Origin of the sequence: Brevundimonas nasdae (genome assembly GCF_019395145.1) — a bacterium.
Lineage (GTDB): Bacteria > Pseudomonadota > Alphaproteobacteria > Caulobacterales > Caulobacteraceae > Brevundimonas > Brevundimonas nasdae.
On sequence record NZ_CP080034.1, the window covers coordinates 1,572,435 to 1,630,105 of the forward strand.

The window sequence follows — 57,671 nt, forward strand, 5'->3', positions numbered from 1 at the left end:
TGATCCATCACATCCTTGAAGAAGATGTTCGGCGACTTGCCGCCCAGCTCCAGCGTCACGGGGATGATGTTCTGGGTGGCGTACTCCATGATCTTCTGACCGACGGCGGTCGAGCCGGTGAAGGCGATCTTGGCGATGCGCGGATTGGTGGCCAGCGGCTCGCCGACCTCGACGCCGGTGCCGGACACGATGTTCAGCACGCCTGGCGGCAGCAGGTCCTGGATCAGTTCCACCACCAGCAGGATCGAGGCGGGCGTCTGCTCAGCGGGTTTCAGCACGATGCAGTTGCCCGCCGCCAGAGCCGGTGCGACCTTCCATGCCGCCATCAGGATCGGGAAGTTCCACGGAATGATCTGACCGACCACGCCCAGCGGTTCGTGGAAGTGATAGGCGACGGTGTCGTTATCCAGCTCCGAAATCCCGCCTTCCTGTGCGCGGATGCAGCCGGCAAAATAGCGAAAATGGTCGATGGCAAGAGGGATGTCGGCGGCCAGGGTCTCGCGAACCGGCTTGCCGTTGTCCCATGTCTCGGCCTCGGCGACGGCCTGCAGGTTGGCTTCAATCCGGTCGGCGATCTTGTTCAGGATCAACGCGCGTTGGGCCGGACTGGTCTTGCCCCAGGCGTCCCTGGCGGCATGGGCGGCGTCCAGCGCCAGTTCGACGTCCGCCTTGTCCGAGCGTGCGACTTCGCACAGCACGCGGCCGTTCACCGGAGACAGGTTCTCGAAATAGCGGCCGTTGACGGGGGCGACCCACTCGCCGCCGATGAAGTTGTCATAGCGCGCCTTGAACTTGGGGGTCGCAGCGCGGACGAATTCTGGCTTGGTCATCAAAGCCTCCTGCTTGTGTTCCTCGGGCGTCGATTATCGACGTCGTTGGGATCAGAAGGTCTGCCTGCTTGGCGCGCGACGCCAGATGGCCGGATGATGGTGCAGCGCAAACCTGTCGCAGGAGTGCGACAGGTCGCGGTCAGTGAGGCTCGCCGCTCAGACCCAGCCGATGCAGCTTGCGGTGCAGGGTCGCGCGGCTGACGCCCAGGGCCCGCGCCGCCGCCGAAACATTTCCGCCGTTCAGCGCCAGCGCGCGACGCACCGCGCCGCGCTCGGCCTCCAGAAGGTCAGCCTCCACGCCGCCGCCGCCCAGAACCTCGGACGCCGCCAGCTGATTGGCGATCCGCTCGTCGGTGATCGACAGGGTCAAACGCGCCGCCCGCGTGGCGCCCACCACCAGATCATCGCGATCCACCGCCAGCAGGGCGGCCGCGTTCCGCTCCATCGGATCGCCGGCCAGCACGATCCGGGCGTCCGCGAACGCCTGCCGGAAGGCCTGCGCCTCGATGGCCCGAGCAGCGTCGGCGACGGCGGCGGCGATCAACCCCAGCATCGCCTCGGTCGCGTCCGCCCGGCACGACGACACATCCAGCAGACCCGCCAGCCGTCCCATCGGATCGTGGATCGGATGGCTGGTGCAACTCAGCGCCGTGTTGCGGGTGTGGAAATGCTGGTCGCGATGAATGGTCAGGGGACGGTGTTCGGCCAGCGCCGTGCCGATGCCGTTGGTGCCCTCGACCGCCTCGGACCAGACTGCGCCGGGCCACAGGCCCCAGCGCTGGAACATTTCATCGTCCGCCGCCGCCCCGCGTCGCTCGATGGGCACGCCGTCGGCATTGGTCAACAGAACGCAGCAACCCGTATCGCCGACCGCAAGGAACAGCCGGTCGAGCACGCCCTGCGCCGCCAGCGTCATCGGCTCCATCGCCTGACGGGCTTCACGAAGTTGCTGCTCGGTCAGGCTTTCGGCGCGTCCGCGATCTTCGGGGTCCAGTCCGTAAAGTGACATGGACCGACGCCAGGACGCCGCCAGCGCAGACCGGGCCGGTCCCGTGCCGTCGTCCAGCGCCTGTTTGATCAGGCGCCTGTGATCGCTTCCTGGCCGCTCGCCCATGGTGTCTCCCAGGCGTTGTATGCGGTCATCATCAGACGCGCCGATGCGCCGAACGTCAATGCGACCTTCGGCGACACCCGTGGCCCAAACGCAAAACGCCCGCCTGTAAGGGCGGGCGTTCCAGGGGGGAGCAAAGCCCCTCCCCTTTGTATTCACTCGACTTAGAACGAGGCCGTCAGCGTCAGGGTGACGGTGCGCGGCGCGCCATAGAAGGCGACGACGGAATCGCCCGTCAGCGCACCCGGGAAGTTGTAGCCGCCCGCGCGATAACGCTCGTCGCTCAGGTTGCGGCCCGCCAGGCTGACGCGGTAGCGGCTGTCCGGCGCAGTCCACAGCAGGGTGGCGTCGTAGAGCCAGTAGGCGCCCTGATCGAGGATCGGGATCGGCGTCTCGAACATCTGGGTCGCGCCACGGTAAGAAGCGGTCGGCGTGAAGACCAGCGAGCCCCGGGCGCCCAGGTCTATGCTGTAGGGCAGCGCGACCGCGCCGGTCCAATCCGGCGTGTTCTGGAAGTGCCGCTGATCGGCCAGGTTCTCGCGTTTGCCCGTCAGCGGGTTGAACGTGACGAAGTCGTTGAACTTGGCGTCCAGGTAACCCAGCGTCAGACGCGGCACGAAGTTGTTGGTGATCCGCGCGCTGGCTTCCAGCTCCCAACCCCAGATTTCGCTGGAGCCCGCATTGTCGACGAAGCTGACGACCGAGGTCGGAGGAATAAAGAATTGCGACGTGATCTGCTGGTTCTTGTAGTCCGACTTGAAGAAGGCGGTCGCAAAGTTGACCCGGCGGTCCAGCAACGAACCCTTCAGGCCGATTTCATAGGTGTCGACCAGTTCCGGCTGATAGCCATTGACCGTTTCCGGATACAGCGAGGCGTCGCCGCGCATATCGAAGCCGCCCGACTTGAAGCCGCGACCGTATGAGGCATAGCCGGTCAGTTCAGGCGTGAACTTGTAGCTGGCGCTGACCCGCGGCGTGAACTCCGAATAGGTGTCCGAGTTGCTGTAGTTCGTCGACGGCGCACCAACCGGAATGGCGTTCGGGTTGTGGAAGTACGGGCTGCGCAGACCGAGGTAGACTTGGCGCAGTTGCGTGACGCTCTTCTTGTCCTGAGTCCAGCGGCCGCCCAGCGACACCGACAACTGATCCGTCACATCATAGTTGAAATCCGCGAAGACCGCGAAGCTCTTGGTGTCGACCTTGCCACCCGTATAGGTCGTGATGCCCGCATTGCCGACGACCGTGTCAAATGCGCCCTTGGCCATGGCGTCCATGTAGAAGACGCCCGCGACGCCCTGCCAGCGCGAACCCTGGAACAGGACCTGGAATTCCTGGGTGAACTGGCTGTCGCCGTAGTAGCCGGGGATGTCGAGGATCGGCTGCGGCAGACCGTCGAAATCGATGCCGTCGCCCTTGGTGTCGCCGTCACGATAGGCGGTGATCGACTTCAGGGTGATGGCGTCAGAGACGGTCCATTCACCGGTCAGCGACAGACCGCGCGTCCGGACATAGCCTTCATCGCCAATTCCAGCGCGGGTGTCGTAAACATTGTCCAGCGTCGGCGCCAACATGCGCGAGCCGTGGCGGGCGTTGGAGTTGTCTTCGGTCAGGTCACCGGCCAAACGGAAGAACAGACTGTCGTTCGGCGTCCACTCGACGCTGGCGCGTGCAGCCGTGACATCCTTATCGTAGTGTTCGGCGCCGGTGTTCAGGTTGGTGCCGTAGCCGTCACGCGTGTAGCGGGCGATGGCGCCGCCGATGCGCAGGGTGTCGTTCAGGGGCGTCGAGCCCGAGGCGATCAGGTCGATCTGGTTATAGCTGCCGTAGGCGGCCTTCAGCGTGGCTTCCTGTTCCTGCGACAGGCGCTTGGTCACATATTTGATCGCGCCGCCGATGGTGTTGCGGCCGTACAGGGTGCCCTGCGGTCCACGCAGGACTTCCAGACGCGCGATGTCGAAGACGTCCAGAACCGCACCCTGAGGACGGGCGACATAGACGTCGTCGATATAGAGGCCCACGCCGGGCTCAAAGCCCCACAGGGGGTCCTGCTGGCCGACGCCGCGAATAAACGAGGTCAGGGTTGAGTTTGATCCGCGTGCGACCTGAACGGTGGCGTTCGGGGTCTGCTGCTGCAGGGTGGTGATGTCGGCGGCGCCGGTCTGTTCCAGACGCTCGCTGGTCACGGCGGTGACGGCGACGGGCACGTCTTTCAGGGTTTCTTCGCGACGGCGCGCGGTGACGACGATGTCGTCCACATTGGCGGCCTGTTCAGCAGAGTTCTGCTGAGCGAAGGCGGGCGCTGCGAACAGCGGGGCTGCGATGAAGACGCTAGTCATCAGCGCCAGACGCAGATGTCTGGTGTATCCCATTCTCGTTCCTCTCCACGCGCGGTCGTTCAGTCGCCGCTGGTATGTGTTGGGCCCTACGGTGGTCTGTGAATGGCCCTGCTGTCAACATCATTCATTCCTTCATGAATGACGAACCGTGAAACGGCTCGACAGAAGCAGGACGGTTGTTCATTCTGAAATGAACGAATGCGACGCAGATCGCCCAAGGGACGGACAATGAATCAGATCAACGACGCCACGACTCATCCTGTCGTGACCACCCCATCCGGCGACCTGCGTGGCCGTCGCGAAGGTTCGGCGAATGTGTTTCGCGGCATCCCCTACGCCGCCGCGCCGGTTGGTGATCTGCGCTGGCGTGCGACCCAGCCGCACCCGAAATGGGAAGGCGTGCGTGAGGCGGCCGAGTTCGGACTGGCGCCGCCCCAGGCTGGACCCACGGACGTGTCCGACATCGTCTCCATCGGCGGCGCGCCGGAACCGACCAGCGAAGACAGTCTGACGCTGAACATCTGGTCTCCCGCCGATTCCGCCGCGCCCGTGCCTGTCATGGTCTGGCTGCACGGCGGCTCTAACCGGATGGGCGCAGGCTCCCTGCCCTTCTATGACGGCTCGGCCTTCGCTCGGGACGGCGTGCTGCTGGTCAGCGTCAACTACCGCCTGGGCCATCTGGGCTTCTTCGCCCACCCGGCGCTGGCGTCCGAGGCGCCTGCGCACGAACCCCTGGGTCAGCAGGGTCTGCTGGACCAGATCGCAGCCCTGGAATGGGTGCGCGACAATATCGCCGCGTTCGGTGGCGATCCGACGAACATCACCCTATTCGGTGAATCAGCGGGCGGCCTGGACATCCTGGCTCTGATGACCGCCAAGCGCGCACGCGGTCTGTTCCACAAGACCATCGTCCAATCGGGCGGCGGCTGGCTGCCTGCGACGCCGTTGAAAACAGCACTGGAACGCGGCGTTGCGGCCGCGACGGCGCTAGGTTTGACCAATCCGGACGCCGCCGCTCTGCGCGCCGTTGAGCCCAAGCAACTGATGGCCGTCGAAGGGGCCTTCAATCCTGTCATCGACGGTCGCCTGCTGGACCGCGATCCGGTCAGCGCCTTTGCACGCGGCGACTTCGCCGATGTACCGATGATGATCGGCGCCAACTCCGGCGAGGATTCCCTGCTGAACTACGGCGGCGGGTTGAAACGGTTCGGCCAGATCATCAAGCCGACCGACAAACTGTCTGCCGTCTATCCCGAGGCCGGGGGCGACAAGGACGAACTGGTGCGTCTGGGCTTCCGCGACTTTGGTTTCGCCGCCCCCGCCCGCTGGATCGCCGCCCGTCCGCGCAAGTCCAAGGCCTGGCTCTACGCCTTTGACTATGTGGAGGAAGCCCGCCGCGCCACGGTGAAGCGCGCCGCCCACGCCGCCGAAATCTTCCATGTGTTCGAGACGCTGGACCAGCGCCCCGACGACTCGCCGCCCGCCACCGACGCCGACCGCGCCGTCAGCGCGGCCATGCACGCCCGCTGGGTCGCCTTCGCCAAAACCGGCGCGCCCGGCGCCGACTGGCCTGCCTATAATCCCGTCAAGGACGCCTGGATGGTGTTCAACGCCACGCCGGGGGGCGAGGTGAAGCGCGGTTGGTGGAAGACGTCGCTGGACCACCATCTGCGCAAAGCCAAGGTGCTGATACTGCTGTTGCGCGCACGTGATCGCCTGCGTCTGGTTTTCTCGGCTAAGATGCCGCGATGACAACCGCCAAGCCCCGCGCAAAACCGACCTCCAAGCCCAAGGCTCAACGTCGCGAGGAAACCACCGCCCGTATCCTGGACGCCGCAGAGGCCCTGTTTGCGCGCGACGGTCTTCACGGCGTGACCCTGAAGGCCGTAGCCAAGGAGGCTGGCGTCGATACGGCCCTGCTCCACTATTATTTCGACGACAAGAACCGGCTGTTCTCGACCGTTTTCGGACGGCGCGCAGAGGTGGTGAACCGAGCGCGTCTGGACAGTCTGGATCGGTATGAGGCCGAGTTCGGCGACGACATGACCATTCGCGGAGCCATCGACGCCTTCCTGCGTCCGCTGTTCGTGCTGTTCGACGGGGATCCAAGCTGGCTGAACTATGCCGCCCTTGTGGCCCAGGTGAACAACACCCCGGTCTGGGGCGGCGACACCATGCACCAGCATTTTGACCCGGTGATCCACCGTTTCATCGGCGTGCTTCAGCGCATTTCGCCAGAGACGCCGGATCGTCAGATCTACTGGTTCTATCACCTGCTGTCCGGCTCGTTGACCTTGTCGTTGGCGCAGACGGGCCGGATCGACACCCTGTCGGGCGGCCTGTGCAAGTCATCCGAAATGGTCGCCATCTGCGATGCGATGGAAACCATCTTCACCGGCGGGTTCGAGGCCATGCGCCGCACCTGAATGCAAACGAGGGGCGTCCCGCAGAACGCCCCTCGCTTTTGGGATCACTCAGTCCATGTGGGCGGTTACGGCGCCGCCGGGACGAAATCGACATCGAAGGCGCAGGCCTGATCATAACGCCCCTTGGCGGCTTCGCAGAGGGTGGCGACAGACGCCGGGCTGGGCTTATTGTCGTTGTCGACCCAATCCATCATGGCTTCGAAAATCGCCACATATTCCGGCGCATGCAGCGCGCTGTGGCTGGTCTCGTTCGTGAAGGTCTGGACCAGCAGATCGGACCGGCCGGCGGCGGCGACATGATCGCGATAGACCGCTTCATGCCAGACAAAGGCGGTGGGGTCGTATTTGCCGTGAATGGTCAGGGTCGGGGCCACGATCATGCCCGACAGGTCGGCGTCATAACCCAGCCGCGCCAGCGCCATCGGATCAGCCGAGAACCTCTGAACGCCCGCATTCAGCGCCGCATCATCATGCGATCCGGCATAGACGGTGCCCGCGTTCGAGAAGGGATTGAGGCCGCCCAGCCGACGCTGAACCATGTCACGGAACAGGAAGGTGCCCCATGCCAGGTGCCCGACCAGTTGATCCTCCTCAACGCCCGTGACCGCCAGAATATCGGCCAGATTGCGTTTCTGGATCACTGAACGCTGGGCCTGCGGCAGGCCGACGCCGGTGCAGGTTTTAACCCGCTCCGCCAATTGGGCGCGCGTCAGGCGTGAACCTTCCGGCAGACCCTGCCACAGCGGATACTGCGGCTCGTTAGGCTGAGGATGGTTGTTGCAATAATGCTGATAGACCGCGCGCAGATCGGCGCGGAAGCCGTAGGCGTGCGTCCCGCCCGCCAGCACGCCGCTGGTCAGGACGACGCCGTCCCAGACCACCTTGCCCTCGGCGTCGCGAGCGTAGAGTTCGGCGGCCTTGGCGGCGACGTTTCCGCCCCACGACTGCCCGTGCAGCAGGGTGCGGCGCGGACGACCGAACTGATCCCAGAACAGCTGGCGCAGATCATTGGTGTCTTCGGCCGCCATACGCACGCCGTAACCGCCCCTGCGATAGGTGGAGCCCGCCCAGGCGAAGCCCTCCTTCACCGTCATGGAGAAGCGGTTCAGGTCCTCAAGCGGATCGTCGATCCTGGGCGCGCTCGTGCGTGGCCCGCCGTGCGCGTGGACGATCAGCGTGCCGTTCCAGTTCTGCGGCACGGCGATCCAGTAGAAGCCGCCCTTGGCCGCCTGCCCCGACCAGCAACGCGTGCCTTGCGGCAGCGTGTCAGGACAGGCGGCCTCGGCAGGCGACGGCGCGGTCGACGCTGTCGGGATCGCGTCGCCCTGGCCCGCGATACGCTGCGGGGCTGTACTCTGGGCGAAGGCTGCACCGGGGGCGAATACAAACGCCGCCCCCAGAACCGCCAAACGAAGCCAATCGTGTCGAACCGTCATCGCCGTCTCCTATCCTTGGGTCAGAACGTCTTGGAGACGTTGACGTACCAGTAGCGGCCCCATGGGCTGTGGACCGTGCCGCGATAGCCGTTGTCGGCCAGCGGCGGACCTTCGTTGGTCAGGTCGCGCGCGCCCAGACGGACGCGGGTTTCATCCGGGAAGGCATAGTCGACATAGCCGTTGATCGTCTGACGGCCATCAACCTCCCACGGTGAACCCGAGGTCCCCAGCAGGCCGGGCTGGTCGAAGCCGCTGACATACTGGCTGGACGCGCCCGCACGCCACGGCCCCTTGCGCCAGGTCAGGCTGGCGTTGACCCGCCATTCGGGACGTCCGTTCTGACCGATCAGTTGCGTCGGGTCTGGCAGGGTGGTGCCGGCGTTGATCGCGCCGCTTTCGCGCGCGGCATACAGTTCATTGACGATGTCGCCCGGATCACGCGTGAATTGCTCCAGCTTGGAGGCGTTCACATTGACGGTGAAGGAGCCGTAGCGCGTGCGGCGCAGGGACCAGTTCATCGCCAGGTCCAGCCCCGAAACCGTCTGCGGCTGCAGGTTGATGAAGCGGTCGTTGATCGAAACCACATCCCCCGCAGGCGCCAGACCCGTACCGTCGAACAGCAGGATGTCTTCCGGCGTCGGCGCGCGACGGTTCACCAGCGTATTGGTCTGACCCTGCATGCGGTACAGGTAATCCAGCGCCAGCGCCGTCTGGGCGCCCAGCAGGCCGACGATCTTCTCCTGCTCGATCCGCCAGCGGTCGATGGTGAAGGTGAACGTGCCGAAGCGCGACGGAATGAAGTGCGGCTGCAGCACCAGCCCGTACGAGGTGTTGGTGCTCTCTTCCGGCTCCAGGTCCGGGTTACCCGCAACCAGCAGCGACACCCCTGAGGTGTTCTGCGAGCACTGGGCGAAGTTGGTGATGCGGCCCGCGCGCAGGTCGGCTTCACAGCGCACGTAGTCCACGCCGCTGGCCAGACGGCCGTATTCGGTGGCGTTGGTCTGTTCCAGGTTCGGCGCACGGAAGCCTTGCGAGTACGACCCGCGAACCCGCACGCCATCGATCACGTCCCAGGCGGCGGCGATCTTGGGCTTGGCCACCGAACCGAAGTCCGAATAGTGCTCGTAACGCCCGGCCAGCTGCAGATCGACGCGCTGGACCAGCGGGATGTTCATCTCGGGCGAGATCACCGGCACGGCGAACTCGATATAGGTCGAGAAGACGTTGCGGCTGCCCTTGGTGTCCGGGTTGGGGCTGACGGCCGAGACGTTCGACGGGTTCTTTTCGCCCGTCACCATGTCGGTGAAGGTGTAGGTGCCGTCCACGTTCTCGTCGCGGTCGTCGCTCTGGGTTTCGCGACGCGCCTCAAGCCCGAAGGCCATGCCCACCTGACCGGCAGGCACGTTGAACAGGTCGCCGCGCGACAGCTTGAAGTCCACCATACTCAGAGTCGTCTTGGACACGCGGCGCATGTCGAAGACGATGGCGTCGATTGCAGCCTGTGAACTGGGCGAGCAGTCGCCATAGCTGGGCGTGCCGACGCAGCCGCCGCTGAACGGATTGTAGGCGTCCGGCGTGGACAGGGCCAACTGCTTCTGCAGGGCCGTCATGTTGATGTTGGGCGAGCTGTCGGTGGCCTTAGCTTCCGAATAGAGCAGCGCCGACTCCCAGTTGAACCCGCGCCATTCGCCCCGCAGACCGCCCAGCAGGCGAGCCTGATAGTTGTCGACCTTGACCACCTGGAAACCCGTGTCGACGAAGCGGTAATTGGTCATCAGGACAGGCAGACCGCCCGTCGGCACGCCGGTCAGGCCCGGCAGACGGTTGGGGTTCAGCGTGCCGTCGGCGAAGGTCACGGGACCGAACGGGTTGTAATAGTTGCTGGACGGGATCCAGATCTGGTTCAGGTTGACTACCGGCGGCTGCACAGCGCGGCTGCTGGCGCTGTAATAACCGATCTCGCCAAAGGCCTCGACGTCCGGGGTGATGTCGTAACGCCCCGTCAGGAAGACGTTCATCCGTTCAACCGACGGACGCACCGTTGTGTCGTGCCGGGTGTCGTAACGCATGTCGCGGTTGGTCGTGTTGAAGTTATGGTTGCCGCTGGCGATGCAGATGTCGTTGCCGACGCTGACGCCGCAGCCGAAGCTGGTCGGCTGGTAGCGGAAGGCGCCCGCCGCATTGGTCACGGCCACGCCGTTGGAGCGGATCACTGCGCGCGACCCGACAGACAGACGGGCCCAAGGGGTGTGCGATGACCGACCGTTCAGGGACTGAACGCCAGCGAAATCCGGATAGCCCGAGAACAGGTCACGCAGATCGTCAGAACGGGTGAAGTCCTGATCCGACGCCCACAGCGCGGATCGCGAAGCGTAGTTGGCGAAGATCGAGACATTGCCGCGGTCGAAGTTCTTGCCCGCGAACAGGTTGGTTTCGAAGTCGCGCATCTGCGTGCCTTCTGCGCCGCCATAACGGGCGCTGATCGACAGGCCGTCGATGTTATCGCGCAGCACAGTGTTGACCACGCCGGCCACAGCATCCGCGCCATAGATGGCGGCCGCGCCGTCCAGCAGGACTTCCAGACGCTCCAGGCCAGCAACCGGGATGGCGTTGGAGTTGTAGCTCAGCACCGGCACGGTGCCGGTGTCGGACGTGCCCTGGCTGGTCGGGTGCTGCACCACCCGGCGACCGTTCAGCAGCACCAGGGTGTTGCCCACGCCCAGCGAGCGCAGATTGACCGAGTTCACGTCGCCGCGCGCCGAGTTGGAGGTCTGGGCGCCGCTGGAGCTGTCGAACTGGACATCGCCCATCTGCGGGATAGTGCGCAGCAGTTCGTCGCCGGTGGAGGCGCCAGTGGCCTCGATCTGCTCACGGTCGGCGACCACCACCGGCAGGGCCGCCGTTGTGCGGGCGCCGCGGATGTTGGTGCCGACGACGACAATGTCATCGACCTGGGCGGCTTGCTCCGCGGCGATCGGTTCGGCCTGCGCCCAGGCGCCGCCAGCGGCCATCAGCGTCACAGCCGAAGCCGTGGTCGCCAACAGAGCGAATTTCGAGTGTCTGTTCATTCCTGTTCCTCCTCTTGGGCCGTCGTTGATCGACGGTCCCCCCTCTCAAGATGCGTCCGGCAGATCAGTCGTCTGCGAGGACAGTCGGGTCGCCCGGCCCAGCGGCCGGATCGGGTTGTGCGGCGATGGGCGTGGGCGCGCCGTTCAGCGCAGCCTTCAGCGCGTCACGGTCCAGTTCGCCTTCCCAGCGCGCGACCACGATGGTGGCCACGGCGTTGCCGATGAAGTTGGTCAGGGCCCGGCACTCGCTCATGAAGCGGTCGATGCCCAGGATCAGCGCCATGCCGGCGACCGGCACGCTGGGGACCACCGACAGGGTCGCCGCCAGGGTGATGAAGCCCGCGCCCGTGATGCCGGCCGCACCCTTGGACGACAGCATGGCCACCAGCAGCAGCAGGATCTGGTCCTGCAGGCTCAGGTCGATGTTCAGCGCCTGGGCGATGAACAGGGCCGCCATCGTCATATAGATGTTGGTGCCGTCCAGATTGAACGAATAGCCGGTGGGGACCACCAGACCGACGACAGACTTGGACGCGCCCGCCCGCTCCATCTTGGAGATCAGGCTGGGCAGCGCCGCTTCCGAGGACGAGGTGCCCAGCACCAGCAGCAGTTCTTCCTTCAGGTAGCGGATCAGCTTCAGGATGTTGAAGCCGTTGGCGATGGCGACCAGCCCCAGCACGCCGACCACGAAGATGATGGCGGTCAGATAGAAGGTGGCGATCAGCGCAAACAGATTGGCGACCGAGGCGATCCCATAGGCGCCGATGGTGAAGGCGAAGGCGCCGAACGCCCCGATGGGCGCGGCCTTCATCAGAATGCCGACCAGCTTGAAGAAGGCGGCGCTGGCGGATTCCAGGAAGGTCAGAACCGGCTTGCCCAGATCGCCGACCATGGCCAAGGCCAGGCCGAACAGCACCGAAACAAACAGGACCTGCAGGATGTTTCCGGTCGAGAAGGCGCTGACGACCGTGTCGGGGATCACCCCCATCAGGAAGCCGATCAGGGTGCTCTCATGCGCCGCCTGGGCGTATTGAGCGACCGCGCCCTTATCCAGGGTCGCCGGATCGATGTTCAGGCCGTGGCCCGGCTTGACCAGATTGGCGACGATCAAACCGATGATCAGCGCAAGGGTCGAGAAGACCAGGAAATAGGCGAAGGCCTTGGCCGCGACCCGGCCGACCCGGCCGATGTCGCGCATCCCGGCGATGCCGGTGACGATGGTCAGGAAGATCACCGGCGCGATGATCATCTTCACCAGCTTGATGAAGCCGTCACCCAGCGGTTTCAGGCTCTCGCCGAAGGTCGGCCAGAAGTGTCCGATGGTCCCGCCCAGGGCGATGGCCACCAGCACCTGGAAATACAGATGACGATAAAACGGACGGCGCACAGGGGTCGCCGACGCAGCGGACGCGGTGGGGATCAAGTGAATGCTCCAGACAGCGAGCCCGGCTCGCGATTTCCTCCGCGCAATCTGTGTCGCGCTTGAAGATCAGTTTCAGGGGCGCAGACCCTATCGCCAAGCCGTCACGGAAACAGCACCAAGAGATTGTTTCTTAAAAGATTTTTCTATGTAACAGCAGCCGTTCGATTTCAAATGTGCGTCAAACCGCGCAAATATGTGGCTGTTTTGTGCGGATTATCGCACATTAGCGCCATGCCGTTTCGTCGTTTCGATTTCCGAATCCTCGCCTTCTGGCGCACCCGCTCGCGGCGGATATGGTTCGCGCTGATCCTGACCTGGCTGATCGTCACCGTGGCTGCGGCCTATCTAGCGGGCGCGACGGCGCGCCGGGACGCCAGCGCCGAATTGGGCCGTCAGTCCGAAGCGGCCGCCGCCCTGCACGCCGCCGTCCTGCGCAGCGAACTGGAGAAGCACCGCTCGCTGCCGTTGGCGCTGGCCACCGATCCCGAAATCGCCCAACTGCTGGACGCCGCGCCCGGCGCTTCTTCTGAGGCTATCAACCGCAAGCTGGAGGAACTGGCCCGACAAACGCGGGCGGCGGTCATCTATGTCATCGACGCCAAGGGCCAGACCCGCGCCGCCAGCAACTGGCGCCTGCCGACCAGTTTCGTCGGCGCCGACTACAGCTTCCGTCCCTATTTCATCGGCGCCATGCGCAACGGCAGGGCCGAGTTCTTTGCGCTGGGCACCGTCAGCGGTCGTCCAGGCCTGTATCTGTCACGCCGCGTCGATGACGCCCGCGGACGTCCGGTCGGGGTTGTCGTGGTCAAGGTCGAGTTCGATGCGTTGGAGGCCGAATGGGCGGCGTCAGGCGAACCCGCCTATGTCGTCGATCCGGGCGGCGTCATCCTGATCACCAGCGTGCCGGAATGGCGGTTCCGCACCCTGAAACCGCTGGATCTGGCCAGCCGCCAGCTGACGCTGGCCGATCAGACCCTGGGCCACGAAGCCCTGACGCCCCTGCCCTTCGCCACGCCCGACACCAACCGCCCCAGCTTGATCAAGGCGCCGCTGGGCGGTGTGGAGCGCGACTGGATGCACAGTCGCGCCGGCACGGCGACGCCCGGCTGGACCCTGCATCTGCTGACGCCGACCCGCGGCGCCGTCGAAAGGGCGACCGCCAACGCGCGCGCCCTGACCGCTTTGATCCTGACCTTGATCTTTGGTGTTGGCGGGGTGCTGCTGCGCCGTCGCCAACAGGCGGTCGCCCGTGAACGCGCGACCGAGGCCGCCCGCATCGAGCTGGAGCGGCGCATCGCTGAACGGACCCAGGACCTCAGCGACGCCAACATGGCCCTGAACCGCCAGATCGAGGAACGCCAGCTGGCTGAAGCGGCGCGCGAGGCCCTGCGCGACGAACTGGTGCAGGCGGGCAAGCTGGCCGCGCTGGGCCAGATCGCGGCGGGCGTAGCGCATGAAATCAACCAGCCCGTCGCAGCCATCCGCACCCAGGCCGAAACCGCCGCCGCCTATCTGGAGCGGGATCAGGCGTCCAAGGCCGCGCGCCCCCTGCAGAAGATCGGCGACCTGACCGCCCGGATCGGCGCCATCACCCAGGAGCTCCGCGCCTTCTCGCGCAAGGCCGAGCCCAGACTGGAGGCTGTGCCGTTGCCCCAGGCCATCGACGGCGCCCTGCTGCTGCTGGGCGGACGGATGCGTCAGCTCGGCGTCCGACTGGTGCGTGAAAAGCCGCCCGCCAATCTGATGATCATGGGCGACCGGTTCCGGCTGGAGCAGGTCATCGTCAATCTGATGCAGAATGCGATGGAGGCGCTGGAGGACACCCCCGCGCCCGTCGTCACCCTGTCGATCCTGCATCGGGGCGCCGAGATCGACCTGATCGTCGCCGACAACGGCCCCGGCGTTCCCGCCGACATCCGCGACCAGTTGTTCACGCCCTTTGTCACCAGCAAACCGAACGGGCTCGGCCTGGGCCTGGTCATCTGCCGTGACATCATCGCCAGTTTCGGCGGCGAACTGTCCCTGCGTCCGTCGCCCGCGGGCGCCGAGTTCGTCATCACCCTGAAGGCCGCCTGATGGAATTCACCCGCCTGACCGCCGTCGCCCTGGTCGAGGACGACGAGGATTTCCGCAACGCCCTGAACGAACGTCTGTCGCTGGAAGGGTTCCAGGTTCAGGCCTTCCGCACCGCCGACCTCGCGCTGAAAGCCGTCACCGCCGACTTCCCCGGCGTAGTGGTGACCGATCTGCGGATGCCCGGCATGGACGGGCGCCAGCTGCTGACCCGGCTGCAAGCGCTGGACCCCGCCCTGCCCGTCATCCTGATCACCGGCCACGGCGACATCGCCGAGGCAGTCGCCGCCATGCGGGACGGCGCCTATGATTTCGTGGCCAAGCCCTTCGCCTTCGACCGCCTGCATGACAGCCTCAAACGCGCCATGGAGAAGCGGGCGCTGGTGCTGGACAACCGCCGTCTCGCCGCCCTGTCGTCGGAAGCGGGGGTGGAGCTGCCGCTGCTGGGCGAAAGCCGCGCCATCCGTTCGCTTCGCGCCACTATCGCCCAGATCGCCGACGCCCGCATGGACGTGCTGATCGAGGGCGACACCGGCGTGGGCAAAGAGGCCGTCGCCCGCGCCCTGCACAACGGCGGCCGGCGTCGGCCGCATCCCTTCGTCGCCGTCAACTGCGGCGCCCTGCCCGACGGCATGGTGGAGAGCGAGTTGTTCGGCCACGAACTGGGCGCCTTCGCGGGCGCCCTGCGCCGCCGCGTCGGTTATGTCGAACGCGCCCACAACGGGTCGCTGTTCCTCGACGAGGTCGAGAGCATGCCCCTGACGGTCCAGGTGAAGATGCTGCGTGTGCTGGAGGAGCGCGAAGTCCATCCGATCGGCGCCAACGAACCCCGCGTTCTGGACCTGCGCGTTCTGGCCTCGGCCAAAAGCGATCCTGCGCGCGCGGTCGAGGAAGGCCGCCTGCGCGAAGACCTGTTCTATCGCCTCAACGTCGTGCGTCTGCGGGTGCCGCCGCTGAAGGAGCGGCGTGAGGACATTCCCCTGCTGTTCGCGCATCTGTTGGCCCGCGCCCCGACCGCGCCGGGCGCCCATACGCCGCCGGTGACCGACGCCGTGCGTTCGCGCCTGCTGGAAGCCGATTGGCCCGGCAACATCCGTGAACTGGCCCATTTCGCCCAACGCTTCGCCCTAGGCCTTGAGCAGGTCGACGCGGCGCAGTCAGAGCTGGACCTCAGTCTGATCGAACGTGTCGCCCGGTTCGAAGCCCAGGTCCTGACCGACACCCTCAGCGACGCGTCTGGCGACATGGTCGAGGTCCAGCGCCGCCTGAAGATCCCGCGCAAGACCCTGTACGACAAACTGGCCCGCCACGGCTTGAAGGCCTCCGCCTTCCGCACTGGGAAATCAGGCGCCGACAAGACCGGCCCCGACAAATCAGGCCTGGATTAGAAACCCCGGCCTGTCGTTGTCCCGCCACGAAGCGATGCTATGTTCCCGATGCAGAGTGATCGGGAGCATGATCGCCCCCGACGCTCTGTGAGCCGAAATCGGGACCGACGACATGGCGCAAAACGCCGGGCAGCCAAGCCATTATCCGACCCGCGCCGCGCGTATCGCGGATCTGGTCGTGCATCTGGTCGGATTGGGTTTCGCCCTGTTCGGCGGCGGCGTCCTACTGGGCCTGTCGGTCGCGCGCGGGGATGTCGGCGTCATTGCCGCGGTCAGCGTCTATGCCGTCGGGCTCTTGGCCATGCTGGGCTTCTCGACCGCCTACAACTTCGCCAAGCCGTCGTGGCAGCCAATGATGCGTCGGCTGGATCACGCGGGCATCTTCCTGATGATCGCGGCCTCTTACACGCCCTTTACGACCCACACCCTGACCGGCGCCTGGGCTATCGCCATGACGGCGACCATCTGGACGCTGGCGTCGCTGGGCGCGCTGGGCAAGCTGTTCCTGCCGGGCCTGGGGCGCGGCTTCTGGGTCGCCATCTATGTAGCGCTAAGCTGGCTGGTCCTGCTGGCCTTCAAACCAATGCTGACCCACGGTTCATGGGTGGCCCTGCTGCTGCTCGGCATCGGCGGCTTGGTCTATATGTCGGGGGTGCTCTTCTATGTGCAGAAGCGGCTGAAGTATTTCCGCGCCATCTGGCATGGCCACGTCGTCGCCGCCGCCAGCGTCCACTGGGCCGCCGTTCTGGTCGGCGTGGTCCTGCTGAACGGCTCGCACTAAGCGGTTTCAGACCACAAAGGCGAACTCCAACCTCGTCTGGCCCGTCGCGGTCCCGCTGGCGTCAAAGCGGCGTTCCGTGATCAGCCCCCGCCCCTGCGCATCGATCATCACCAACGTGCTGCACCGCGTGCCGTATTGCGGATTGCGGATGAAGATCGGTGAGACGCGCGGCTCCCACGGCGCATCGGATGGTTCGGCCGGGACCACGCCCTCTTGCTCCAACCGATCCTCATGCAGGCCATTCATCAGCACGTCGGGGTCATCGCTGTTCGCCAGCCAGTCGGACAGGATGGTCTTCAGCCGCACCGTCTTGGGCCACGGCTCATCCAACTGCCCGTTCGACAGGCCATAGACGCCAGGCGACAGATCCTGCCGCTGCGGCTCTGGCTGATTGGTCCAGAATGTCGCCGCGCCGCCAATGACGCGGATCAGGTTGAAGGGGCTGAAACGCGCCAGTTCGGCGTCTGTCGGATCGGTGAAATCACCCTCTCCGCGCAGCATGTCGCTGAGCAGCAGGCCGCGTGACGGGGCATCGGTCCTGGGCCCTCCAAAACCGCGCAGATTGGTCACGACCGCCAACCGCCCCTGTTCCGACACGCCCAACCATGTCCCGCCGGACAGCCGATCACGCCCCGCGATGACGTGTTCCGCCTCGGCCCAGCGCGCCAGAGGATCGGCAGGCCGGGCATGAAGCTCATCCCGGTTTCCCGCCAACACCAGACGCCAGCGCGGATGCGCCCGCCAGGCTAAGGCCAGGACGCACATGGCGATCTCCGCTCATCAAGGACGTTCACCCCCTCGGCTTACGAGCCTGAGATCGCCGCGTCACCTCATGAAGTGGCCGATCAGCGTACTTCGAAAGTCGTGGTCAGGTCCGCGCGCGAGTCCCCGCCGATCCACACATCGAACACGCCGGGATCGATCACCCATTTGCGCTCCGCCCCGCTCCAGTATTTCAGCTCCGCCTCGCCCAGGGTGAAGGTCAGGGTGCGGCTTTCACCCGGCGCAAGGGTGATGCGCTGGAAGCCCTTCAACTCACGCACAGGACGGGTCGCGCGCCCTGCCCGCTGGTGGATGTAAAGCTGGGCCGTCTCGTCTCCCGCGCGCGCGCCGGTGTTGGTCACGACGACAGACACCGTCAATTGTCCGTCTGCCGCAATGCTGGGCTGGCTCACGGCGATGTCGGAGAATTTGAAGTCGGTGTAGCTGAGCCCGTAGCCGAACGGATACAGCGGCGTGGACGCCTCGTCCCAATAGCGGGTCGCCGCCGTGGCCGGGTCCTTGGTGCGGTTGTGGGCGTAGTATAGCGGAATCTGGCCCGCATCACGCGGCCAGGTGATCGGCAGCTTCCCGCCGGGATTCACATCGCCGTAAAGCACATTGGCGACTGCGGCTCCGCCCTCCGAACCCGGATGCCAAGCTTCCAGAATGGCCGGAACCTGGGTCGCGGCACGGCGGATGTCCAGCGGACGGCCGTTGACCATCACCATCACGACCGGCTTGCCCAGGGCGGTGACGGCGTCGATCAGCTTCTGCTGCTCGCCCGGCAGGGACAGGGACACCCGCGAGGCCTGTTCGCCGCTCATGTAATAGTCTTCGCCGACCGTCAGGATGATCAGGTCCGAGCGCTGCGCCAGGTCCAGAGCTCGCGCATATTCCGCCTCGGCTTTCGCTGCATCCCAGCGCGCAGGCATGGGCCGCATGGCCGAGAACATCGACGGCGTGCCGCGACGGATCTGCACGCCCGGCGCCGTCTCGACTTGAGCCGCCCCTTCCAGCTTGGCCTTCAAACCCTTGAAGATGGTGACGGTTTCGTCCGTCTTGTCAGCAAACGCCCACGGTCCGACCGTGTCGACCGGCGAGTCCGCCAGCGGCCCGATGACGGCGACACGCTGGTGCGCGCCGCGTTGCAACGGCAGGGCGCCGTCCTTGTTCTGGAGCAGGACCATCGCCTGCTCCGCCGCCTGACGCGCCAGCACGCGGTGATCAGGCGCCGTCAGCACGGACTCGGTCAGGGAGGCGTCGACATAGGGGTTTTCAAACAGCCCCATCTTGAACTTGGCGATCAGCACACGCCGCACGGCGCGGTTCACCACGGCCTCGTCCAGACGCCCGTCACGCACGGCCGCGACCAGATTGTCAAAGGCCCCCGTCCCCATCGCCATCTCCATGTCGTTCCCGGCGCGGATCGAGCGGATGGCGGCGTCGGTGGCGTCGGTGGCGAAATGCTGCGGGATCAGGCTGCGCACGCCGTTGGCGTCCGACACGACAAACCCTTCAAAACCCAGTTCATCGCGCAACAGGCCGTTCAGCAGCCAGTCGTTGGCCACCGCCGGCACGTCGTTCAGTTCCATATAGGCGCTCATGACATTGGCGGCGCCCGCGTCGATCGCGGCGATGAAGGGCGGCAGATAGACGTTGTAAAGCTGGGTGTCCGACAGGTTCACGCTGTCATAGTCACGCCCGCCCTCGGACGCGCCATAGCCCAGGAAATGCTTGGGGCCTGCCAGCACATGGCCCGGCGCGCCGATGGTCTCGCCCTGAAAGCCGCGCACCTGGGCCGCCGCCAGAACCGAGGCCAGATAGGGGTCTTCGCCCGGCCCCTCGACGATGCGGCCCCAGCGCGGATCGCGCGTCAGGTCCAGCATGGGAGCAAAGGTCCAGTGGATGCCCGATGCGCGGGCCTCCTGCGCGGCCACGCTCTGCGACTGTTCCACCAGTCCGGGCTTCCAGGTCGCCGCCATCGCCAGCGGCACGGGGAAGACGGTGCGGAAGCCGTGGATGACGTCGTATCCGAACAGCAGCGGAATCCCCAGCCGGGTCTCCTCCACCGCCATCTTCTGAATCCGGTTCACGACGACCGGATCACGCACGAACAGCACCGAACCCAGTTGCGCGGCCTTCACGCGGGTTTCGACTGGCGCAGCGCTGCCCAGCACGAACTGCTGGCTGACCTGGCCGACCTTCTCCTCCAGCGTCATGCGCGCGATCAGGGCGTCGGCCCGCGCCTCGGGCGACTGAACAGCAGTAGGGGCGGGCGCCACGGCGGATACGGGCGCGACCGGTCCGGCGATCACGGTGGTTCCGGTCAGGCTGCACACAGCGACACCGACAAGAAGACGTTTCAGAAGTCGCGATCGCATCAGACGCACCCCAGTAAAAAAGAAGGCCGATGTGGACGCTGATCCACACCGGCCAGTCAGCAAGCAGGACGGCCCGGGAGAGCCGATCAGCTCAGGTTAGAAGGTCTTGCGAAGCCCGATCGAAACCACGCGGCCCAAGGTCGAGCCATTCGCGGTTCCGCCGATCGCGTTGTAGTAGGGCGGCTCTTCATCGAAGAGATTGTCGATGTTCAGCGTCACCGTGGTGTCGCTGAAGGCGCCGCTGAGCCCCAGGTCATACGACCCGAACAGATTGACCGTGGTGAAGCTGTCGATCTTGTTCTGCCCCACCACATTCGTCACATCTGCCGACGAGTTGTGGTTGACCGTCAACTCACCCGCAAAGGCACCGGACAGGAAGCCTGCCGATCCGACCAGCGAATAGCGGCTGGCGCCATTCTTGAGCTCATCGGTCTTGGGGCCGCTGGCGATTGCGCGCAATTCGCGGTTCAGATTGTAGGTGCCCGCCAGACCGACATGCCACAGACCGAACGAGGCCGGACGACCGTATCTGATGTTGAAGTCAAGGCCATCGACATCCAGCGTGCCCAGGTTGTTGCGGCGCGCATCGATGAAGACCGCAGGCGGCGTGAAGCCAGTGTAGAGCGAGGCCAGGCTGGGCGCCCCGTCGATAGCTAGGCCCGCTGTCTTCGCCGTCACCTGAGCCAGGGTCGGATTCAACAGATAGTAGGAGGCGTAGTTGGGATCGGCGAAGAAGGGCGCGCCGCGCAGGAAGGGCACCAGACCAATCGCGTCCTTGAAGGCCACATTGAAGTAGGTGACGCTGGCGGAGAAGCCGTCCAGGGCGCCGTCGGGGCGCCAGTCAAAGCCCAGCGACCAGGTGTCGGCGGTCTCAGGCTTCAGGCTGTCATTGCCGCCCGCCAGGATCAGCGTCGGACGCAGCATGTCGAAGGGCGACGATCCTGCGGGCAGCCAGGGGCTGAAGCGGATGACCTGAACGCGGGAGTCTACGCCGTCGCCCATGTCAGCCAAACTAGGCGCGTGGAACGAAGTGCCCCAGTTGCCGCGGACAGTAAGGGTCGAGATCGGACGATAGTTGAAGCCGATCTTGGGGTTCGTCGTGTCCCCCACGTCGCTGTAGTTGTCGTAACGAACCGAGGCGGACAGATCCAACGCGCCCATCGTCGGGCTGTTGAACACTGGCGCCAGAACTTCAGCGAACAGCGAGGTCACGTCCCGGCTGGACGACGAACGCGCCAGGTTCAGAGCCGAAGGCGCGCCGGAGCCCTGTTGCGCCTTGATGCTTTCTTCGTGGTACTCGGCGCCAACGGCCAGCTTCACGTCGCCAGCCGGAAGGGTGAACAGGCTGCCATCTACGACGGCGCGAGCTTCGCGAATCTCCTGAACCGAATGACCATAGTTCTGGAAGTCGATGATGCCTTTCAGCACCGCCGCATTGGTTGCGCCGACATTATAGGGGTTCAACGCGGTCGCCGTGGTCGTGCCGGCAAGTGCTGCAGCTTCAGCCGCCGTGTTGATGCCCCATGTGCGGACCTGATTGGTGCTGCGGCCCCAATTCAGCGACGCCTTCAGACGCCAGTCGTCATTGATCTGATAGGTCAACGAGGGCGTGACGCCCGTTGAGGTGAAGCGGCTGTTGTTCTTCGGCGCAGCCGTTCCCCAAGCATCGGCGTAGTTGAAGCTGACGTTATGACCCAACTCTCCAGCGACAGACTGGAAGTAGGGGTTCAACGCAGTGATCGTGCCGCTGCCGCCGATGCCGGAGCCCTCTCCCACCGAAACACCGCGACGCGTCGTTTCACGCTGCGAGTAGTAGGCCGTGGCATCCAGAGAAAGGCGATCATTTACCGTATGGGAGACCGTAGCAAACAGGCTGTGGCGCTCTTCTTCCGGATAGAAATCGATGACCTTGGCCTGATCGCAGAAGTTTGCGCCCGGCGTGCGGCCAGGAAGCTTGTAATCCGTGCCCGGCAGCAGCGGCGAAAACGGATTCGGCGTCGTGATCGTGCCCGGCGAGCAGGATTTGGAGCGATAATCGCCACCGCCGCGCGAGGTCAGGTCCTGGGTGAAGTAGTCGCGGTCCGCGCCCGCGATATTGCTGTGCTGGGCGTAGGCATACGAAATAATGCCCGAACCGCCGTTCCAGACCTTACCCGCTGTCAGGTTCAGGTCGAACTGGTCATAGCCGTCGCCCACGCCGTAACGGCCAGTGGCTTCAATGCCTTCGAACTTCTTGCGGGTGATGAAGTTGACCACGCCGCCGATGGCGTCCGAACCATAGATGGACGAGCCGCCGTCCGGAATGACTTCAACGCGCTCCAGCACGCCCGGCGGAATGACCGACGGATCGGGCGAGGTCTGCAGAATGCCCGCGCCGACCATGCGGTTGCCATTCAGCAGGACCAGAGTGGTCGAACCGCCGGATGCGCCCAGGTTGCGGATATTCGGACGATTGATCGGCAGAGCCATGTTGGCGCCCGGCTGGGGCGCAGTGTTGAAGGCGCTGGAAATCTGGGGGATGCGCGCCAGCAGATCATTGGACGAGGCGGCGCCCGTGGCGATCACGTCCTGCCGCCCCATGCTGACCACATTGGTGCCGGTCGGGGCCACGCCGCGCAGCAGGGTGCCGGTGACGACGATGTCATCAACCTCGGTCGCCGCTGCGCTGTCGGGCGCAGGCGCGGTCTGGGCCGAAGCGGCTCCAGCGGCGGACAGGCCGATCACGACCATCGCCGTCGTCGCCAGAAGCCGTGTGTTCAAGGGTGCGTTGCGCATCTGTTTTCCCCCAGGTCGTCGGACCTGCCCGCCTTCGCGGGTCTTTCCTGGATATTGATCCGCCGGACGGGTGCCCGATCAGACTGTCGTTTCCGGCGACGGTTGAGCCGTCGTCCCAGATTGTGAGTTAAGGTTCCGCGATTTCAAAAAACAGGTCAAGAACTATTTGAGCGATTGCATAACCAAATAGCTTGGGGCTAGCCTGACTGTTTCCGGACGGCCACAAAGCGCCGCCCTCGCCGCTGCCTTAGGTGGTTCACCCATGTCTTCTCTGTTCGCCCGCTTCGGCCCGCTGGCCGCCGCCGCAGCCCTCGCCCTGCCCGCCTGCGCTCAAAGCACAGTCAAGGTCGGGCCGCAGCACGCCGTCTCAAGCGCCAACCAGACCGCGCCCCAGACCTTCGCCATCTGGCCCGGCGCCGCACCGGGGTCAGAGCGCGCGACCCAGATCGAGACCATCAGCCGCTTCCCCGGCGCGGGCTTCGAGGTGGTGCGCAACGTGACCCGTCCGACACTGGAGGTGTTCCGACCCGAACCCGGCAAGGCGACGGGCGCTGCGGTGGTGATCGCGCCGGGCGGCGGCTTCCGCTACCTGACCATGCAGGCCGAGGGCGCCGATGTGGCCCGCGCCCTGACCGCGCACGGCGTCACCGTCTTCGTGTTGAAATACCGCACGCTGGAAACACCCGCCGATGATGGCCAGCACTGGCGCGAATTCTTCGTCTTCATGGCGGGCGCGGCGCGTTCCAACGGCGCCTTCAATCTGGATGAAGCTTCGGTTGAGGGCGTCGCCGACGGGGTGCAGGCCCTTCGCCTGGTGCGCCAGCGCGCCGCCGAGTTCCAGATCGACCCGGCCCGTGTCGGCATGATCGGCTTTTCCGCCGGTGCGCGTGTGACGGCCGGCGCCCTGCTGGACGCCGACCCGGCGGCCCGCCCCGCCTTCGCCGGGCTGATCTATGGCGCCACCTTCAACGACGCCGCCCTGCCCGCCGACCTGCCGCCGGTTTTCCTGGCCGTTGCGGGCGACGACAAGCTGGCTGAGCCGACCGTGCTGAACTTCTACCGCGCCGCAGCGAACAAAGGCCGCCAGCCCGAACTGCACGTCTATCGCGACGGCGGCCACGGCTTCGGCATGAACAAACAGGGCAAGAGCAGCGACTTCTGGATCAACGATCTGGTGAACTGGCTGCAAGTCCAGCAACTGGCCCGCCCCTGACCACGAACCGAAACGGGCGGCCCATCACTGGGCCGCCCGTTGGTTCTTAAGCTGCGGCCATCTCGGCCAGGGCGGTCTTCAAGACCTTGCCCAGACCATTACGCGGCAGTTCGTCGACGAAGGTGATCGCCGACACCCGCTGCAAGGAACCCAGCCGCTCATTGGCCCAGACGCGCAGGGCCTCCGCCTCGATGGTCGCGCCCGGCTGGCGCACGACATAGGCCACCGGCGTCTCGCCCCATTTGGCGTCCGGCACGCCGATGACCGCAGCCTCGAGCACCTCGGGGTGAGCATCAATCTGAATCTCAAGATCGATCGGGTAGATGTTGAATCCGCCCGAAATAATCATGTCCTTCTTGCGCCCGACGATCTGCAGGAAGCCCTCGGCGTCAAACCGGCCCAGGTCGCCGGTGCGGATGAAAGCGCGGCCTTCAGGATCCGTCCAGCGCCCCGCCTCTGTGGCCTCCGGACGGTTGTTGTAGCCGATCATCATCTGGGCCGAATGGCTGACGATCTCGCCCGTCTCGCCGACCGGCTGTTCAACGCCGTCGTCGTTGATGATGCGGATGTCCGACCCCGGCGCGGGCATGCCGACCGTGTGCAGTTTCTCGGGGAACAGATGGGCGGGCAGGAAGCAGATGCCGCCGCCTTCGGTCATGCCGAAGATCTCCAGCAGACCACCCGGCCAGCGGCGTAGCACCTCGGATTTCAACTCCACCGAGAAGGGCGCGCTGGTGCAGAGCTTGAGCTGGAACGACGACAGGTCGAAGTCGTCAAACGCGGGTTCCGCCATCAGGCGCTGGTACTGAACCGGCACCAGCATGGTGTGGGTGATGGCGTGCTTCTGCGACAGCTCCAGGAACGATTTGGTGTCGAACTTGCGCATCACCACGACCGCGCCGCCTGCCCGCAGCGTCGGCAGCAGGGTCACCAGCGTCGTGTTGGAATAGAGCGGCGTCGTCAGCAGAGTGACGACTTCGCCGCTGAACAGGGCGGACAAGGCGCCCATCTGGCCTTCGCGCATCCGGTGCGAATGGATGATGCCCTTGGGCACCCCCGTCGTGCCGGACGAATAGATGATGTTGAAGGCGGTCGCCGGATCAATCGGCTCCACCACCGGCGCCGCGCCTTCGGGGGCCAGCCAGTCCAGCCAGGCCCTGCCGCCCGCCGAACCGTCCAGGGTCACGATCTCGAACCCGTCCAGACGCGCCGACTGGCTGGCGTCCGAAAAGACCAGACGCGGATTGGCGTCGACCAGCATCGCCTTCAACGTCTCGTCCGTCACGCTGGGCGCGAGCGGCACCGGCGTCATGCCCGCACGAACCACCGATACAAAGGCGGCGGCGTATTCGACACTCGGCTCGCCCAACAGGGCCACGCGGTCGCCGACCGACAGGCCGTCGCGTTGGAGGGCGGCGACGACCCGGTTCATCAGGGCGTCGAGCCCTGCATAGGTCAGGATCACATCACCCTGGATCAGGGCGGGGCGGTCACCGCCGTCACGCGCGTGCTGGGCGATGGCTTCGGAAAGGGAAGAGACAGTCTGGGTCAAATCGTTTCACTCATCTTTGCATGAAGATGAATGTAGCTGCACCAGGGGCCGCCGCATAGACGGCATGTCCATTCTCGTTTCTGAGGTAGCGTGCGCCGCGTGGCGTGCGTTTCAGCCGCTCGGCGCCATTGGGCAGCCAGACCTCTGCGCGGGTCGCGCCGGGAATCACCACGTCAAGAACAGCCGTCTCCCCTTCTCTCCGCCAGGCCGACCGCACCTCACCGCGCGGCGTCATCACCCGACCCGAGGCGTGATCCAGCCCCGTCGGCAGGGCCGGACGAATGACCACGTCGGCAAAGCCAGGCGAACCGGCCCGAATGCCCGCCAGACCTTCGTAGAACCAGTCACTGACCAGCGCGAAATAGTGGTGGTTCCACGAGCGGGAGTTCAGCCCCCAGCCTTCCAGCATCGAGTTGATGTCGTTGGCCAGCCAGAAGCCCCAGCTGGGCTGGGTCGTCTTGGTCGCCACCTTGTACACGGTGTCGGCGTGGCCATAGTCCGTCAGCAGGGTCAGGCCATACCGCATCGGATAGACGCCCATGGTCAGGGTGTAATCATTGGCTTCCAGGTCGGCAGCGACGGCGTCGGCGACGTGCTGCTGCTCACCGTCGGGCACGATGCCGAAGGCCAGCGGCAGGATGTTCTGGGTCTGGCTGAACGGCGGGGTCGGCCCGTTCTCGACCGCGCGCGTCACATAGCGATGCGTCGCCGCGTCCCAGTATTTGCGGTTATAGGCCTCGCGAACCTGCGCGGCCAACGCCTGATAGCGAGCGGCGTCCTCGGTTTTGCCCAGGGTCGCGGCGTTCCGCCCCAGCGTCGAAACCATGTAGAAATAATAGGCCGAGGCCGTCGCATCGACCGGCCCGAACGGCCCCTTGCCCGCATAGTCGCCCAGCCCTCTGGAATAGGTGAAGTCGGGTGCGGTGATGAAGGTCGAGGTGTAGTCCACCAGACGTTTCTGGCTCGCATACATGTCGGCGATGATCCGCTCGTCGCCATAGTGGCGCAGCATGTCGTCGGAGATGACGAACATGGCCGCATCCCACGATGGGGTCGGCCCCCAGATGTAGGACCAGCCCGGCGTCTGGTCGAAACCATAATAGGGCGTGGACGGCACGATCTCCGGCAACTCACCGCTGGCTGCCTGGGCGTCGCGGAAGTCGGCCAGCCACTTCGTCCAGACCCGCACCATGCCGAAGTTGATGCTGGCGGCGGAGGCCGAGGCCTGTCCATCGCCGGTCCAGCCGTTCTTCTCCAGGCTGGGGGTGTCGCTCATCAGGCCGTGCATATTGTTCAGCAGGGCGTTCTGCGACGCCTGCTGGATGCGGTTGATCAGTTCATTGCCGCTCTCGAAGGCGCCGATGCGCTCGACGTCGGAATGGATGATCTCGGCGGTGACGAAGTCTTCGCCCGGCGCCGATCCAAGCCCCTCGACCTGCACATAGCGGAAACCCGCATAGCTGAAGCGCGGCGCCCAATGCTCAACGCCGGTCCCCGCGAATGTGTAGTGATAGGTCTGAAGCTGGGCGTCGATCAGGCCGCTGGCGACCTGGGCCGACCCGTCCTCGGCCTTCTTTTCGGTCAGGACCAGGGTGACGGTGCGGCCCGCCGGCCCCGTCATCTTCAGTTGCGGACGCCCCGTCAGGATGCGGCCGAAGTCGAACACCCAGACGCCGGGCCGAACCTCGACCCGCGCGACGGGCTGGACCTGCTCGATAGGGCGGATCGGATCAGCAGCGGCGGCGACCAGCTTGCCCGCAGGCGCCGCCGCCTCCAGCGCAGGCGTCCAGCCCTGTCCGGTGAAACGCGCCGAGCGCCAGCCGATCGGCTCACGCCGCGCGTCATAGCGTTCGCCCGCATAGATGGAGTCATGAAGGGTGGGACCGTCGGCGGTCGTCCAGTTGCGATCGGTCGTGACCACCTCACGGCCGCCGTCAGCATAGGTAATTTCAAGCTGGGCCCGCAGGGACGGCTCGGCGTGCCACGGGGCCTTGTGGAAATACCATTCGTTCGGCTCGGTCACTCCGTACCAGGCGCGGCCAAGTTCGGCGGCCAGCACATTCTCGCCTGCGCCCAACAGACTGGTGACGTCATAGGTCTGATAGAGGACGCGCTTGCCGTAGTCGGTCCAGCCCGGCGCCATCGGCAGTTCGGACAGAACCCCGCCGTTCAGCGTCAGATCGGCCCAGCCGCCTGCCGCCACATAGAGACGCGCCGAGGCGATCTGGCCCTGCCCCACCGTGAACGCCCGCCTCAACAGGGGCGCCGGGTTCGACAGAGGCAGCACGATGTCCTTGGTCGGCACGCCCGAGGCGATGATCAGGCCATCTGCGCCCAGACTGCCGCCCGTGAACGGGTTGTCGCCATTGGCGAAGGTGGTTTCGAATGGCGCGCCCTCGGTGGGAACCACAGACAGGCGGTGCACGACGGCGGCGTCTGGCGCGGCTGAAAGGAAGCCCACCGTGCCGCGCGTCTGGGCGTCGTCATGCATCTCGTCGATCACGCGTCCATCCAGGCGGGTCACGATGCGGTCGCCGACGACCTCGATGCTCAGGCTGTGGCGGCCCTGGCGCAGGGCGTCCGCCGTCATGCCCAGGTCGATCTTCTTCAGAGATGTCTGATTGACCACCGCCCGCGTTCCGCCCGGATAGCGGCGCACCTGGGCGTTCAGAACCGCCCGCCCCTCGTCCTCGCCAATGCGCCAGACATAGGCCTCGCCATAGGTCTTGCCCTCGGGCGAGGCGCGGAACAGCACGTCGAACTGACGACCCTTAAGCGTGAAATCGACGGTGATCGTGGCATCCGACCACCCCGTGGGCGCGGCGGCGTTGCGCGAGATCCAGGTCGCGGTCCAGTCGGATGGGTTCAGCAGCCCCATCTCCCACGACGCGACATTGCTCCACGGCGAGGCGCGGCCACGTCCGTCCCAGGTGCGGACCTGCCAGACACGGCGGTCGCGCGAAGACAGGACGGGCCCTTGATAAATGACGGCGGCGTCAGTGGCGGAGCGGACGCGACCGGTGTCCCAGGTCACTTGACCCGCCATCAGGGCCTGCTCGGACACGCCGACGCGCAACTGATAGGCGCTCTGCGTACGGGCGGCGGGCGGACGCCACGACAGGCGCGGGTTCAGGGTGTCGATGCCCAGCGGACTGGGCGCGCCGTTGACGACCAGAGCCGAGGGACGATCCGTCGCCTCCACATCATCGGCGCGCGCAGCGCCTGCGGCGACAGTCAGGCAGGCGAAACCCGCCACGGCTAGCTTGAGCATCGACATGGCGGGCTCTCCCGTTGGCCGCTTTCGCGGTCAGTTACGCGTAATGAGCACGACCGGGCGAACAGCCGCCTGGCCGCAGGGTCGTCTCAGTGGTTGGCGTGCGCCGGAACAGCGCGCAGCAGGGCGTCCAGCTCAGCCAGTGCGGCGTCATCCAGATTGGCCTGCGGGAACTCGGCCAGCTGACGCGGCGACAGGCCGCCGATCATTTCAGCCAGACCAGCGGATTCTTCCGGCGTCATGGCCGGGGCGCCGGCGGCGATGCGGCGCTTCTCGAAGAAGTCGCCCAGCACCACCTTGGCCTGCGGATCGGCGCTGATCTCGGCCATCGTCGTGTCGACGGTGAACTTGGGGGCGGGTTGCGCGGCGGCGGGCGCCGGGGTCTGCGCCACGACGGGGGCCGCAACGGCGGTCAGGGCCAGAGCGGCGGCGATGGCAAGAGAGCGGATCATTGGTCGTTTCCTTTGAGCGTGTTCTGTCTGGGTTTGGCCGGTGTCCGTGACTAGCGGACCAGCACTTTCACAAGCGCCTCGGCGTGCGCCTCGATGACGTCGGGATCGGCAGGATCGATGTTCCAGACGCGTCGGACTTCGGGAGCCAGCGCGTAGAAGGTCTGGGCCGCGCCGACGAAGATATAGACCAGGGCGGGCGTCGACACGTCGGGCAGGATGCCCTCGCGCTTGCACATTTCGATGAACTTGCCCGAGACGCGGCTGATGTCGACGATGAAGGTGTCGGCGGCCCAGTTCAGGCGGTCGTTGTCGCGCATGCTCTCCTGAACCATCAGTCGGGCGTGCTCGGGGTGTTTGGCGTAATACAGGACCACGGCGCGGATCACCGCGCGGGCATAGGCCCGGAAGTCGGCATGGACCGGGTCGTCATGACGCGGCATGGCCAGCTCCTTGGCCTGACGCTCGAACAGGAAGGCCACGGCGGCGCGCCACAGCGCGTCCTTGCTGGAGAAGTGATATTTGATCAGGGCGTTGTGCGCCCCGGCCAGGGCTGCGATCTCACGCGTGGAGGCGCCGTCGAAACCCTTTTCGGAAAACACTTCCAGCGCCGCCTGAAGCAGGCTGGCCTGCGTCGCCTCGCGTTGCTGGACCCTTAGGTTGACCTTGGTCAAAACCGTTCACCTGAAACAACATACATCCGAACGACGATCTCGCGGAACGCCGATTCTGGAGCCTACCGAAACGCAACCTGCAAAGGCCACTCGACATTCGTTATGCATCTGCATAGCGTATTGTGCAAGCGATCAAGCCAAGACGCCGGACTGTGATCCGCCGCGCTGATCGGGGAGAAGCCACAGATGGTCCAGACACGCCGCCGCCTGAAATCCCGCACCGCCTGGACAGCAGCCTGTCTGGGCGTGACCCTGATGGCGCTCGGCGCCTGCGCCCAGGGACCGATCGCCGCAGTCCCCACGCCAGGCGTCTCGATCGAAACCCGCATCGCCCAGGGCCCGCTCAAGGGCGTGGACGAAGGTGCGGTGCTGTCGTTCAAGAACATTCCCTATGCCGCCCCGCCGGTCGGCGACCTGCGCTGGCGCGCCCCCCAGGCCGCACCGCACTGGAGCGAAGTGCGCGACGCCAGCACCTATGGCGACGACTGCATCCAGCCGCGCCCGGCATGGGACGACACCCAAAGCCGCCTGCCGACCAGCGAAGACTGCCTGAGCCTGAACGTCTGGACGCCCAAGCATCGCACGGGCGGCCCGGCTCCGGTCATTGTCTGGATTCACGGCGGCGGCTTCATCATGGGCTCAGGCAGCCAGCCGATCTTTGACGGGGCCAGGCTGGCCGAGCGCGGCGCGGTCGTGGTCACCTTCAACTATCGCCTGGGCCGTTTCGGTTTCTTCGCTCACCCCGCCCTGACCGCAGAAGCGGGCGCCGCGCCGACCGGCAACTACGGCCTGATGGATCAGGTCGCGGCCCTGCAATGGGTGCATGACAATATCGCGGTCCTGGGCGGCGACCCGTCGCGCGTGACCATCATGGGCCAGTCGGCGGGCGGCGGATCAGTGCTGCAGCTTATGAACATCCAGCAGGCGCACGGCCTGTTCCATCGCGCCATCGTCCAGTCAGGCGGCGGTCGTGACCAGTGGCCCGACCTGAAGGCGGCCGGCGATGCGCGCTCGGGCGAAAGCGTCGGCGTAGCCTTTGCTTCAGCCCAGAATCTCAGAAACGCCTCGGCCGCCGATCTGCGCGCCATTCCGGTCGACCGGATCAAGGGCCGCCTGGACCTGCTGACCCCGGAAAAGGACACCTTCTCCGGCCCGATCATCGACGGAAAACTGGTCACCACCCAGGTTCTGAGCGCTTTCACACGTGGCGCGCAGGCCGATGTGCCCATGATCATCGGCGCGACCGATCTGGAGCTTGGTGTCGTGCCCGCCCTGTTCCGCGGCATGGTCGCCGACCGCACCATCGCCGACATGAACATTCCGCGCGACAGCCTGACGCCGCTCTATGGCGACCGCTCCACCCTGAACACCTACATGCCGTCGGAACTGACGTTCGCAGAGCCCGCGCGACGGCTGGCGGCGCTGGATGCGGCCAGGAACCGCCCGGTCTGGCTCTACAGCTTCGGCTATGTGCCGGAAGAAAAGCGACGCGACACGGCGGGCGCGGGCCACGCCACCGATGTTCCGTTCAGCTTCGACAATCTGAACCGCATGAAGGGCAGTTTCAGCGAAGCGGACAACCGCACCGCCGCCGCCCTGGCCGACTACTGGGTCGCCTTCGCCCGTGACGGCCGCCCCGACGCCGCCGACCGCCCCGCCTGGCCCCGCTATGACGCCCGGACTGACCGCGCCCTGCTGATCGGCAACGACGGCGTCACCGTGGGACCGGTTCCGAATACGCAGCGTCTGGATGCGCTGGGCCGACTGCGGGATTCTCTGAACGCCGCGCCACGCTGACGCACAAAAAGGGGGGCTTCGCAGCCCCCCTTTCCATTTTCGCCTATCCGGCCGTCAGTTCGATCTTCAGGCTTCCCGCGCCCGACGCCTTGACCCGCACGATCTGCGAAACCGTGTCATGGATCCAATCCGCCGGAACGCCCGACAGGGCCACGGCGACGCCGTCGGGATAGCGCCAGTTCGGCACGAAGATCTCCGTCACGCCTGCGACCGCCTCATCCACCTCGATCACCGCCGTCAGACGCAGCGACCTCGCGTCGAACGCCATCGATGCAATCACGCCCTGCCCGCGTTGGACATAGGGGCGCGAGAAGCCCTCCAGCGCGCGACTACCAGACGCCGGATCATTCTCTGACGTCGTCTGGTCGGGCGAATAGATGGACAGGTCCTCCTGATTCCAGCCGTCGCCGATCCGCAGGTCATTGGCGTTGGTCGCGGAATAGTTCCACTGGGTCGAGGACAGCAGAAGCTGGTCCATCGTGTCGTACATGGCGCCCAGGGCCTGCGAATGCGCGCGCCAGACATCGGCGCCATGGTCGCCCTCGGCCCAGCGTTCGAACGCCTCACCGTCGTTCATGTCATAGGGGATGCCGAACTCGCCGATCAGGGTCGGCGCCCCGCCCTCTCGCATCGCCAGCCCCATCGCGCGGATGAAGCCCAGTTGGAAGGCGTAACGCTGGCTGCGGTCGTTGCCTGGCGTATCCGGATCGTAGCGTTTGGTTCCCAGAATCTCGACATCGTACCAGTGGCTGGCGTTGACGGTGCGCTCCGGCATGGGCTGGGGGAAGGTCTTGCCCTGGATCATCAGATAGGGACACATCTCGCCGAACAGCAGCCAGTCGGCGCGCACGCTGCGGATCGAGGCCGCGACCCGCGCAAAGAAGGGGGCCATGAAGTCGTGCTCGTGGTCGATGGCCCGACCGTCGCGGATGCGGAAGAAGTCTTCGTCTCCCACCGTCGCCACGCCGTCGACCAGCGACCATGCGCCGGCAACCTCGAACGGGTCAGGCCCGTCGTTCAGCCAGATCGAGACGCCGTTGGGGTTCAGGTCGGTCTCGCCGATGACTTCGGGCTTGCCGATGCCGGTGCGCTTCATGACGGGCAGGCGCACTGGCAGGCCCCGCGCCGCCTTCAGACAGTCCAGCGGCGTCCACAGCGGCCCCGACCAGATCGGCGTCGCGTTGCTGGCGTCCGGCCCGTCGCGGCGTTCCGACACCTTCTGCCCGACCCATCCCAGCGCCGGTTCATTCAGACTGTCGAAACCCAGCACGTTCGGCAGATCGCTCAACCGTTCCGCCACCGCGCGCATGGCGCCCAGATAGGTCTCCTGCAGGAAGTCCTGAACATTGCGCCCGTCCACGATCCAGTCCGGCGTCAGGGTCGCACCGGCGAAGAAGGCGGTCCACATCACGCCGTTGACCGGCATCTGATAATTCCGCGGCCAGCTCATCATCGGATAGCGGTCTTCCTGACGATGCTCACTGGACGCATAGTCATACCGCTGCTGCATCACATGAACCGCGTCGGCGGCGTCGAAGGCCGCCAGGTTCAGTCCCACCGCCTCGAACACCCAGCCGGGCGCGCCATCGCCGCCGCTCATGCGGCTCCAGACGTCCTGGTGGAAGTCGATGAAGACCGCCAATCCATAGTCGTTGGCCTTGGTGCAGACGGCGGTCAGATAGTCCAGATAGGCCTCGTCATACTGGCCCTGCCCCGCGTGCTCGACCGCCTCCCAGGTGGTCAGCAGGCGCAGGACGTTGAAGCCCCAGCTCTTGATCCGCGACAGATGCTCGTCGGCCTGGTCCAGCGGGAAAGGACGCCCCACAAAGCTGACGTCGCGGTGGTCCGCAAAATCGCGCGGCGGGTTCCGCCCGTCATGACCGAACGGCAGCTTCGTATCACCGCCCAGATTGACCCCGCGCAGGATGGCGTGCCGCCCCTGGGCATCGACAAACCGGGGTCCATCGATGTCAAACATCAGTTGCTGCATTCGCCCTATCGACCTCACGAAAAACTCGTTATACAGTTGGACAATAAGAATACGACTGGGCGCAAGTCCAGCCAAAAAACCTAGGGCTTGGAGAGGGATGGCATGTTGGGGAATATCCCAGTGACGGCGCCCGTGCGGATTTCGGCGGCGCGCAAGCTGGCGATCGGCGTCGGTGATTTCGGCTGCAATCTGTATTGGCAGATGACGCAGCTCTATCTGCTGTTCTTCTATACCGACGTCATCGGCCTGCCCGCCCAGACCGCCGGTCTCATCTATATGATCGCCCTGATCTGGGACGCGGCGATGGACCCGGTCGTCGGCCTGATCGCCGACCGCACGCGCAGCCGCTGGGGTCGTTACCGCCCCTATCTGATGTTCGGCGGTCCGCTGCTGGCCCCGGCCTTCGTGGTGCTGTTTGTCGGCCCCACGGCCCAGGCGTTCGGCGCTGTCGCCTTCGCCCTGATCAGCCAGCTGGCCTTCCGCAGCCTGTATGCCGTGGTCGCCATTCCCTACGCCTCGCTGTTTGCCCGCGTCACGACCGACAGCGCCCAACGCGGCGACCTGACCGGCTTCCGCATGGTCTGCGGCGCCCTGGCCGCCATCATCGTCGCCGCCCTGACCCTGCCCCTGGCCACTGCGCTGGGCGGCGGGGCGGAAAGCCGGACCGGCTGGGTCATTCTGGGCGCCGTCTATGGCGCGATCGCGACCCTATGCCTGTTGATGACGGTCTGGGGCAGCCGTGGTCTGGACACAGCCCACGGCGCGCCTGCCCCGCGCCGTCCGTTCACCGAGGCCATGCGCAGCCTGGCCTCAAACCGCGCCCTGCACCTGCTGCTGGCGGCCATTGTGATCAGCTCATTCTCGACCACAATGTTCTCCAAGAACCTGCTGTATTATTTCAAATATGTCGTTGGGGACGCCAGCCTGGGCAGCGCCGGTCTGGGCATCATGGCCCTGACCATCGTCTTGACCACGCCGCTGTGGGCGGTGGCCCTGCGGCTGATCGGAAAGCGCAACACCTGGCTGGTCGGCGCCGTGCCGACGGTCGCCGGTCTGGTCTTCTGGCACCTGATCGACGGCCAGTCGGTGCCCATGCTGTTCTCCGCCCTGGTGCTGCAGGCGATCGGCGCCGCCGCCTATGTGGTCTGCTTCTGGTCCATGCTGCCCGACACGGTCGAATATGGCGAATGGCGCAGCGGCGTGCGCACCGAATCCCTGGTCTTCGGCCTGACCGTCCTGGGCCAGAAAGTCGCCTTGGGCCTGGGCGCAGGCGTTCTGGGCGTGGCCCTGACCCATATCGGCTATGTGCCCAACATCGTGCAGAGCGCCCAGACCCTGGCCGACATCAAGACCCTGATGTTCTGGCCGCCGCTGATCGGAACCCTGATCGCCGCCAGCCTGATCTTCTTCTACCCGATCAACCGTCGCGCCCATGCGCAGATGGTCGAAGAGATCGCCGCCCGCGCGACGAACGACATCCCACCTTCTCACCAAGCCTGAGAGTCCGACAATGATGCTGAGAACCAGCCTGGCCGCGGCGTCCGCCGTCGCGGTCCTCGCCGCCGCCTGCGCGGCGAACGCCCAAACCGCCGCTCCAGTCTCGCCCGACGCCGCTGATCCCGCCTGCGGCGCCCTGAAGAACCTGCGCCTGCCGCATACCCGGATCACGGATGCTGTGGCGATGAAGGTCGGCGACCGGCAGCCGATGGAGGCCTTCGGCATTCCGTCCCTCCCCGCTGAGACCGCCTATTGCCGCGTGTCGGTGACCCTGACGCCGGTCGCGGGTTCGGAAATCCGCTCCGAGCTGTGGCTGCCGGTCGCCGGAAACTGGAACGGCAAGTTCGCCGCCACGGGCAACGCCGGTTTCGGCGGCTCTCTGGGTCCGCCCCGTCTGGCCATGCGCGCCAATGTCACGCGCGGATACGCGGTCGCCGGCACCGACATGGGCCACACTGAACCGGGCGCGGACGGCAAGGACGCCTCCTGGGCGTTGAACCAGCCTGAGAAGATCATCGACTTCGGCCACCGCGCCAACCACGTCACCGCCGTCGCCGCCAAGGCCGTGATCGCTGCCTATTACGGCCGCGCGCCCGTCCGCTCCTATTTCCAGGGCTGTTCGGACGGCGGGCGTGAGGCCTTGATGGAGGCGCAACGCTATCCCGACGATTTCGACGGCATCATCGCGGGTGCGCCGGGCGCCGCCTGGACCCATCTGATGACCACCTTCGCCTGGTCCTGGAAGATGGTGCACGAAAACCCCGCCAGCCAGCTGAAGGCCCCGAACCTGGCCCGCATCCAAGCCGCCGCCATCGCCGCCTGCGATGAACTGGACGGCGTCAAGGATGGCGTGATCGAAGATCCGCGCATCTGCCACTTCGATCCAGCCACGGTCCTGTGCAGCAATGACGCTAGCGAAGGCTGCCTCAGCCCGGAACAACTGACGGGGCTCAAGGGTCTTTATGGCGGCCCGCGTCGCGGCCTGACCGGCGCCTCCCTCTATCCCGGCTTTGCGCCCGGCGGCGAGGCCCAGCGTTCGGGCTGGGACCTGTGGATCACCAGCGACACGGCCCAGCACCCGGACTTCGCCCGCTCCTTCTTCGCCAACTTCGTCTTCGATCAGGCAGACTGGCAGCTCAGCCAGTTCGACTTCGACAAGAGTTTCGACACAGTTCACGAGCGGATGGCGAGCGTCACCGATTCCGACAACCCGGACATGAGCGCCTTCAAGGCCTCGGGCGGCAAGCTCTTGATGTATCACGGCTGGAACGACGCGGCCCTGCCCGCCGAGGGCACCATCCGCTACTTCGACAATGTGCGCGAAACCATGGGCGTGGACGAGACGGACGAGTTCGCCCGCCTGTTCATGGTTCCGGCCATGGGCCACTGCTTCGGCGGCCCCGGCCCCAACTCATTCGACATTCTGGGCGCGCTCGACGCCTGGGTCGAAGGCGGCCCGGCGCCGGACCGCATCGTCGCCAGCAAATACGCCAACGATCTGGCCGTCTTCCTGAACATGCCGACGGGCCCCGCCCTCAGCACCCGTCCGCTGTGCGCCTATCCGGCCGTGGCGCGCTGGAAGGGCGAAGGCGCCACCAATGACGAGGCGAACTTCGAATGCGTCGTCCCGCCGCCGGCGGCCACGAAAAGCTGAAAACAGGGACTGGGAGCCAGATGGAGTTGAACATGGAAAGTCACGTTCGGGGCTCCGCCCAGCCCCCTCTTCTGACCCACACCATCGGGGCCGCGCTCAGTCGTGCGGCCCTGAACTGGGGCGACCATGAGGCCGTCGTCTGCACGGCGCAGAATATCCGACTGACGTGGCGCGAACTGAACCGGCGGGCCGAGGATTTCGCCTCTGGCCTGCTGGCGTCCGGCCTGCGCCCCGGCGACCGCATCGGCATCTGGTCGCTGAACCGCGTCGAATGGATCATCACCCAGTTCGCCGCCGCCAAGGCGGGGCTGATCCTGACCACCATCAACCCGGCCTATCGTCTGGACGAGCTGGACTATGCGTTGAAGAAGGTGGGGTGCCGCGCCCTGGTCCTGTCGCCGCCGTTCAAGACCAGCGACTATCCAACCCTGATCCGCACCCTGGCGCCGGAACTGGACGCGCCTACACCGCTGGGTCTGAATGCACGCCGCCTGCCCGACCTGAAGCTGATCATCCAGATGGAGACGCCGACGCTGGCGGGGGCCATCGGTTTTGACGCCATCGAGACGCTGGGTCGCACAACGGGCCTCGACGATCTGAAGGCGGTCGAGCCCATCCTGACCTGCCACGACCCCATCAACATCCAGTTCACCAGCGGCACCACCGGACGGCCCAAGGGCGTGACCCTCAGCCACCACAACATCCTGAACAACGGCTATCTGGCCGGCGTGGCCATGGCCATAACGCCCGACGACCGGATCTGCACGCCGGTGCCGCTGTATCACTGCTTCGGCATGGTGCTCAGCGTCATGGCCGCCGTCTCGCATGGCTCGGCCATGATCTTCCCCGGTGAAGGTTTCGACGCACTGGCGACGCTGGAAGCCGCTGCATCCGAACGCTGCACCGCCCTGTACGGCGTGCCGACCATGTTCATCGCCGCGCTGGAGCATCCTCGCTTCGCCGAGTTCGACCTGACCCGACTGCGCACCGGCATCATGGCCGGCTCACCCTGTCCTATCGAAGTGATGAAGAAGGTCATCGAGCGGATGCACATGCGCGACATCACCATCGGCTACGGCATGACCGAGACCAGCCCTCTCAGCTTCCAGAGTGGCGGCGATGATCCGCTGGAGCGCCGCGTCTCCACCGTTGGCCGCATCCACCCGCACGTCGAATGCAAGATCGTTGATGCGGACGGCGCCGTCCTGCCCTACGGCCAGCCGGGAGAGCTTTGCACGCGCGGCTATTCGGTCATGATCGGCTACTGGAACGACCCGGAGCAGACCGCCGCCTCCATCGACGCCGACGGCTGGATGCACAGCGGCGACCTGGCCACCTTCGACGACGAAGGCTACTGCCAGATTGTCGGACGGTTGAAGGACATGATCATTCGCGGCGGCGAAAACCTCTATCCGCGCGAGATCGAGGAATACCTGTACCGCCACCCCAAGATCCAGGACGTTCAGGTCTTCGGCGTGCCTGACGACCGCTACGGCGAACAGGTCTGCGCCTGGGTGCGGCTGGTCGATGGCGAGACGATGGAGCACGAAGAGCTTCTGGCCTTCTGCCGGGGCGAGATCGCCCACCAGAAGCTGCCCCACTACGTCCGCTTCGTCACCGAATTCCCCCTGACCGTCACCGGCAAGATCCAGAAGTTCGTCATGCGCGACATGATGATCGAGGAACTGAACGCCGCCGCCGTCTAGGTTCGATCGACATTCAGTTCCAAACCGTCATTCCGGGGCGTCCGCAGGACGAACCCGGAACCCAGGAGGCTCGCAATCCGGCGCCGAATACGGCCAGCAATGGCCGGCGCAGCCCTGGGTTCCGGGCTCTTCGCTTCGCTCAGCCCCGGAATGACCGATTTATGATTTCGACCGACTGAATATCGATTAGCCTAGGTCTTGGCGAAGGCGATCATCACCGTGCGATAGGGGAAGGCGACCTCGGGCGTCTGAAGCTCGGGCGTGCGGGCGATCAGGTCGCGGACCTGTTGTTCCGCCTTCTGCTGCTGCTCCTGCGGCAGGGCGGCGATGAAGCTGACCGACAGGGTGCGGGCGACCACGACTTGATCCGCCGGTCCGACATGGCTGTTGACCGCATGACGCTCGCCCAGTTCACGCAAGCCGTCCGCCGGAAAGACACTGCGCCATTCGCCGGTGCGGTAACGGGGCGTGTCGGCGTTCAGGGCGTCGGTGATGTCCGACAGGGCCGCGACCCACGGCACAGTCTCGTCGCGCACATTCCAGATCAGGCCCAGCACCCCGCCCGGCTTCAAGACCCGGCGCATTTCCGCCAGCGCCTCCTTGGTCGCGAACCAGTGGAAGGCCTGGGCGCAGACCACCGCATCGACCGAGGCGTTCGGCAAGGGGATGCTGTCTGCCGCCCCGGCCAGAACCTCGACATCGGGATTGGCCTGCGACAGTTGCCGCCGCATCGCCGCGACCGGCTCCAGCGCAATCAGATCGGCGCCGCTGGCCCGCAGCAATGGCAGGAACTTGCCCGTCCCCGATCCCACGTCCAGCACCCGCCTGCCCGGCGCCAATCCGACCACGTCGCGCAGCCATTCAGACGCCTCTGGCGGATATCCGGGCCGCCCGCGCACATAGGTTTCCGCGCCTACCGCATAGCCCTTGGTCGCACTGTCATGGACGCTCATTCGCTCACCCTCCGTCGCCATTCTGAAATCAGAACACCCCGACGAGCCGTTTGTTCGCAGTCGGGCGTCCTCAGCCGGAATAGGCTTCCTTGCGCACGCCCGGATCCGTGATGCGTCCGTCCTCCATCCGCACCACCCGGTCGGCATAGACTTCCAGACGGGGATCGTGACTGACGCAGATCACGCCGACCCCGTCCTCCAGCGCCGTGGCGCGCAGCATTTCCGCGACCTGACGGCCATTGGTCGAATCCAGAGCCGAGGTCGGTTCATCGGCGAAGATCAGTTGCGGACGCTTGGCCAGAGCGCGGGCGATGGCGACCCGCTGACGCTCGCCGCCCGACAGCGAGTCAGGCCTGTTCTTCAACCGATGTCCCAGGCCCACCGCCTCCAGCGCCAGAGCGGAACGGGTGTCGGCCAGGCGGCTTTTCAGTCCCTGGCGTCGCAGAACGATGCTGACCTGTTCCATGGCCGTCAGGGCGGGCAGCAGGTGAAAACCCTGAAAGATGAAGCCGAAAGACTCCAGCCTCAGGGCATCCGCCTCGGCCTTGCCCATGGCGGTGATATCCCGCCCCAGCACCTCGATCTGCCCCGCATCCGGCGTCAGCAGGCCGGAGATGATGGCCAGCAGCGTCGATTTTCCAGAGCCTGATGGACCGGACACCATGACGAACTCGCCCCGCTCGACGGCGAAATCGGTGGGGTGCAGAGCGATCACCCGCCCGCCGCCGGTCGCATAGGACTTGCCCACGCCGCGCGCGTTCAGAAGCGGCTCGTTCCTCATCCGCCGGTCCCTGTCGCCAGACGGCGCTGGACGCGGGCGGCCAAAGCCTGCGCCTGCGCCTGTGTCAGGGCGCGTTGCGCCGTCTCAACCGCCAGCGCGGCGTCGGCCATGGCCACGCCGTCGATCACGCCTTCACGGTGGCGGCGTTCGGCGGCCTGCAGGGCGGTGCGCGCGGTGCGGTCGACAAGGCTCGCCTGACTGACAGCGGCGGCGGCGTCCGCCTCGCGCCGCACGGCCAGCTGCATCTCGGTCCAGCCGTCGACCACAGCCTTGCGCCAGGCGATCTCGGCCTGATCCGCTTCGGACGAGGCGGCGGCGATGCGCGCGTCTGCGGCGCCCCCGTCCACAACGGCCTGGGTCACCGTGCCCGCCAGAGCCCAGGCAAGGGTCTTGACGTCCAGCAGGGTGGCGATGGCGGGATCGGGCGCGCCAAGGGCGGCGATGATCTGAAACTGTGGCCGTTCCGCAGCCACGGCGGCGGCCCGTCGTGCATCCGCCGACTGAAGGCGCAGCAAGGCGGCATGAACCTCGGGCCTGTGATCGACAGCATCGGACGACAGGCCGTCCGCGTCCGCAGGCAGGCGCGGCAGATCGGCAGACGCCAGTTCCAGACCCCGCGCGCCGCCCAGCAGGGCCTCAAGCCGCAGGGTCTGGGCGATCACCTCGGTGCGGGCTTCGCGACCCACGGCCTCGGCCTCGGCGCGCACGACCTCGGCCTCCAGCACCTCGCCGTTCGACGCCGCGCCGTTCTGGACCCGCACACGCATCAGGTCCACGCGCCGGGCGGCGGCGGCGGCGGCGCGCTGGGCCGAAGCCTCGGCCTGCTGGGCCGCCCGCAAGGCGACATAGGCGGTGACGGTCTGGGCGGCGATCAGTCTGCGCGCCTCGATAGTGTCGGCGGCTGCTGCGGCGGCGTCGGCATCGACTGCCGTGCGCATCTGGCGGATGCGTCCCCACAGGTCGGCCTCATAAGCGGCTTCCAACGTCGGCGAGGCGGCATGACGGGTGCGTCGCAACGACGTGCCGCCAGCGGCCCCGGCCACCCCGACCTCGATGCGCGGCGTGCGCGTGGATCGGGTCAGGGCCACGGCGGCCTGGGCCTGTTCCGCACGGGCCAGCGCCGCCTTCACGTCCAGATTGCCCAGGTCCGCCCGCGCCAGCAGGTCGCGCAGGATGGGATCACCGAAGTCCTCGGTCCACACCGCCTCCTGTGGCGGCGTCAGGCGCAGGGCTGAGGGTCGCTCCTTCGGCACAGGGGTCGCGCAGGCGCCCAGTCCGATCAGGGCCGCCGCGACGACTGTCGTGATCAACGTCCGCTTCACTGCGCGATCCGCACCAGAACGCGCTGGCCCAAACGCAGATTAGGTTGCTCACCCGTCGGCTGCAGGATCACGCTAATGCTGCGCGTATCCGATGGCGCGGTCGGGTCGCCGACGATCTGGCTCGGCCCGAACATCTCGGAAATACGGACCAGCCGCGCCTGGAAGGTGCGCGAGGTGTCGGATTCCAGACTGACCGTCGCCGTCATGCCGGGCTTCAGCTTGTCAGCGAACTCTTCATCCACCTCGGCGCGGACGACGCGGGCGCCCGCAGGCTCCAGCATGAACAGCGGCGTTCCCGCCGTGACCGACGCACCCTCCGACACCCAGCGCCGCACGATCCGCCCCGCCGTCGGCGCGGTGATGGTGCGGGCGTCGACGGCATAGGCGTCCAGTTGGCGGCGCGCGCGGGCCGTGTCGGCGGCACGCTGGGCCGTGGTCAGTTCGTCACGCGCCAGTCGAGCCGCGTCGCGGGCGCGGTCCGCATCCTGGCGCGATCCGGCGTCGGCGTCGGCCAGACGTCGCAGGCGTGCGGCCTCGACATCGGCGCGGTTCGCCGCAGCATTGGCCGCCGCGACGCGGGCCTCGATCTCGGTGATCTCAGCGTTGGCGGCGGTCAAGGTCAGCCGGGCCAGGCGGTCGTCCAGACTAGCCAGTTGCGCGCCCGCCGCAACCTGATCGCCTTCCTTGACGCGCAGCGACCGGACCACGCCGTCGAACGGCGTAGCCAGGGTCACCAGACCCGGCTCGGCGTCGATGACCCCGCGCGCCACAGCGGCAGGCGGTGCGACATTGGCGGTCGGGATCTTGTTCGCATCCCCGCCCTTGCAGGCGGCGACGGCCAGAACACAGGCCAGTAGGGGAAGATGCAGTTTCATAGCAGCAAGCTCGCGGGATCGGCCTTGCCCACGCGTCGCAGCGCCCAGGCGCCGGATCCCAGGGCCACCAGGATGATGAGGATGCCTGCGCCCGCCATCATGGGCAGGGACAGCACGATGGGGACGCCTTGTGTACGCGCCACCGCAGCCAGCAACAGGGTCATGACGCCCGCCGCCGCTAGGCCGGCGACGCCGACCCAGGCGCTCTGCTCCAGCACGATGGCGCGCAGCGATCCCATGGAGAACCCCAGGGCGCGCAGGGCGGCGTATTCGCGAATCGACCCGACGACGGCGGCGGTCAGGGTCTGGCTGGTGATGATGACGGCGACGGCGACGGCGACGATGCTGCCGAAGATGAAGGCGATGCCCGCCCCCGATTCCGCCAGCCAGTAGAGGGTGCTGCGGTCCGCAAAGGCGTCGGCCTGCATGGCCTCGAACCCGGCGCGCTTGCCGACCATGTTAAGCGCCTTGGTCGCGGCGGCGACATTCTCGGGCGTGTCGAACCGCGCCAGCACATAGCCGACGCGACCCTTGGGCGCCGCTGCGGGATCAAGCGCGCGAGTGGTGGCCACGGAGGCGATGACATTGACCCCGCCCAACCCCCGCAGGCCATTGGTCAGGCCCACGATGCGGACGCGGCGTCCATTGATCTCGGCGGTGTCGCCGGGCGCCACATCCAGCTTGTTCATATCAGCGGCGTCGATCAGCACCGTGTCCGGCTCCGCCAGACGCGAGCGTTCCTCGGCCCCCAGCGTGCCCGCCAATGCCAGGGCCTGCGCATCCAGCGCCACGCCGACGATATAGACGTTGACCGCCCCTTGGGTCTCGGTGCGCCACTGGCCCGATCCCCAAAGCAGAGGCTCGACCTGTTTCACCCCCGGCTGCATCCAGGCCGACAGTTCGGCCTGTTCGCTGATCGGACGGCCCAGATCGACGCTCTGCACGCCCGGATAGCCGATCCAGACATCCGCCGACGACTTGGTCACATACAGGCTGGACAGCGAGAAGATGCCCAGGATCAGCGCGGCCTGAAGCAGGACCAGCAGGCCAGAAAAGGCCACCGCCACCACGGCGGGCGAGAACCGCCGCCAATCATGGATCAGGCTTTTGAGGGCAAGCGACTTCACGCTCGCTCCCGCCCGATCATCCAGACCCCGGCCATGATGGCCACGCCGCCCACAGCCTGCAGCCAGTGCAATTGTTCATGGAACACCAGCCAGCCGGTCACCATCACCAGCACATAGCCAAGGGCCAGCATCGGGAAGGCCGCGCTCAACTTGATCTCGGACAGCACCACCATCCAGGCGATCAGGCTCAGCACCTCGATGACCAGCAGGGCCGGTCCCCATGGCTGGCTCAGCGCCGCCACGATCCAGTCCAGACCGAACGGCTTGTCGTCCAGCGCCATAGCGGTGAACTTGGACGCCACCTGATACCCCAGCCCCAGCAGGGGCAGGCCCAGGCACAGGGCGACCAGCGCCACGCGGCGCGGGATCGGCCCATCTCCGTTTTCGCGGCTCCAGATCGTCATGCCGCCGCCTTCACGCCCTGGTCCGCCGCAAAGAGGGGCGCGGCCAGGTTCAAAGCCCCGTTCAGGACGCGGTTTCTGTGCCGGAAATACAGGCCCATGCCGGTCAAAGTGCTGCCCAGGCGCCGCTTGACCTCATAGGCGGCTGCGCCCGCATGATAACGGCCGATGCCGTTTTGCAGGCAGTGTTCGATATTGGCGAACCAACTGAGGAAATACAGGTCCAGCGCACGACCGCCCTCCCCGTCCATGACGAAGAATTTGTCGACCAGAACATCATCGCCAGACAGCAGCAGGTTCATCGCCAGCAGTTCCTCCCCGGACCAGTAGAGAACATACTGCACCCGATCGCCCATCGTCTCGGACAGGCCTGTAAAATAGGCGGGCGTCAGGTCCTCGAAGGTCATGTCCGCCCGCGCCAGCGTCTGGCGGTACAGTTCCATGACCCGGTCCAGAACCCCGTCCAGATCATTGCGCCACTCAACCCGCACCTTGGCGCGGTTGCGCAGCTTGCGCCGCATATCCTTGCGGGTCGCGGCTGAGCGCCCGGCCAAATAGGCGTCAACGCTGTCGAAGCTGATGTCCAGATGCGCGACCGGCAGGCCCGCGATCCGGCGATAACCCCGCGTCGCCGCCACCATATCCCACAATGGATACTGGTCTTCCGATGCGTCTTTCAGTCCCATCAGCCCGCACCGCGACCGCGCCGCCTCGGCCTCGAAGGCGTCCAGCAGCAGGCGCAGCAGAACGGGCTTTTGCGCCTGGTCCACCTCGGCGGCGAAACCCAGCGGCAGGGCCTCGGTGCAGGGTGATCCCAGGCAGGCCAGACGCAGCGTCAGAAGTCCCGGAAACACCTTACGCGCGCCCTCGACGACCTTGCGTCCCGACGCCGCCAGGGTGGTGTCCAACGGATAGGTGGTGACGAACATCGGCGCGCCCGCCAGCACCCGTCCCGCCTCCTCGACCACCAGATAACGGTATTCAAAACCTGACAGACCCGCGCGCTCGACCGTCAGCAGATAGTCGTAGCCCTCGACCTCGCCGACGAACAGCCGATCCCAGGCCTCACGCCCGATCTCGGCGATTGACGAAACTATGCGCGCATCAGGCATCCACCACCTCGCGCACCGAAGCGGTGGCGCTGTGACGGGCGAAGAAGTCGGCGCTCAATTCGGCGACCAGATCGCGTTCCCGGTCGACGTGGATCATGTGGAAGCTGTCGTTCAGATAGTGCAGCTCCGTCTCGCCCGCGAGGCAGGCCTGCAGCCGCTTGGCGTTCTTGGGGCTGCTCATGTCATCTTCCGATGCGTGCAGGATCAGGGTTGGGGTGGTGATTGACGGCCCCTTGACCTCGACCCGGCGGCCCAGCCGATACAGCTGATACAAGGCGCCCAGCGGCATGATGTCGATGGCCCCGTCGATCAGGCCGTCGGCGGCGTTGGCGGCCATGGCGCGCAGGCGCTCGTCCTTCAGGCCGAACGGCGACGGTTCGTTGATCGGGATGTGGCGCACGCCCGGCAGGTTGGCGACCAGCTGGATCAGCGGCGCGCCCATGGCCCAGCGCGGCATGTTCCAGCCATCATATTCGAACGTCATCGAATAGACAGCGGCGCTTCGGATTTCGGGAATTTCCGACGCCAACAGCAGGCCCAGGGCGCCGCCTGCGCAGATGCCCGCGACATGGACCTCGTCCACCTCGCGGGCGAACTTCTCATAGGCCGTGCGGGCGCTGTCCAGCCAGTCGCGCCAGTCGGTCTTCAGAAGGTCTTTTTCGGTGCCGCCGTGACCCGCCAGCTGCGGGCAGGAATAGTCAAAACCGCGACGCTTCAGCCGCTTGGCCAGAGGTTTCATCTCGCCCGGCGCACCCGTCATGCCATGCAGCAGCAGAACGCCCTTGCCGTTCCCGGCGCTGGCGGAAAAGCTGCGGTCCTGAATGGCGGTCTCGCGTCCCATAAGGGGCCTCTTGTTGGATAGGATCATGCGGCGGTCGCGCCGACGCACAGGACGCCGCCCAGGATCAGCATGGCGCCGATGATCTGCTGTTTCGACATCCGCTCATGCAGGAACAGGGCGCTGGCCGCCGGAACCCCGGCGTAGGACAGCGTCATCAGGGGAAAGGCCACGACCAGCGGCACAGACTGCAGCACTACAATCCAGAGGCCGGTCTGGATCGCCCACAACACCATGCCGAACCACATCCACGGCTGGCGCGCGACATCGCGGACATAGTGGTCGCTGTCGCCCGCCCTGTTGGCGGCGACCTTGAAGGCCACTTCGTGGAAGATTTCGGCGGCGACGCAGGCCGCGATCAAAACGAACGACAGGGCGGTGACGTTCATGCCGCCAGCTCCTGCAGGGTTTCATACAGGCTCAGGTTCACCGCCTGATTATGGGCGCGCGCCTCGACCGATGGCGCGGACCAGGGCTGGTCCAGCAGGGCCTCGCCCTTCTTCAGCAGGGGCGCCAGACCGCCGCCGCCATAGCGCGGGTGCGACCAGTCGCCGATCACATCGGCCCCGACCAGACGACGCCCCCTGGCCGCCACCGCCAGCAGGCGCTGCAGATAGGCCAGGGTCATCTGCCCCTGATCCCAGTTGGTCGCCGCATCGTCGGGACGCAGCACGTCCTTGTCGATGGTGATGTAGAGGCTTTCCGTCTCGATCCGGGTCGCCAGGAAGTCGGCGAAACCGTCTTCGCCCAACGACTGGATGGTGGCGAAGTCCTTGCCGAACAGATCCAGCGTTCCGCCGCCGGGCGCGGCATGGGCGTAAAGCTCCAGCACCCCGTCCTGGATCAGGGAGACGTCGCCCTCTTTCGAACCCGGGGGCAGGATGTCGCTGCTGCACACGCCCATGGTGATGACCTTGCTGACAGACGGCAGCCGCGCGGCCGTCGCCACCCACGACCCGCAGTGCAGGCCGTTCTGATACCGCACCCAGTCAGGGTGGTTGTCAAAGTGAACGACGGTGATCGCCTCTTCCGGCGCGCGTTCACTGGCCAGACGCACCAGCAAGGCGCTGACGTGGTGGAAATCGCCTGACCCCATGAAGGTCAACAGCGGCCGGGCGTCGTCGCCCAGTCCGGCGCGCACCCGGTCCTCCAGCGCCTGCAGGGACGCAGGACGCCCCCACAGACGAACCGACGGCCCCAGATCGCGGCACTCCACGGACCGCCCGCCGTCAGAGAGGACACGCCCCTCCAACGCCGTTTGCGACGTCAGGGCGTCGTCGAGATGCAGCAGGACCGGACGCACGACCCGTCTCAGGCCGCCGTGCAGCGACGCAGCAGGATGTCCAGAAGCTCGATCGCCAGATCGATCTCTTCGTGGGTGATCTCCAGCGACGGGGCCAGGGTGATGACGTTCTTGTAGTAGCCGCCGACGTCCAGGATCAGGCCGTAGGCGCCGCTCTTGGCGACCAGATCACCCTTCATGCCTTCGTCGGCCATCAGGTCCAGCAGCGCCTTGTTCGGCGTGAAGCCGTCTTCCTGGCAAATCTCGCAGCGCAGGGCCAGGCCCAGGCCGTCGACGTCGCCGATCTGGGGCCAGCGCTTCTGAAGCTCCTGCAGACCCTTCAGGAAGTAGGCGCCCTTCTCCATCACGGCCGCGCCGTAATCGACTTCCGACGTCATCTTCAGGGCTTCCAGCGCCACTGACGTGCCCAGCGGGTTGGAGTTGAAGGTCGAGTGGGTCGAGCCGGGCGGGAAGATGCCCGGATTGATCAGTTCTTCGCGCGCCCAGACGCCCGACAGCGGGTTCAGACCGTTGGTCAGGGCCTTGCCGAAGACCAGCACGTCCGGCTGCACGCCAAAGTGCTCGATCGACCACAGCTTGCCGGTCCGGTACATGCCCATCTGGATTTCATCGACCACCAGCTTGATGCCGTGCTGGTCCAGAACCTTCTTCAGTTCGATGAAAAAGTTGGGCGGCGGGATCACATAGCCGCCGGTGCCCTGAATAGGCTCGATGTAGAAGGCGGCGTATTCCGCCTCGCCGGTCTTGATGTCCAGCACGCCGTTGTATTCCGTCTCGAACAGGCGGGCGAACTTCTGAACGCAATAGTGGCCGTATTCTTCCTTCGTCATGCCCTTGGGGCCGCGGAAGTGGTACGGGAATTCGATGAACTGGGCGCGATCGCTGAAGTGGCCGAAGCGGCGGCGATAGCGGTACGATGAGGTGATCGCCGATGCGCCCAGGGTGCGCCCGTGATAGCCGCCCTCAAAGGCGAACATCAGTTGCTTGCCGTTCGAGGCGTTGCGGACCAGCTTCAGCGAGTCCTCGACCGCCTGGGCGCCACCGACGTTGAAGTGGACGCGGCCCTTGCGGCCGAACTTGCGCTCCATGTCCTGGGCGATCATCGCGGCCAGCTCGACCTTCTCGCGGTGCAGATACTGCGAGGCGACCTGAGGCAGGGTGTCCAGTTGGCGGTGGGCGACCGCGTTCAGGCGCGGGTTACGATAGCCGAAGTTGACCGCCGAGTACCACATCTGCAGGTCGAGGAACTGACGGCCCTCGGCATCGTACATGTAGGAGCCTTCGCACCCGTCGAAGAACTTGGGTTCCTCCATGTAGTGGACGGTGTCGCCGTAAGAGCAGTATTCCGCTTCCAGACGGCGCAGTTCAGCTTCATCGACCGGTGCGACGGGGGATAGGATCTTGTCGTGCATACTCAGCTTCCGTTGTCAGACCGCGCAGGCCTGTTTCGCCGGAACGGCCGCAAAACCGTTCAGCGTCGCGGTCACATCCGCGAAGGTTTCGTAGGGGAGGAATTCTGCGCCGCGCGCAGCGGCGTACTCGGCCAAACGATGCTTGGCGAAGAGGATGTCGACCTTGGCCGAAACGCAGAAGTCCGAACGTCCATCGCCGACGAAGACGACCGGACCCTCGGTTTCTGGTGCAGTCGTTCGCACGACTTCACATTTGCAGACGCCCGACCCACCCGCACAGCCCGCGCGCATCCAGGGCTGCTCCAGCCCCCAATCACCGGCTTGGCCAGCCAGCACATTGGCGAAGACCGGCAAACGGCCCAGCCCCTCGCGCGTCAGCAGGCGTTTGATGAAATGGTTCACACCGTCGCTTAGGATGGTGATCGGGTGGCCGTTCGCCTCGGCCCAGAGAACGAAATTCTTGAAATGCGGGTCCAGTTCGACACGATCCAGCACCGTATTCAGGTCCGTCTCCGAACCGCCGATCATGGCGACCTGAAGACGCATGCATTCCGCAGCGTCGATTTCGCCGGACTCCCAGCGGGCTTCAATCTCATGCCAGGCGGGGTCCGCCAGTGCGGTCAGCACGAAATCCGTCGTGTCGCTTCGACTGATTGTCCCGTCGAAGTCGCAGAAGATACGCATCCACTAAGCTCGCGTTTCGACCGCGATCATGCGGTATGTTCGGAAGACGACGCGCACAGCGACTTGCCTCAAAAATTTCTACGCGGCATGAGAAGCGCAACGACGCATCATCGACGTGGCCCGGGATCAGAGGACGCGTGTCAGTCCCAGCATCCGATCAGGCCGTGATGACCTCTCCGCCAACGCTCGTTGAAACCTATCTCCTGCAGCGGCAGGCGATGACGCGGTTTTTCCAGAGCCGTCTGGGGGCGGAGGCGGATGTCGAGGACCTGGTCCAGGAACTGTACCTCAAGGTCATCGCCCTGGACGCCGAACAGGCCCAGGTGCAGAACCCGCGCGCCTATCTGTACCGACTGGCGTCCAACCTGCTGATCGACCGCTGGCGCGGATGGCAGAGATCACGCCAGCGCGACACCGCCTGGCGCGACGCCGCCCATGTCGAAGGCGTCACGCCCGAGGCCGACGGCGCGCCCTCCCCCGAAGCCATCGTCATCGACCGCGACCGTCTGGAGCGTATCGTCCGTGTCGTCCAGAAGCTGCCCGCGCGCACCCAGAGCATCTTCCGCCTGCACAAGTTTGATGGCGTCAGCCATGCCGAAGTCGCCGCCCGGCTGGGCATCTCGCGCAGTTCTGTCGAGAAGCACATGATGGACGCCCTGCGCGCCATCACCGAGAAACTGGAGCGGTGATGGACCCTTTTTCGCCACAAAATGCAAAAAATCGCGGTGGTGGTCGCGGCGCGGCGCCGTCTTGTCGTCATGGCCCATGGTCTTGGCGACTGGAGGGGGTGGTGAAATGACGACGCATTCCGAAGTCCCGACCGAGATCCGACCCGATATTCGTGAACGCGCCCTGACCTGGTTCGTCCAGCTTCAGGACGAGGCGGCGACCGAAGATCAATGGCTGTCGTTCCAGGATTGGCTGGAAGCTGACGGCGCCCACCGACGCGCCTATGCCCTGGTCGAACAGGCCTGGGCGGTCACGGATCAGACGCCTCTCGCGATCAAGCCCGCCAATGACGACTCGCCCCCGCTCTGGCGCCGCCGCAGCTTTATGCGCGGCGCGGGCGTGGCGGCGGCCCTGGCGCTGACGGCGGGCCTGTCGCCGCAACTGATCGAAATGGCCACGTCTCAGTCCTACAGCGCTGACGAGACGCCGATGACGATTGATCTGGAGGATGGGTCGCGCATCTATCTGAACCGGGCCACCGACATCCGCGTGCGCCTGGGCCGCAACAAGCGTTCCGTGGTCCTGAAGGAAGGCGAGGCCGCCTTCGATGTCGCCCATGATCCGTCACGCCCGTTCGAAGTCCGCTCGGGCCATCGCTCCGTCCGCGTGCTTGGCACCGCCTTCGACATGGTCAGCCACGATGACATGTTCCGCGTCAGCGTCGCGCGCGGGGCCGTCGCCGTCTCCACCACCGGCCAGGACGCCGACTTCCACCTGGCTGCCGGTCAGCAGTTGAACCAGTTGCGAAAGGCCCCCGCCGACGTGTCCGAAGTGGACCCCACGCGCGCCTTCGCCTGGCGTCATGGCGTCCTCGTCTATCAGGATCGCCCCCTGGGCGAGGTGGCTGCGGATATGTCCCGCTATTTTGAAAAGCCCGTCGTGGTGATGCCTACCGCCACGTCCCTGCGTTTCACCGGAGCGCTCAAGGTGGCGGACGAGGCGACCGTGCTCGACAAGCTGGACGACTATCTGCCGATCCGGGTCGAAAGAAGCGCCGACCAGATCGCCATCTACGCCCTGGCCGAGCACTGAATGTTCCTGTTTTCGGCGCTTTAGATTCGCAGAACGATCTCGATAGGTGGAGCCTCTGAATGCTGACGCGTCTGGTCGAAGCGACATTGGGCAAACACGTCCGCACGGGCGACCTGACCGTCATTCTGCCGAACGGAAGCAAGCTGTCCATGGGCGATGGGACCGGCGATCCCATCGTGGTGCGGCTGACCGATAACGCCGCCGTCCTGTCACTGCTGCTCCAGCCCGAACTTCGCACCGGTGAACTGTTCACCGACAGCCGACTGCTGGTCGAAAAGGGCACGGTCTTCGACTTCCTGTGCCTGGTGCTGGGCCAGACCTATCCGCGCCCATCCGCCCTGTCGCGCTGGGTCGAACGCACCCGCCAGAAACTGTCCCTGTGGGGTCAGAGGAACAATCCCGGCCGGTCGCGCCGCAACGTGGCCCATCACTATGACCTGGGCGACGCCTTCTACGCCCTGTTTCTGGACCCGGACTGGCAATACTCCTGCGCCTATTTCGAGCATCCGGGTCAGTCTCTGGCCGAGGCCCAACTGGCCAAGAAGCGCCATATCGCCGCCAAGATGGCCCTGCGTCCCGGCGACCGTGTGCTTGAGATCGGCTGCGGTTGGGGCGGCATGGCGCTCTATCTGGCCGGCGTCGCCCAGGCGGGTCAGGTCGTCGGCGTCACCCTGTCGGACGAACAACTGGCCCGCGCCCGCAGCCGCGCCGCAGCGCTGGGGCTGGACGGAAAGATCGACTTCCGGCTTCAGGACTATCGCGCAACACCAGAGACCTTTGACCGCATCGTCTCGGTGGGCATGTTCGAACACGTCGGCCTGAACTTCTACGAAGCCTTCTTCGACACCTGCCGCGAGCGTCTGACTGATGACGGGGTCATGTTGCTGCACACCATCGGATCGTCCGATGAACCCAGCACGACCAATCCCTGGCTGACCCGCTACATCTTCCCCGGGGGCCACCTGCCCTCGCTGTCGGACATGACCACGGCCATCGAACGTGCGGGCCTGATCATCACCGATGTCGAGGTGCTGCGTCTGCACTACGCCTTCACTCTCAAGGCCTGGCGCGACGCCTTCATGGCCCGTCGCGACGAGGCGGTCGCCATGTTCGACGACCGCTTCTGCCGGATGTGGGAGTTTTATCTCTCCATGGCCGAAGCCGCCTTCCGCCACGAAGACATCGTCATCTTCCAGCTGCAGCTGGCCAAGAACCAGCACGCCGTCCCCCTCACCCGCAACTACATCGGACAGGCCGAAGACGCGCTGCGGGCGAGAGAAATCGAAACGGGCTGGCAATAGGCCGGATCAGGCGGCGGCCTCTTTTCGCGCTTCCATGTCATCCAGCAGTGCCTGTTCGCCATCGGCGGCGAACCAGTCGGCAAAGGCCTGATTGCACTCGACCGCCGTCTCGGCTGCGCGGGCCAGCATGACATCCTCATAGTCGCGGACGGCCTGTCGCCAGTCTTTGGCCGCAACCAGCCCTTCGGCCAGTTCGGCGGCGTCCAGCATCGCCAGATTCACCCCCACGCCCATCGGCGGCATGACATGGGCCGCATCCCCCACCAGGGTCAGGCCATCCCTTTGCTCCCACCGCAGCGTTTCGGTCGGCAGGGCGATGATAGGTCGAACCGCCGCAACCCGATCAGCATCGGTTATCAAGGCGGTCAGGGAAGACGCCCAGCCCTGAAACCGCTCCAGCAGTTCCGTCTTGGTGATGTCGGCCAACACCCTGTCCGGTCGATCCGTCTCCTCGGGCCGGGTTCGAAAGGAGGCATAGACGCGGACCGTGCCGCCGCCATTCCGCTGACCGATTATCCCCGCCCCGCCATGTAGGGCGTACATCGAACCATGGCCGACCAGCCTGGCCAACTCAGGATGGCGCGCATCCACGTCGTTCAGCCACAACTCCACGAAGGTGACGCCCGAATAGACCGGCTGGGCCTCAGTCAGCGCCGTCCGCACCCTCGACCATGCGCCATCCGCGCCGATGACCAGATCGAACGGCCCCACGACACCCGTATTCAGGCGCAATTCGTGACGCCCGTCCGCCAGCGCAGTCACCGCCTCGACCCGCACGCCCCAATACACCAGTTCGTCCGGCAAGGGACGCAGCAGAAGTTGGCGCAACAACGCCCGGTCGATCTCGGGACGCTCGCCGGTTCCCACCTCGGGCATTTCTTCACGCAACAGGGTGCCGGTCGCATAGTCCGCGACCCTCTGCTCCTGATCCTCATGCCGGGCCTCAGCCAGAAAATCGTCCAGCAGCCCTGCCTTCACCAGCGCCAACTGTCCGCTGTCAGGATGCAGGTCCAGGGTGCCGCCCTGATCGCGCGCGGTCAGTGAGGCGTCGCTCTCAAAGACTTCCACCCGCCAACCGGCGCGGTGCAGGATATTGGCGGCCGTCAGCCCGGCAGGCCCAGCCCCGATGATGGCGATGGATGGATGTTGCATTTCAAACCAGCTTCGATAATTTATATAGGACACTATCAATAAATATAGCCACCTATACAAATGAACAAGCCCCTGTCGCAATGGCGGCCCGAAACCATGCCCGCCCTGGTCATCAGCCGCCTTGGCAAGCTGCTGATGAAGCGTATGGACGACAGTCTGAAGTCGGTAGGCGTGACGACCGCCCAACTGCCCGTGCTGGTCGCGCTGAAAAATGGTGAACGTCTGACGCAGAAGGCCCTGGCCGAGTTCGCGGATGTGGAACAGCCCAGTATGGCCCAGTTGCTGGCGCGGATGGAACGCGACAACCTGATCCAACGCGAACCCTCGCCCACAGACGGGCGCAGCAGCCTCATCGCATTGACGGACCATGCGCACGGCCTGCTGGAACCCGGCCGCGACGCCCTGCGCCTGCTCGATGCCGAAATCTGCGCCGACCTCACGCCCAAGGAACATGCAACCCTATCCACCCTCCTCGCCCGCGTCGCGGCACGTATCGAGAAAACAGCAGACTGAAGGGGGCGCGAAGGTGGCGACGCCCCCGCCCGGTCAGGTCTTCTGCGGCAGGATCAGATATTTCTCGCCAGTCGCGCGACGATTATAGGCGGCGACGATTTCGGGCTTCAGCGCGTCGGCCAGAGAGATTTCCGCCGTGTAGCGGCTGGCGAAGGTGGTTTTCAGTTCCGCCATGACCCGGCTGCGCATGGCGATCACCGTCTCCATGCCGAACTTGGCCAGGCTGGGCGGCAGCAGCCAGCCTCCAATGCCCCAGCTCATACCGAACCCGCGCGTCAGTTCGGTCGGGCGCAGGTCCAGTCCGCCATAGATATAGACCTGTTTGTGCACCGACGAGCCATAACGGCTGAAGGGCGCGCCGGAGCGGATGACCGCGATCTCCATCGCATTCAGGATTTGCCCGGCCAGCTTGCCCCCGCCGATGGCGTCAAACGCCAGGGTCGCGCCGGTCGCGGCGATGGCGTCGGCCAGGTCGGCTTCAAAGCTTTCCGACGTACTGTCGATCACATGTTTCGCGCCGATATCGCGCAACAGGGCCGCCTGTTCCGCACTGCGGACGATGTTCACCAAGCCGATGCCGTCGGCCAGGCAGATCTTGTTCAACATCTGCCCCAGGTTCGAGGCGGCGGCGGTGTGGACCAGCGCCGTATGGCCTTCGCGGCGCATCGTCTCGACCATGCCCAGCGCCGTCATCGGATTGACGAAGGCCGATGCGCCGTCGACGGCGGTCGCGCCCTCCGGCAGCACCAGGGCGTCATGGGCGCGCACGGTGACATATTGGGCGAACGTCGGCCCGCCGACGATGGCGACCGTCTTGCCAAGCAGATGCTCGGCCTTGGTGCCCGCCGCGATGACGGTTCCTGCGCCCTCATTGCCCGCAGGCATCGACTGATCCAGCCGCCCTTTGATGATGGCCAGTCGGCGCTGCGGCACGTCGGCAACCAGAACCGGGCTGTCCGCCGTCCCTTCGGCCCGCGCCGTGCTGAGGTCAGCAGGACCAAGCAGAAGCGCGAGGTCGGACGGGCTGATCGGCGCAGCCTCGACCCGCACGACAATCTGACCGTCTGCGGGCTGAGGAACCGAAACCCGCTCCAGCGACAGCCGCAACTGCCCCTCAGAGGTGATCAGGGTTCTGAGTTCGATGCCGGAAGCGATGTCGGTCATGGTCCGTCTTTCCAGTCTGGTCACGCCATGCGGCGGCTTGGGAACGCGGCAGCGTGTTCGCCGACGCGGAAATAGGGGTCGCGGCCGTAATGACGGCTGTCTGACGCCTTGGGATGGAGCATTTCTCAGGACGCATCAAGGCATAAATCGAAAAATGGGTATGCCCACGGCTGCAAGACTGCGGAATACGCCGACGAACCGCCTCAGAGCGCCTCAAGCACCCGATCATCAAACATGCCGAAGGCCAGGCTGGAGGCGTACAGGGCCACCGCACGCTCTCTCGGCATTGTCGAAGCCCAACTCCGCATGTCGAAGGCGGCGTTCTGCAACGCGACCAAACCCTGACTGGCGATGAAGGGATCGACAGGCCGCATCGACCCCTCGGCGACGCCGTCGCTGATCATGCCCGCATAGGACTGGGCGATCCGGTGCGACCGTTCCAGCATCAGGGCGAACTCATGCGCTGGAACACTGGTCAGGGCTGTGGTGCGCAGCAGCCCCTCGCCATTAGCCAACTGAAGATTGAGTATGCTGGCCAGAACGCTGGACAGCCGACGCCAGTGGTTGCCCGCCACCGTGTCCGACAGACGCTGCGCCGTGGTCATGATGTTGAAGCTGCGGTCATAACAAGCGGTGATCAGGTCATCCTTGGCGTCCATGTGATGATAGAAACTGCCCTTGGTGACCTTCAGTTCGGCCGATATCCGTTCAACCGACGCGCCGCGATAGCCGACCTCGTTCATCAGGCGCGTGGCGACGCGCAGGAAGGCGTCGCGATTGACCGTTTCATCGTCCTGAATCTGCACCAGAGGGATCAGCTCCGGCGCCCAGGACTGCCCTTCGGCTGCGACGCCGTGCGTCAGCAACTGCATCATGCGCGCTTCCAGCCGATCGAACTCGTGCGCGTCATATCGGTCCAGCCAGACCGGCAGCCAGAAGGTCTTCTCCAGCAACAGATGCGCGCGGGCGCCGTAGAGGTCCGCGTGAACCCGCGTCGCGGGCGAGCCCCACAGGCTGCGGGTCCGCCGGAACACGGTGCGCCAGCCCGCCAGCAGTTGGCCGCGCAGCGGGTCTTCCATGGCGCGCAGATCGGACAGCACCGCGAAGGGCGCCTCCTGCCCCGCCTGAATCCGGGCCAGCCGCGCCATGTGCAGCGACAGATAACGCCGCACCCGCAACTGGGGGGTCGGCTCCTCCAACGCCTGGTCCAGAATCTCCAGCAGCTTGTCCAGCGTCCGGCTGAAACAGGCCGCCGCCAGATCTTCCTTTTTCTTGAAATAATAGGTGACGCTGGTCGTGGTCAGCCCGACCCTGCGCCCCACGTCGGCCAGCGTCAGACCCTTGGCGCTCTGCTCGTTGATGGCCAGGGCGGCGGCGGCGAGAATGGCCTCGCGCTTGGCGTGATAGCGGGCGGGGCGTCGCGATTCCGCAGGCTCGATATCCGTGCTGCTCATTGGCGATACATACCCAATAAAACGGGCCCAATAAAACGGACCCACTAAAACGGGACCCAATCTCGGGGGAAAGTCAGCCTGATGCTGCGAGCATCAGGCTGACCCCGCTTTCGATCAGGATCGGATCGTCGCGCCGCCGTCCACGATCAGCGCCTGCCCGGTCATGAAGGTCGAGGCCGACGAGGCCAGGAAGGTCACCGCCCCCGCGATCTCATGCGGTTCGCCGATGCGGCGCAGCGGGGTCTCGGAGGTCATGGACTTTTCGACCTTGGGGTCTTCCCACAGCGCCTTGGCGAAGTCGGTGCGGACCAGACCCGGCGCGATGCAGTTGATGCGGACGTTGTGGCGCCCGTATTCGACCGCCAGATTGCGCGCCAACTGGAAGTCCGCCGCCTTGGAGACGTTATAGCCGCCGATTATGTCCGAGCCGCGCAAGCCGCCGACCGAGGAGATGATGATGATCGAACCCTCCTTGCGCTCGACCATCTCGCCGATGACCATCTGAATAAGCCAGTGGTTCGACAGCACGTTGTTGTCGAAGATCTTGCGGAACTGCTCGTCAGTGATGGTGCCGATCGGGCCATAGTGCGGATTGCTGGCGGCGTTGCAGACCACGACATCGACGCGCCCGAAAGCCTTGCGCGTCTCGCTGACCAGAGTCTCCAGCTGGGATTTATGGGCGATGCTGGCGGCGACGGCGATGGCCGTTCCATCGCCGTGACGCGCGTTGATTTCGGCCGCCACGACGTCGCAGGCGTCCTGATTACGGCTGGAGATGACGACCTTGGCGCCATTGGCGGCCAGTTCTTCCGCCGCCGCCTTGCCGATGCCGCGCGACGAGCCGGTGATGATGACGACCTTACCGGCCAGATCGAATTGAGACATGCGTAAACCCTGAAATGCGATGCGGCCTTGAGGCCAA

General features: G+C 65.7%; 44 protein-coding genes (1 of these 44 only partly in view). 14 read left to right on the forward strand and 30 right to left on the reverse strand.

The window, feature by feature from the left end:
• From exaC to KWG56_RS07755, 3 genes are all read right to left on the reverse strand, one after another.
• A protein-coding gene (gene exaC / locus KWG56_RS07745; RefSeq protein ID WP_219354342.1) for an acetaldehyde dehydrogenase ExaC crosses the window boundary here: on the reverse strand, positions 1-830 show its 5' portion. It extends 688 nt beyond the left edge of the window; 830 of the gene's 1,518 nt are visible here — the first part of the coding sequence; its start codon is at positions 828-830; the stop codon falls past the left edge of the window.
• Positions 831-969: 139 nt separating this feature from the next.
• Entirely contained in the window at positions 970-1,944 is a 975-nt protein-coding gene (locus KWG56_RS07750) for a GAF domain-containing protein (RefSeq protein ID WP_219354343.1), read from the reverse strand.
• Positions 1,945-2,105: 161 nt separating this feature from the next.
• Complete coding sequence (locus tag KWG56_RS07755; RefSeq protein ID WP_244999690.1) at positions 2,106-4,310, reverse strand: TonB-dependent receptor; 2,205 nt, start codon at positions 4,308-4,310, stop codon at positions 2,106-2,108.
• Positions 4,311-4,505: 195 nt separating this feature from the next.
• On the opposite strand from KWG56_RS07755, the gene KWG56_RS07760 reads away from it, so the two are divergent.
• Positions 4,506-6,029 (forward strand): carboxylesterase/lipase family protein, encoded by a 1,524-nt coding sequence (locus KWG56_RS07760; protein WP_219354344.1) that lies wholly within the window; start codon positions 4,506-4,508, stop codon positions 6,027-6,029.
• On the forward strand, positions 6,026-6,703 hold the full coding sequence (locus tag KWG56_RS07765) for a TetR/AcrR family transcriptional regulator (protein ID WP_219354345.1): 678 nt from the start codon (positions 6,026-6,028) through the stop codon (positions 6,701-6,703). Before KWG56_RS07760 ends, KWG56_RS07765 begins: the two co-directional genes overlap by 4 nt.
• A gap of 65 nt (positions 6,704-6,768) precedes the next feature.
• On the opposite strand, the gene KWG56_RS07770 is transcribed toward KWG56_RS07765, so the two are convergent.
• The 3 genes from KWG56_RS07770 to KWG56_RS07780 form a co-directional block, all read right to left on the reverse strand.
• On the reverse strand, positions 6,769-8,139 hold the full coding sequence (locus tag KWG56_RS07770) for a hypothetical protein (protein WP_219354346.1): 1,371 nt from the start codon (positions 8,137-8,139) through the stop codon (positions 6,769-6,771).
• A 20-nt stretch (positions 8,140-8,159) separates the two neighbouring features.
• Positions 8,160-11,207, reverse strand: a complete 3,048-nt coding sequence (locus tag KWG56_RS07775; RefSeq protein WP_219354347.1) for a TonB-dependent receptor domain-containing protein — start codon at positions 11,205-11,207, stop codon at positions 8,160-8,162.
• A 64-nt stretch (positions 11,208-11,271) separates the two neighbouring features.
• Positions 11,272-12,630, reverse strand: coding sequence for a dicarboxylate/amino acid:cation symporter (locus tag KWG56_RS07780; protein WP_236261362.1), 1,359 nt, complete (start codon positions 12,628-12,630; stop codon positions 11,272-11,274).
• Between the two features lie 231 nt (positions 12,631-12,861).
• On the opposite strand from KWG56_RS07780, the gene KWG56_RS07785 reads away from it, so the two are divergent.
• From KWG56_RS07785 to trhA, 3 genes are all read left to right on the forward strand, one after another.
• Complete coding sequence (locus KWG56_RS07785) at positions 12,862-14,706, forward strand: ATP-binding protein (RefSeq protein WP_219354348.1); 1,845 nt, start codon at positions 12,862-12,864, stop codon at positions 14,704-14,706.
• Positions 14,706-16,091, forward strand: coding sequence for a sigma-54-dependent transcriptional regulator (locus tag KWG56_RS07790; protein ID WP_219354349.1), 1,386 nt, complete (start codon positions 14,706-14,708; stop codon positions 16,089-16,091). The genes KWG56_RS07785 and KWG56_RS07790 overlap by 1 nt, the downstream gene beginning before the upstream one ends.
• Before the next feature lie 112 nt (positions 16,092-16,203).
• Positions 16,204-16,872, forward strand: coding sequence for a PAQR family membrane homeostasis protein TrhA (gene trhA / locus KWG56_RS07795; protein WP_219354350.1), 669 nt, complete (start codon positions 16,204-16,206; stop codon positions 16,870-16,872).
• Between the two features lie 6 nt (positions 16,873-16,878).
• On the opposite strand, the gene KWG56_RS07800 is transcribed toward trhA, so the two are convergent.
• The 3 genes from KWG56_RS07800 to KWG56_RS07810 form a co-directional block, all read right to left on the reverse strand.
• Entirely contained in the window at positions 16,879-17,637 is a 759-nt protein-coding gene (locus KWG56_RS07800; RefSeq protein ID WP_219354351.1) for an NRDE family protein, read from the reverse strand.
• Positions 17,638-17,717: 80 nt separating this feature from the next.
• Positions 17,718-20,015 carry a beta-glucosidase BglX gene (gene bglX, locus KWG56_RS07805; protein WP_219354352.1) on the reverse strand — a complete coding sequence of 766 codons (2,298 nt, stop codon included), beginning with the start codon at positions 20,013-20,015 and terminating at the stop codon, positions 17,718-17,720.
• A 96-nt stretch (positions 20,016-20,111) separates the two neighbouring features.
• On the reverse strand, positions 20,112-22,790 hold the full coding sequence (locus KWG56_RS07810) for a TonB-dependent receptor plug domain-containing protein (RefSeq protein ID WP_219354353.1): 2,679 nt from the start codon (positions 22,788-22,790) through the stop codon (positions 20,112-20,114).
• 262 nt (positions 22,791-23,052) lie between these two features.
• Here KWG56_RS07810 and KWG56_RS07815 point away from each other — a divergent pair, with 262 nt between their 5' ends.
• Positions 23,053-24,003, forward strand: a complete 951-nt coding sequence (locus KWG56_RS07815) for an alpha/beta hydrolase (protein ID WP_219354354.1) — start codon at positions 23,053-23,055, stop codon at positions 24,001-24,003.
• Between the two features lie 46 nt (positions 24,004-24,049).
• Here KWG56_RS07815 and KWG56_RS07820 read toward each other — a convergent pair whose 3' ends face one another.
• The 4 genes from KWG56_RS07820 to KWG56_RS07835 form a co-directional block, all read right to left on the reverse strand.
• Positions 24,050-25,555, reverse strand: coding sequence for a class I adenylate-forming enzyme family protein (locus KWG56_RS07820; protein WP_219354355.1), 1,506 nt, complete (start codon positions 25,553-25,555; stop codon positions 24,050-24,052).
• A 10-nt stretch (positions 25,556-25,565) separates the two neighbouring features.
• Positions 25,566-28,832, reverse strand: a complete 3,267-nt coding sequence (locus KWG56_RS07825) for a family 78 glycoside hydrolase catalytic domain (RefSeq protein WP_219354356.1) — start codon at positions 28,830-28,832, stop codon at positions 25,566-25,568.
• Positions 28,833-28,918: 86 nt separating this feature from the next.
• Positions 28,919-29,281 carry a hypothetical protein gene (locus tag KWG56_RS07830; protein ID WP_219354357.1) on the reverse strand — a complete coding sequence of 121 codons (363 nt, stop codon included), beginning with the start codon at positions 29,279-29,281 and terminating at the stop codon, positions 28,919-28,921.
• Positions 29,282-29,331: 50 nt separating this feature from the next.
• The gene (locus KWG56_RS07835) at positions 29,332-29,952 is read right to left on the reverse strand and encodes a TetR/AcrR family transcriptional regulator (protein WP_201100248.1); all 621 of its coding nucleotides are present in this window, start codon (positions 29,950-29,952) and stop codon (positions 29,332-29,334) included.
• A 186-nt stretch (positions 29,953-30,138) separates the two neighbouring features.
• On the opposite strand from KWG56_RS07835, the gene KWG56_RS07840 reads away from it, so the two are divergent.
• Positions 30,139-31,749: a carboxylesterase/lipase family protein gene (locus tag KWG56_RS07840; RefSeq protein WP_219354358.1), complete on the forward strand. Its 1,611-nt coding sequence runs from the start codon at positions 30,139-30,141 to the stop codon at positions 31,747-31,749.
• Positions 31,750-31,792: 43 nt separating this feature from the next.
• Here KWG56_RS07840 and KWG56_RS07845 read toward each other — a convergent pair whose 3' ends face one another.
• The gene (locus tag KWG56_RS07845) at positions 31,793-33,727 is read right to left on the reverse strand and encodes a glycoside hydrolase family 5 protein (protein ID WP_244999691.1); all 1,935 of its coding nucleotides are present in this window, start codon (positions 33,725-33,727) and stop codon (positions 31,793-31,795) included.
• A gap of 114 nt (positions 33,728-33,841) precedes the next feature.
• Here KWG56_RS07845 and KWG56_RS07850 point away from each other — a divergent pair, with 114 nt between their 5' ends.
• From KWG56_RS07850 to KWG56_RS07860, 3 genes are read left to right on the forward strand one after another with little or no spacing between them, the layout of a single operon-like run.
• Positions 33,842-35,239: an MFS transporter gene (locus KWG56_RS07850; protein ID WP_219354360.1), complete on the forward strand. Its 1,398-nt coding sequence runs from the start codon at positions 33,842-33,844 to the stop codon at positions 35,237-35,239.
• A 10-nt stretch (positions 35,240-35,249) separates the two neighbouring features.
• The gene (locus KWG56_RS07855) at positions 35,250-36,890 is read left to right on the forward strand and encodes a tannase/feruloyl esterase family alpha/beta hydrolase (RefSeq protein ID WP_219354361.1); all 1,641 of its coding nucleotides are present in this window, start codon (positions 35,250-35,252) and stop codon (positions 36,888-36,890) included.
• A 32-nt stretch (positions 36,891-36,922) separates the two neighbouring features.
• The gene (locus tag KWG56_RS07860) at positions 36,923-38,596 is read left to right on the forward strand and encodes an AMP-binding protein (protein WP_244999692.1); all 1,674 of its coding nucleotides are present in this window, start codon (positions 36,923-36,925) and stop codon (positions 38,594-38,596) included.
• Between the two features lie 191 nt (positions 38,597-38,787).
• Here KWG56_RS07860 and KWG56_RS07865 read toward each other — a convergent pair whose 3' ends face one another.
• From KWG56_RS07865 to KWG56_RS07920, 12 genes are all read right to left on the reverse strand, one after another.
• Positions 38,788-39,549: a class I SAM-dependent methyltransferase gene (locus KWG56_RS07865; RefSeq protein ID WP_219354362.1), complete on the reverse strand. Its 762-nt coding sequence runs from the start codon at positions 39,547-39,549 to the stop codon at positions 38,788-38,790.
• 70 nt (positions 39,550-39,619) lie between these two features.
• Positions 39,620-40,330, reverse strand: a complete 711-nt coding sequence (locus KWG56_RS07870; RefSeq protein ID WP_219354363.1) for an ABC transporter ATP-binding protein — start codon at positions 40,328-40,330, stop codon at positions 39,620-39,622.
• Complete coding sequence (locus KWG56_RS07875; RefSeq protein WP_219354364.1) at positions 40,327-41,652, reverse strand: TolC family protein; 1,326 nt, start codon at positions 41,650-41,652, stop codon at positions 40,327-40,329. Before KWG56_RS07875 ends, KWG56_RS07870 begins: the two co-directional genes overlap by 4 nt.
• Complete coding sequence (locus KWG56_RS07880; RefSeq protein WP_219354365.1) at positions 41,649-42,527, reverse strand: efflux RND transporter periplasmic adaptor subunit; 879 nt, start codon at positions 42,525-42,527, stop codon at positions 41,649-41,651. Before KWG56_RS07880 ends, KWG56_RS07875 begins: the two co-directional genes overlap by 4 nt.
• Positions 42,524-43,654: an ABC transporter permease gene (locus KWG56_RS07885; protein ID WP_219354366.1), complete on the reverse strand. Its 1,131-nt coding sequence runs from the start codon at positions 43,652-43,654 to the stop codon at positions 42,524-42,526. Before KWG56_RS07885 ends, KWG56_RS07880 begins: the two co-directional genes overlap by 4 nt.
• Positions 43,651-44,058, reverse strand: coding sequence for a DMT family transporter (locus KWG56_RS07890; protein ID WP_201100238.1), 408 nt, complete (start codon positions 44,056-44,058; stop codon positions 43,651-43,653). The genes KWG56_RS07885 and KWG56_RS07890 overlap by 4 nt, the downstream gene beginning before the upstream one ends.
• The gene (locus KWG56_RS07895; protein ID WP_219354367.1) at positions 44,055-45,167 is read right to left on the reverse strand and encodes a GNAT family N-acetyltransferase; all 1,113 of its coding nucleotides are present in this window, start codon (positions 45,165-45,167) and stop codon (positions 44,055-44,057) included. Before KWG56_RS07895 ends, KWG56_RS07890 begins: the two co-directional genes overlap by 4 nt.
• Positions 45,160-46,008 carry an alpha/beta hydrolase gene (locus tag KWG56_RS07900; protein ID WP_219354368.1) on the reverse strand — a complete coding sequence of 283 codons (849 nt, stop codon included), beginning with the start codon at positions 46,006-46,008 and terminating at the stop codon, positions 45,160-45,162. The genes KWG56_RS07895 and KWG56_RS07900 overlap by 8 nt, the downstream gene beginning before the upstream one ends.
• A gap of 23 nt (positions 46,009-46,031) precedes the next feature.
• Positions 46,032-46,394 carry an EamA family transporter gene (locus tag KWG56_RS07905; protein WP_219354369.1) on the reverse strand — a complete coding sequence of 121 codons (363 nt, stop codon included), beginning with the start codon at positions 46,392-46,394 and terminating at the stop codon, positions 46,032-46,034.
• On the reverse strand, positions 46,391-47,308 hold the full coding sequence (locus KWG56_RS07910; protein WP_219354370.1) for an arginase family protein: 918 nt from the start codon (positions 47,306-47,308) through the stop codon (positions 46,391-46,393). The genes KWG56_RS07905 and KWG56_RS07910 overlap by 4 nt, the downstream gene beginning before the upstream one ends.
• Before the next feature lie 8 nt (positions 47,309-47,316).
• Entirely contained in the window at positions 47,317-48,720 is a 1,404-nt protein-coding gene (locus KWG56_RS07915) for an aspartate aminotransferase family protein (RefSeq protein ID WP_219354371.1), read from the reverse strand.
• Positions 48,721-48,735: 15 nt separating this feature from the next.
• Positions 48,736-49,404, reverse strand: coding sequence for an MtnX-like HAD-IB family phosphatase (locus KWG56_RS07920; RefSeq protein ID WP_219354372.1), 669 nt, complete (start codon positions 49,402-49,404; stop codon positions 48,736-48,738).
• 167 nt (positions 49,405-49,571) lie between these two features.
• Here KWG56_RS07920 and KWG56_RS07925 point away from each other — a divergent pair, with 167 nt between their 5' ends.
• The 3 genes from KWG56_RS07925 (at position 49,572) to KWG56_RS07935 (ending at position 52,466) form a co-directional block, all read left to right on the forward strand.
• Positions 49,572-50,093 carry an RNA polymerase sigma factor gene (locus tag KWG56_RS07925; RefSeq protein ID WP_201100231.1) on the forward strand — a complete coding sequence of 174 codons (522 nt, stop codon included), beginning with the start codon at positions 49,572-49,574 and terminating at the stop codon, positions 50,091-50,093.
• Positions 50,094-50,199: 106 nt separating this feature from the next.
• A complete protein-coding gene (locus KWG56_RS07930) occupies positions 50,200-51,165 on the forward strand; it encodes a FecR family protein (RefSeq protein ID WP_219354373.1) in 966 nt (321 codons plus the stop codon).
• Between the two features lie 59 nt (positions 51,166-51,224).
• Positions 51,225-52,466 (forward strand): SAM-dependent methyltransferase, encoded by a 1,242-nt coding sequence (locus KWG56_RS07935; RefSeq protein ID WP_244999693.1) that lies wholly within the window; start codon positions 51,225-51,227, stop codon positions 52,464-52,466.
• Positions 52,467-52,472: 6 nt separating this feature from the next.
• On the opposite strand, the gene KWG56_RS07940 is transcribed toward KWG56_RS07935, so the two are convergent.
• Positions 52,473-53,618: an FAD-dependent oxidoreductase gene (locus KWG56_RS07940; RefSeq protein WP_219354374.1), complete on the reverse strand. Its 1,146-nt coding sequence runs from the start codon at positions 53,616-53,618 to the stop codon at positions 52,473-52,475.
• 60 nt (positions 53,619-53,678) lie between these two features.
• Between KWG56_RS07940 and KWG56_RS07945 the strand changes: the two genes are divergently transcribed.
• Positions 53,679-54,131, forward strand: coding sequence for a MarR family winged helix-turn-helix transcriptional regulator (locus tag KWG56_RS07945; protein WP_201100228.1), 453 nt, complete (start codon positions 53,679-53,681; stop codon positions 54,129-54,131).
• A gap of 33 nt (positions 54,132-54,164) precedes the next feature.
• Here KWG56_RS07945 and KWG56_RS07950 read toward each other — a convergent pair whose 3' ends face one another.
• The 3 genes from KWG56_RS07950 to KWG56_RS07960 form a co-directional block, all read right to left on the reverse strand.
• On the reverse strand, positions 54,165-55,295 hold the full coding sequence (locus KWG56_RS07950) for a zinc-binding dehydrogenase (protein ID WP_219354375.1): 1,131 nt from the start codon (positions 55,293-55,295) through the stop codon (positions 54,165-54,167).
• A gap of 203 nt (positions 55,296-55,498) precedes the next feature.
• Positions 55,499-56,749, reverse strand: coding sequence for a TetR/AcrR family transcriptional regulator (locus tag KWG56_RS07955; protein ID WP_219354376.1), 1,251 nt, complete (start codon positions 56,747-56,749; stop codon positions 55,499-55,501).
• Between the two features lie 114 nt (positions 56,750-56,863).
• On the reverse strand, positions 56,864-57,634 hold the full coding sequence (locus tag KWG56_RS07960) for an SDR family NAD(P)-dependent oxidoreductase (RefSeq protein ID WP_219354377.1): 771 nt from the start codon (positions 57,632-57,634) through the stop codon (positions 56,864-56,866).
• Between the last annotated feature and the right edge of the window lie 37 nt (positions 57,635-57,671).

Coding starts and splice junctions, on each gene's coding strand:
- KWG56_RS07955 (WP_219354376.1), bottom strand. CDS start 56,749: ATGAGCAGCACGGATATCGAGCCTGCGGAATCGCGACGCCCCGCCCGC.
- KWG56_RS07920 (WP_219354372.1), bottom strand. CDS start 49,404: ATGCGTATCTTCTGCGACTTCGACGGGACAATCAGTCGAAGCGACACG.
- KWG56_RS07870 (WP_219354363.1), bottom strand. CDS start 40,330: ATGAGGAACGAGCCGCTTCTGAACGCGCGCGGCGTGGGCAAGTCCTAT.
- KWG56_RS07940 (WP_219354374.1), bottom strand. CDS start 53,618: ATGCAACATCCATCCATCGCCATCATCGGGGCTGGGCCTGCCGGGCTG.
- KWG56_RS07765 (WP_219354345.1), top strand. CDS start 6,026: ATGACAACCGCCAAGCCCCGCGCAAAACCGACCTCCAAGCCCAAGGCT.
- KWG56_RS07880 (WP_219354365.1), bottom strand. CDS start 42,527: ATGAAACTGCATCTTCCCCTACTGGCCTGTGTTCTGGCCGTCGCCGCC.
- KWG56_RS07760 (WP_219354344.1), top strand. CDS start 4,506: ATGAATCAGATCAACGACGCCACGACTCATCCTGTCGTGACCACCCCA.
- KWG56_RS07845 (WP_244999691.1), bottom strand. CDS start 33,727: ATGTTTGACATCGATGGACCCCGGTTTGTCGATGCCCAGGGGCGGCAC.
- KWG56_RS07855 (WP_219354361.1), top strand. CDS start 35,250: ATGATGCTGAGAACCAGCCTGGCCGCGGCGTCCGCCGTCGCGGTCCTC.
- KWG56_RS07775 (WP_219354347.1), bottom strand. CDS start 11,207: ATGAACAGACACTCGAAATTCGCTCTGTTGGCGACCACGGCTTCGGCT.
- KWG56_RS07865 (WP_219354362.1), bottom strand. CDS start 39,549: ATGAGCGTCCATGACAGTGCGACCAAGGGCTATGCGGTAGGCGCGGAA.
- KWG56_RS07935 (WP_244999693.1), top strand. CDS start 51,225: ATGCTGACGCGTCTGGTCGAAGCGACATTGGGCAAACACGTCCGCACG.
- KWG56_RS07750 (WP_219354343.1), bottom strand. CDS start 1,944: ATGGGCGAGCGGCCAGGAAGCGATCACAGGCGCCTGATCAAACAGGCG.
- KWG56_RS07860 (WP_244999692.1), top strand. CDS start 36,923: ATGGAAAGTCACGTTCGGGGCTCCGCCCAGCCCCCTCTTCTGACCCAC.
- KWG56_RS07785 (WP_219354348.1), top strand. CDS start 12,862: ATGCCGTTTCGTCGTTTCGATTTCCGAATCCTCGCCTTCTGGCGCACC.
- KWG56_RS07790 (WP_219354349.1), top strand. CDS start 14,706: ATGGAATTCACCCGCCTGACCGCCGTCGCCCTGGTCGAGGACGACGAG.
- KWG56_RS07800 (WP_219354351.1), bottom strand. CDS start 17,637: ATGTGCGTCCTGGCCTTAGCCTGGCGGGCGCATCCGCGCTGGCGTCTG.
- KWG56_RS07960 (WP_219354377.1), bottom strand. CDS start 57,634: ATGTCTCAATTCGATCTGGCCGGTAAGGTCGTCATCATCACCGGCTCG.
- KWG56_RS07755 (WP_244999690.1), bottom strand. CDS start 4,310: ATGGGATACACCAGACATCTGCGTCTGGCGCTGATGACTAGCGTCTTC.
- KWG56_RS07815 (WP_219354354.1), top strand. CDS start 23,053: ATGTCTTCTCTGTTCGCCCGCTTCGGCCCGCTGGCCGCCGCCGCAGCC.
- KWG56_RS07925 (WP_201100231.1), top strand. CDS start 49,572: ATGACCTCTCCGCCAACGCTCGTTGAAACCTATCTCCTGCAGCGGCAG.
- trhA (WP_219354350.1), top strand. CDS start 16,204: ATGGCGCAAAACGCCGGGCAGCCAAGCCATTATCCGACCCGCGCCGCG.
- KWG56_RS07770 (WP_219354346.1), bottom strand. CDS start 8,139: ATGACGGTTCGACACGATTGGCTTCGTTTGGCGGTTCTGGGGGCGGCG.
- bglX (WP_219354352.1), bottom strand. CDS start 20,015: ATGCGATCGCGACTTCTGAAACGTCTTCTTGTCGGTGTCGCTGTGTGC.
- KWG56_RS07895 (WP_219354367.1), bottom strand. CDS start 45,167: ATGCCTGATGCGCGCATAGTTTCGTCAATCGCCGAGATCGGGCGTGAG.
- KWG56_RS07825 (WP_219354356.1), bottom strand. CDS start 28,832: ATGTCGATGCTCAAGCTAGCCGTGGCGGGTTTCGCCTGCCTGACTGTC.
- KWG56_RS07830 (WP_219354357.1), bottom strand. CDS start 29,281: ATGATCCGCTCTCTTGCCATCGCCGCCGCTCTGGCCCTGACCGCCGTT.
- KWG56_RS07890 (WP_201100238.1), bottom strand. CDS start 44,058: ATGACGATCTGGAGCCGCGAAAACGGAGATGGGCCGATCCCGCGCCGC.
- KWG56_RS07950 (WP_219354375.1), bottom strand. CDS start 55,295: ATGACCGACATCGCTTCCGGCATCGAACTCAGAACCCTGATCACCTCT.
- KWG56_RS07810 (WP_219354353.1), bottom strand. CDS start 22,790: ATGCGCAACGCACCCTTGAACACACGGCTTCTGGCGACGACGGCGATG.
- KWG56_RS07945 (WP_201100228.1), top strand. CDS start 53,679: ATGAACAAGCCCCTGTCGCAATGGCGGCCCGAAACCATGCCCGCCCTG.
- KWG56_RS07900 (WP_219354368.1), bottom strand. CDS start 46,008: ATGGGACGCGAGACCGCCATTCAGGACCGCAGCTTTTCCGCCAGCGCC.
- KWG56_RS07840 (WP_219354358.1), top strand. CDS start 30,139: ATGGTCCAGACACGCCGCCGCCTGAAATCCCGCACCGCCTGGACAGCA.
- KWG56_RS07850 (WP_219354360.1), top strand. CDS start 33,842: ATGTTGGGGAATATCCCAGTGACGGCGCCCGTGCGGATTTCGGCGGCG.
- KWG56_RS07905 (WP_219354369.1), bottom strand. CDS start 46,394: ATGAACGTCACCGCCCTGTCGTTCGTTTTGATCGCGGCCTGCGTCGCC.
- KWG56_RS07930 (WP_219354373.1), top strand. CDS start 50,200: ATGACGACGCATTCCGAAGTCCCGACCGAGATCCGACCCGATATTCGT.
- KWG56_RS07915 (WP_219354371.1), bottom strand. CDS start 48,720: ATGCACGACAAGATCCTATCCCCCGTCGCACCGGTCGATGAAGCTGAA.